52 protein-coding genes are annotated in these 56343 nt (G+C 67.8%); 25 read left to right on the top strand and 27 right to left on the bottom strand.

The annotated features are described in order from the left end of the window. The first annotated feature begins 422 nt into the window (after positions 1–422). The gene (locus VHL31_RS18205; RefSeq protein WP_329662663.1) at positions 423–950 is read left to right on the top strand and encodes a cupin domain-containing protein; all 528 of its coding nucleotides are present in this window, start codon (positions 423–425) and stop codon (positions 948–950) included. A 74-nt stretch (positions 951–1024) separates the two neighbouring features. Here the strand turns inward: VHL31_RS18205 and VHL31_RS18200 are convergent, their stop codons facing one another. The 4 genes from VHL31_RS18200 to VHL31_RS18185 form a co-directional block, all read right to left on the bottom strand. Beyond that, positions 1025–2986 (bottom strand): hydantoinase B/oxoprolinase family protein, encoded by a 1962-nt coding sequence (locus VHL31_RS18200; RefSeq protein ID WP_329662662.1) that lies wholly within the window; start codon positions 2984–2986, stop codon positions 1025–1027. Between the two features lie 2 nt (positions 2987–2988). Beyond that, positions 2989–5031, bottom strand: coding sequence for a hydantoinase/oxoprolinase family protein (locus tag VHL31_RS18195; RefSeq protein ID WP_329662661.1), 2043 nt, complete (start codon positions 5029–5031; stop codon positions 2989–2991). A gap of 627 nt (positions 5032–5658) precedes the next feature. Beyond that, positions 5659–6330 (bottom strand): HAD-IA family hydrolase, encoded by a 672-nt coding sequence (locus VHL31_RS18190; protein ID WP_329662660.1) that lies wholly within the window; start codon positions 6328–6330, stop codon positions 5659–5661. A gap of 96 nt (positions 6331–6426) precedes the next feature. Then, the gene (locus tag VHL31_RS18185; RefSeq protein WP_329662659.1) at positions 6427–6657 is read right to left on the bottom strand and encodes a hypothetical protein; all 231 of its coding nucleotides are present in this window, start codon (positions 6655–6657) and stop codon (positions 6427–6429) included. 137 nt (positions 6658–6794) lie between these two features. On the opposite strand from VHL31_RS18185, the gene VHL31_RS18180 reads away from it, so the two are divergent. Genes VHL31_RS18180 through VHL31_RS18160 form a run of 5 tightly spaced genes read left to right on the top strand, consistent with a single transcriptional unit; the run spans position 6795 to position 11058 of the window. Then, positions 6795–7580, top strand: coding sequence for a 5-oxoprolinase subunit PxpA (locus VHL31_RS18180; protein ID WP_329662658.1), 786 nt, complete (start codon positions 6795–6797; stop codon positions 7578–7580). Between the two features lie 23 nt (positions 7581–7603). Beyond that, positions 7604–7837, top strand: coding sequence for an acetyl-CoA carboxylase (locus VHL31_RS18175; protein ID WP_329662657.1), 234 nt, complete (start codon positions 7604–7606; stop codon positions 7835–7837). Next, positions 7834–9219: an acetyl-CoA carboxylase biotin carboxylase subunit gene (locus VHL31_RS18170; protein ID WP_329662656.1), complete on the top strand. Its 1386-nt coding sequence runs from the start codon at positions 7834–7836 to the stop codon at positions 9217–9219. The genes VHL31_RS18175 and VHL31_RS18170 overlap by 4 nt, the downstream gene beginning before the upstream one ends. Further along, the gene (locus tag VHL31_RS18165) at positions 9219–10094 is read left to right on the top strand and encodes an allophanate hydrolase subunit 1 (RefSeq protein ID WP_349262485.1); all 876 of its coding nucleotides are present in this window, start codon (positions 9219–9221) and stop codon (positions 10092–10094) included. Before VHL31_RS18170 ends, VHL31_RS18165 begins: the two co-directional genes overlap by 1 nt. Further along, complete coding sequence (locus VHL31_RS18160) at positions 10084–11058, top strand: biotin-dependent carboxyltransferase family protein (protein WP_329662654.1); 975 nt, start codon at positions 10084–10086, stop codon at positions 11056–11058. Before VHL31_RS18165 ends, VHL31_RS18160 begins: the two co-directional genes overlap by 11 nt. Positions 11059–11138: 80 nt before the next feature. On the opposite strand, the gene VHL31_RS18155 is transcribed toward VHL31_RS18160, so the two are convergent. Both VHL31_RS18155 and VHL31_RS18150 read right to left on the bottom strand, forming a co-directional pair. Beyond that, positions 11139–11489 carry a cupin domain-containing protein gene (locus tag VHL31_RS18155; protein ID WP_329662653.1) on the bottom strand — a complete coding sequence of 117 codons (351 nt, stop codon included), beginning with the start codon at positions 11487–11489 and terminating at the stop codon, positions 11139–11141. A 36-nt stretch (positions 11490–11525) separates the two neighbouring features. After that, positions 11526–12647, bottom strand: a complete 1122-nt coding sequence (locus VHL31_RS18150; protein ID WP_329662652.1) for a hypothetical protein — start codon at positions 12645–12647, stop codon at positions 11526–11528. 133 nt (positions 12648–12780) lie between these two features. On the opposite strand from VHL31_RS18150, the gene VHL31_RS18145 reads away from it, so the two are divergent. After that, complete coding sequence (locus VHL31_RS18145; RefSeq protein WP_329662651.1) at positions 12781–13740, top strand: hypothetical protein; 960 nt, start codon at positions 12781–12783, stop codon at positions 13738–13740. A 4-nt stretch (positions 13741–13744) separates the two neighbouring features. Further along, positions 13745–14710 (top strand): methionyl-tRNA formyltransferase, encoded by a 966-nt coding sequence (locus VHL31_RS18140; protein ID WP_329662650.1) that lies wholly within the window; start codon positions 13745–13747, stop codon positions 14708–14710. Here the strand turns inward: VHL31_RS18140 and VHL31_RS18135 are convergent. Then, positions 14702–15736 (bottom strand): hypothetical protein, encoded by a 1035-nt coding sequence (locus VHL31_RS18135; protein WP_329662649.1) that lies wholly within the window; start codon positions 15734–15736, stop codon positions 14702–14704. The genes VHL31_RS18140 and VHL31_RS18135 overlap by 9 nt on opposite strands. A 106-nt stretch (positions 15737–15842) precedes the next feature. Between VHL31_RS18135 and VHL31_RS18130 the strand changes: the two genes are divergently transcribed. After that, a complete protein-coding gene (locus VHL31_RS18130; RefSeq protein WP_329662648.1) occupies positions 15843–16760 on the top strand; it encodes a PfkB family carbohydrate kinase in 918 nt (305 codons plus the stop codon). A gap of 68 nt (positions 16761–16828) precedes the next feature. Here VHL31_RS18130 and VHL31_RS18125 read toward each other — a convergent pair whose 3' ends face one another. The 5 genes from VHL31_RS18125 to VHL31_RS18105 form a co-directional block, all read right to left on the bottom strand. Further along, entirely contained in the window at positions 16829–17857 is a 1029-nt protein-coding gene (locus VHL31_RS18125; protein ID WP_329662647.1) for a hypothetical protein, read from the bottom strand. Positions 17858–18102: 245 nt separating this feature from the next. Beyond that, complete coding sequence (locus VHL31_RS18120) at positions 18103–19041, bottom strand: DMT family transporter (protein WP_329662646.1); 939 nt, start codon at positions 19039–19041, stop codon at positions 18103–18105. Positions 19042–19049: 8 nt separating this feature from the next. Continuing rightward, a complete protein-coding gene (locus VHL31_RS18115) occupies positions 19050–19565 on the bottom strand; it encodes a hypothetical protein (protein ID WP_329662645.1) in 516 nt (171 codons plus the stop codon). Beyond that, positions 19562–20176 carry a hypothetical protein gene (locus VHL31_RS18110; RefSeq protein WP_329662644.1) on the bottom strand — a complete coding sequence of 205 codons (615 nt, stop codon included), beginning with the start codon at positions 20174–20176 and terminating at the stop codon, positions 19562–19564. The genes VHL31_RS18115 and VHL31_RS18110 overlap by 4 nt, the downstream gene beginning before the upstream one ends. Beyond that, positions 20163–20852 carry a MotA/TolQ/ExbB proton channel family protein gene (locus VHL31_RS18105; RefSeq protein WP_329662643.1) on the bottom strand — a complete coding sequence of 230 codons (690 nt, stop codon included), beginning with the start codon at positions 20850–20852 and terminating at the stop codon, positions 20163–20165. Before VHL31_RS18105 ends, VHL31_RS18110 begins: the two co-directional genes overlap by 14 nt. A gap of 347 nt (positions 20853–21199) precedes the next feature. Here VHL31_RS18105 and VHL31_RS18100 point away from each other — a divergent pair, with 347 nt between their 5' ends. Genes VHL31_RS18100 through VHL31_RS18090 form a run of 3 tightly spaced genes read left to right on the top strand, consistent with a single transcriptional unit; the run spans position 21200 to position 25770 of the window. Further along, a complete protein-coding gene (locus VHL31_RS18100) occupies positions 21200–24067 on the top strand; it encodes a molybdopterin-dependent oxidoreductase (protein WP_349262483.1) in 2868 nt (955 codons plus the stop codon). After that, positions 24064–24795 carry a 4Fe-4S dicluster domain-containing protein gene (locus VHL31_RS18095; RefSeq protein ID WP_329662641.1) on the top strand — a complete coding sequence of 244 codons (732 nt, stop codon included), beginning with the start codon at positions 24064–24066 and terminating at the stop codon, positions 24793–24795. Before VHL31_RS18100 ends, VHL31_RS18095 begins: the two co-directional genes overlap by 4 nt. 30 nt (positions 24796–24825) lie before the next feature. Beyond that, on the top strand, positions 24826–25770 hold the full coding sequence (locus VHL31_RS18090; RefSeq protein ID WP_329662640.1) for a dimethyl sulfoxide reductase anchor subunit family protein: 945 nt from the start codon (positions 24826–24828) through the stop codon (positions 25768–25770). A gap of 359 nt (positions 25771–26129) precedes the next feature. Here the strand turns inward: VHL31_RS18090 and VHL31_RS18085 are convergent, their stop codons facing one another. Further along, positions 26130–26750, bottom strand: a complete 621-nt coding sequence (locus tag VHL31_RS18085) for an ATP-binding protein (RefSeq protein WP_329662639.1) — start codon at positions 26748–26750, stop codon at positions 26130–26132. Between the two features lie 389 nt (positions 26751–27139). On the opposite strand from VHL31_RS18085, the gene VHL31_RS18080 reads away from it, so the two are divergent. From VHL31_RS18080 to VHL31_RS18060, 5 genes are all read left to right on the top strand, one after another. Beyond that, positions 27140–28072, top strand: coding sequence for an NAD(P)-dependent oxidoreductase (locus tag VHL31_RS18080; RefSeq protein WP_349262484.1), 933 nt, complete (start codon positions 27140–27142; stop codon positions 28070–28072). Between the two features lie 221 nt (positions 28073–28293). Further along, positions 28294–28707 (top strand): (R)-mandelonitrile lyase, encoded by a 414-nt coding sequence (locus VHL31_RS18075; RefSeq protein ID WP_329662637.1) that lies wholly within the window; start codon positions 28294–28296, stop codon positions 28705–28707. Positions 28708–28779: 72 nt separating this feature from the next. Beyond that, complete coding sequence (locus VHL31_RS18070; protein WP_329662636.1) at positions 28780–29727, top strand: DUF5655 domain-containing protein; 948 nt, start codon at positions 28780–28782, stop codon at positions 29725–29727. A gap of 73 nt (positions 29728–29800) precedes the next feature. Then, positions 29801–30088 carry a formate/nitrite transporter family protein gene (locus VHL31_RS18065; protein ID WP_329662683.1) on the top strand — a complete coding sequence of 96 codons (288 nt, stop codon included), beginning with the start codon at positions 29801–29803 and terminating at the stop codon, positions 30086–30088. A 192-nt stretch (positions 30089–30280) separates the two neighbouring features. Then, positions 30281–31348: a hypothetical protein gene (locus VHL31_RS18060; RefSeq protein ID WP_329662635.1), complete on the top strand. Its 1068-nt coding sequence runs from the start codon at positions 30281–30283 to the stop codon at positions 31346–31348. A gap of 72 nt (positions 31349–31420) precedes the next feature. On the opposite strand, the gene VHL31_RS18055 is transcribed toward VHL31_RS18060, so the two are convergent. The 4 genes from VHL31_RS18055 to VHL31_RS18040 all read right to left on the bottom strand — a co-directional run bounded on the left by VHL31_RS18055 (position 31421) and on the right by VHL31_RS18040 (position 36324). Further along, the gene (locus VHL31_RS18055; protein ID WP_329662634.1) at positions 31421–31582 is read right to left on the bottom strand and encodes a hypothetical protein; all 162 of its coding nucleotides are present in this window, start codon (positions 31580–31582) and stop codon (positions 31421–31423) included. 188 nt (positions 31583–31770) lie between these two features. Further along, positions 31771–34068, bottom strand: a complete 2298-nt coding sequence (gene pdxA / locus VHL31_RS18050) for a 4-hydroxythreonine-4-phosphate dehydrogenase PdxA (RefSeq protein WP_329662633.1) — start codon at positions 34066–34068, stop codon at positions 31771–31773. A gap of 32 nt (positions 34069–34100) precedes the next feature. After that, positions 34101–35285 carry an enolase C-terminal domain-like protein gene (locus VHL31_RS18045; RefSeq protein WP_329662632.1) on the bottom strand — a complete coding sequence of 395 codons (1185 nt, stop codon included), beginning with the start codon at positions 35283–35285 and terminating at the stop codon, positions 34101–34103. Positions 35286–35295: 10 nt separating this feature from the next. After that, positions 35296–36324: an aldo/keto reductase gene (locus VHL31_RS18040; protein WP_329662631.1), complete on the bottom strand. Its 1029-nt coding sequence runs from the start codon at positions 36322–36324 to the stop codon at positions 35296–35298. Between the two features lie 163 nt (positions 36325–36487). Here VHL31_RS18040 and VHL31_RS18035 point away from each other — a divergent pair, with 163 nt between their 5' ends. Beyond that, the gene (locus VHL31_RS18035; RefSeq protein WP_329662630.1) at positions 36488–36613 is read left to right on the top strand and encodes a hypothetical protein; all 126 of its coding nucleotides are present in this window, start codon (positions 36488–36490) and stop codon (positions 36611–36613) included. A 194-nt stretch (positions 36614–36807) separates the two neighbouring features. Here VHL31_RS18035 and VHL31_RS18030 read toward each other — a convergent pair whose 3' ends face one another. From VHL31_RS18030 to VHL31_RS18020, 3 genes are read right to left on the bottom strand one after another with little or no spacing between them, the layout of a single operon-like run. Further along, entirely contained in the window at positions 36808–37779 is a 972-nt protein-coding gene (locus tag VHL31_RS18030) for an ABC transporter permease (RefSeq protein ID WP_329662629.1), read from the bottom strand. Then, positions 37776–39287, bottom strand: coding sequence for a sugar ABC transporter ATP-binding protein (locus VHL31_RS18025; protein WP_329662628.1), 1512 nt, complete (start codon positions 39285–39287; stop codon positions 37776–37778). The genes VHL31_RS18030 and VHL31_RS18025 overlap by 4 nt, the downstream gene beginning before the upstream one ends. Positions 39288–39304: 17 nt before the next feature. After that, complete coding sequence (locus VHL31_RS18020; protein WP_329662627.1) at positions 39305–40264, bottom strand: substrate-binding domain-containing protein; 960 nt, start codon at positions 40262–40264, stop codon at positions 39305–39307. 198 nt (positions 40265–40462) lie between these two features. Between VHL31_RS18020 and VHL31_RS18015 the strand changes: the two genes are divergently transcribed. Further along, positions 40463–40702, top strand: a complete 240-nt coding sequence (locus tag VHL31_RS18015) for a BON domain-containing protein (RefSeq protein ID WP_329662626.1) — start codon at positions 40463–40465, stop codon at positions 40700–40702. Positions 40703–40795: 93 nt separating this feature from the next. Then, the gene (locus VHL31_RS18010; RefSeq protein ID WP_329662625.1) at positions 40796–42145 is read left to right on the top strand and encodes a chloride channel protein; all 1350 of its coding nucleotides are present in this window, start codon (positions 40796–40798) and stop codon (positions 42143–42145) included. Here VHL31_RS18010 and VHL31_RS18005 read toward each other — a convergent pair. After that, positions 42109–42525 (bottom strand): cupin domain-containing protein, encoded by a 417-nt coding sequence (locus VHL31_RS18005; RefSeq protein WP_329662624.1) that lies wholly within the window; start codon positions 42523–42525, stop codon positions 42109–42111. The two genes, VHL31_RS18010 and VHL31_RS18005, sit on opposite strands and share 37 nt — an antisense overlap. Before the next feature lie 98 nt (positions 42526–42623). Here VHL31_RS18005 and VHL31_RS18000 point away from each other — a divergent pair, with 98 nt between their 5' ends. Together VHL31_RS18000 and VHL31_RS17995 are read left to right on the top strand one after the other, a co-directional pair. Then, positions 42624–44468: a diguanylate cyclase domain-containing protein gene (locus VHL31_RS18000; protein ID WP_329662623.1), complete on the top strand. Its 1845-nt coding sequence runs from the start codon at positions 42624–42626 to the stop codon at positions 44466–44468. Positions 44469–44526: 58 nt separating this feature from the next. Next, entirely contained in the window at positions 44527–44946 is a 420-nt protein-coding gene (locus VHL31_RS17995; RefSeq protein ID WP_329662622.1) for a flagellar assembly protein FliX, read from the top strand. A gap of 23 nt (positions 44947–44969) precedes the next feature. On the opposite strand, the gene VHL31_RS17990 is transcribed toward VHL31_RS17995, so the two are convergent. The 4 genes from VHL31_RS17990 to VHL31_RS17975 all read right to left on the bottom strand — a co-directional run bounded on the left by VHL31_RS17990 (position 44970) and on the right by VHL31_RS17975 (position 52401). Then, complete coding sequence (locus VHL31_RS17990; protein WP_329662621.1) at positions 44970–45869, bottom strand: transglutaminase family protein; 900 nt, start codon at positions 45867–45869, stop codon at positions 44970–44972. Beyond that, positions 45866–48484 (bottom strand): circularly permuted type 2 ATP-grasp protein, encoded by a 2619-nt coding sequence (locus VHL31_RS17985; protein WP_329662620.1) that lies wholly within the window; start codon positions 48482–48484, stop codon positions 45866–45868. The genes VHL31_RS17990 and VHL31_RS17985 overlap by 4 nt, the downstream gene beginning before the upstream one ends. Before the next feature lie 99 nt (positions 48485–48583). After that, complete coding sequence (locus VHL31_RS17980) at positions 48584–49105, bottom strand: N-acetyltransferase family protein (protein ID WP_329662619.1); 522 nt, start codon at positions 49103–49105, stop codon at positions 48584–48586. Next, entirely contained in the window at positions 49099–52401 is a 3303-nt protein-coding gene (locus VHL31_RS17975; RefSeq protein WP_329662618.1) for a transglutaminase family protein, read from the bottom strand. Before VHL31_RS17975 ends, VHL31_RS17980 begins: the two co-directional genes overlap by 7 nt. 348 nt (positions 52402–52749) lie before the next feature. Here VHL31_RS17975 and VHL31_RS17970 point away from each other — a divergent pair, with 348 nt between their 5' ends. After that, complete coding sequence (locus VHL31_RS17970) at positions 52750–53010, top strand: GlsB/YeaQ/YmgE family stress response membrane protein (RefSeq protein WP_329662617.1); 261 nt, start codon at positions 52750–52752, stop codon at positions 53008–53010. A gap of 66 nt (positions 53011–53076) precedes the next feature. Here VHL31_RS17970 and VHL31_RS17965 read toward each other — a convergent pair whose 3' ends face one another. Continuing rightward, the gene (locus VHL31_RS17965; RefSeq protein ID WP_329662616.1) at positions 53077–53307 is read right to left on the bottom strand and encodes a hypothetical protein; all 231 of its coding nucleotides are present in this window, start codon (positions 53305–53307) and stop codon (positions 53077–53079) included. Between the two features lie 159 nt (positions 53308–53466). Here VHL31_RS17965 and VHL31_RS17960 point away from each other — a divergent pair, with 159 nt between their 5' ends. After that, positions 53467–54480, top strand: a complete 1014-nt coding sequence (locus VHL31_RS17960) for a zinc-binding alcohol dehydrogenase family protein (protein ID WP_329662615.1) — start codon at positions 53467–53469, stop codon at positions 54478–54480. 7 nt (positions 54481–54487) lie between these two features. After that, on the top strand, positions 54488–55597 hold the full coding sequence (locus VHL31_RS17955; protein ID WP_329662614.1) for a hypothetical protein: 1110 nt from the start codon (positions 54488–54490) through the stop codon (positions 55595–55597). A 3-nt stretch (positions 55598–55600) separates the two neighbouring features. On the opposite strand, the gene VHL31_RS17950 is transcribed toward VHL31_RS17955, so the two are convergent. Then, positions 55601–56203 carry a LysR substrate-binding domain-containing protein gene (locus VHL31_RS17950; protein ID WP_329662682.1) on the bottom strand — a complete coding sequence of 201 codons (603 nt, stop codon included), beginning with the start codon at positions 56201–56203 and terminating at the stop codon, positions 55601–55603. Positions 56204–56343: the final 140 nt, after the last annotated feature.

Here is a 56343-nt window from a genome sequence, read left to right as displayed (position 1 = left end):
TGCGGACTGTTCTTCACGGATCCAGCATCATAGGTCGTGCCGTCGCCGGCAGCGTTGGACAAGCCTTCCGCTCGGAGGTCGAAGTCGTAGCCGCGCATCCGCGCGGTCGGCCAGTAATCGCCGCATGGATGCTAGAAAAACTGGCGGGCTTGTTTTAACACATGCCTAGTTTCGGCATGTGATCGACATCACATGATTGGCCTGTCCTATAGGCGGCCACCCCGCGTCCGTGGGTGAGTGATTGTACGGGTATCATATTTGCCGTGCTCGCCCGCTCATGCTGACCTTTGGCGGCTACCAGATATGGCAGGCTCACCCTCGCCGTCGCCGAACGAGGAGCCGTCCGATCGCCCTGGTGATGATCTGCCTGGGCAGCATTGGCGGGATGGTCCAGGCTGAAGCTCCATCGGGAGGGGACGGCCATGCCTGAGATGTTGAGCGCCGACGAGGTCGTGGAACTGCTGAAGCTGGAGCCGAACGCCACTTGCGGCTTCGTCCGGGTCGGCTTCGTGAGCGGCCAGGCGATCGGCGCAGGTTGCCTGCCGGCACCGTTCGTGGACGGGCGGCCGCTGGGGTCCGCGCTCTACTTCATGGTCACGCAACATGCGCCGGTTCGACTGCACCGGATCCGCAACGACCAGCTCTACCACTACTATCTGGGCGATCCGCTGGAGGTCTTCCTGCTCCATGCGGACGGCCGGAGCGAGCGCATCGTCGTCGGGCCGGACCTGCGCTCAGGCCAGGTGGTGCAACTGCTCATCCCGGGCGGCACGTTCCATACCGCGAGGCTGGTCGGGAGCGGTGACTGGTTCCTGGGTGCCAGCACGGAATGGCCGGGCGTGGTGCCGGCCGATGTGGAGGTCGGCGATCTCGATCAACTCGCGGCACGGCACCCTGACGTCGCCGGCGACCTGCGCGCCATCGCGGCATCGGTACAGGGCATGGCGTAACAGGCCGCGCCGCGCTGGCCTTGGAGCAGAGCCGGCCCCTGGAGCGACCGCGGTCGCTCCAGGGGCAATTGGCTTCAGTCTGCCCAGTGTGACGCCGAGCGCTTCTGCATCATCTCGCGGAACTGCTCGGTCGAGTTGGGCATCAACTCGCCGGTGGCCCAGTCCAGGATGACGCCGTAGCGGCGGACCAGGTCGAGCTGGTCCACCTTGCCGTCACGGTAGAGCTGGACCACGGTTTCCGGGGCCTCCTGCAGCCAGGCGCGGCGCTGCGAGCGGATCTCGGCGCGCAGCTTCTCGGTGGCCGGAAGGTCGGCTTCGTAGAGGGCCTTGTCCTCGTCGATCGTGCGGATGACGACGCCATAATCCTTGGCGGCACGCTCGATCGAGACGAGATCGTCGGCGACGTCCTCCACCACCAGGGCGGGATCGCGGGTGAGCGGGTCGCCGAAGCCGCCGCCACCGGAGGTCGGGCGGGTGAACAGGTCACCTTTCTGGATCGGCACGTCGGAGAAGATGGTGCCGAGCCATTCCTCCGGGGCTTCCTTGCCGCCGCGATGCAGCGCCAGGCCATGCGGGTAGCCGGGAAGCCCGCCATTGATGCCCCAGACGATCGCGCGCTCGCGGTCGCAGATATAGGAGATGACGACTTGGTCGGCCTCGCCGATCGTGCTGGTCTTGCGCAGGCCGACACCGCCGCGCCACTGGCCCGGGCCGGCGGAGTCGGTCAGCATCTCCATCTCGTGGCACAGGATCGGGCTGGTGCGCTCCTGGCCCTCGACGGGCTGCGCCATCAGGCCGGTGCCGAAGCAGGCCGTGGTGACGTTGGAGCCGTCCTTGCCGTTGCGCCCTCCCCAGCCGCCCGGCAGCCAGTCATAGAACATGAAGATGTTCTTGGCGTCATGGCGACGGTCGCGGCCGCCGGTCAGCAAGTATTCGAGGTTGAAGGCGCAGGCGATGGCGCGCTCGGGCATGATCTCGGACCACATTTCGTAGATCGAGTTCATGATCTTCTCGAACGGCATCAAAAAGCCGGTGACCGCGATCGGCCACTTGGCGTTCACGATGGTGTCCTCGGGCGCGATGATCTTGATGGGGCGATAGAAGCCCGAGTTCAGCGGCAGGTCGGGGAAGAAGGTCTTCATGCCGGCCACGACCGCCGAGAAGGTCGTGCCGAAGGCCGAGTTGTAGAGCGTGCCGATGCAGGGATGCGAGCCCGTGAAGTCGTAGATGACCTCGTCGCCCTTGATCGTAAGCTTGACCTTGATCGGGATCATGCCCTCGCCGCCGGCAGGATCCCGGTCGATATAGTCGACCGTTTCCCAGGTGCCGTCGGGCAGCGCCGCGATGCGCTGGCGGGTGGCCCGCTCCACGTAGTTCTGCACCTCGCGGAAGCCCTCCAGCACGGTGTCCTTGCCGTACTTGTCGACCAGCCGCAGGATCTCGCGCTCGGCGACCCTGGTGGCCTCGGTCTGGGCGTGCATGTCGCCGATGATCGAGGCGGGGTCGCGGGTGTTCGCGGCGATCAGGTTGGCGACGTCGTGGCAGAAGCGGCCGCCATCGTAGATGCGGACCGGCGTGATGCGGATGCCTTCCTTGAACATGTCCTTTGCGGACACGTCGAAGGAGCCGGGCACGCTGCCGCCGACGTCCGACCAGTGGCCGTTGGCCTGCGAGAACGCGATCACCTCGTCGCCCACGAAGATCGGCCGGATGATGCGGACGTCCGGGAAATGAGTGCCGCCCGCATAGGGGTCGTTCACCATGTAGACGTCGCCGGGCTTCATCTCGTCCTTGAAGACCCGGATCGCGTCCTTGGCCGTGTAGTGCAGCGTGCCGACATGGACGGCGATGTCGAAGTTGCCCTGGGCGATCGAATCGCCGTTGACGTCGTTCAGCGCGTTGGAGAAGTCGCGGTTGTAGATGACGAAGGAATAGCAGGTGCGCAGCACCTGCTCGCCCATCTGGTCGACCGCGGTGATGTAGGCGTTCTTGAGGACCTCGAAGGTCACGGGATGGAGAGAGCCGAACTCGCTCATGATCAGGCCTCCGAGATCTTCAGGATGAGGTTCAGCCACTTGTCGACCGTGGCGGTGACCCCGGGCGGGATCACCGTGGTCGAATCGAGCTGGTCAACGATGGCGGGGCCTTCGATGGCCACACCGGCCGGCAGGTCGGAACGCCAATAGACCGGCGTGTCGACCGGTTGCTCGGTCTCGTCGAAGTCGACGGGACGGCGGGACTTCGGCTGCGGCAGGGACTGGCCCGCGTCGTGCTCGGCGAGATCGGCCTTGGGCGTGGTGCCGACCGCGACCAGGTTCAGGCGGAACAGGCCCACCGGCGCATCGTCGCGGCGGAAGTTGTACTCGCGCTGGTGCAGCTCGTGGAAGGCAGCGACCGCGTCCTCCATGGAGGTCAGCGGTGCCGGGACCGGCACGCTGAGCGAACGCCACTGGCCCTGGTACATCATGTCGATCGAACGGGTCAGGCTCATGCCGTCGGGCGGCACGCCGTCCTTGCCAAGGCGCTCGCGCGCTTCCTGTTCCATGGCGGCAAAGCGCGCCTCGACCTCGGCGGTGTCGGCCTTGGCGGCCGGGGCCAGATAGCTCTGCGCCAGGTCGTGGCGGATGTCGACCAGGAGGCAGCCGAGAGCGGAGGTGACGCCGGGGTTCGGCGGCACGATCACGGTCGGGATCGACAGTTCCTTGGCCAGCGCCGCGCCATGGAGCGCACCGGCACCGCCGAAGGCCACCAGCGCGAAGTCGCGCGGGTCGTAGCCGCGGGTGATCGAGATCAGGCGGACGGCGTCGGCCATGTTGGCGTTGGCGACGCTCAGGATCGCCTTGGCTGCCTCGTTCGGCTGCATCTTCAAAGGCTCGGCCACGCCCGTCTTCACCGCGGTGGCGGCCAGGTCGTACTGGAGGTGGATCTCGCCGCCGGCCAGATCGGTGCCGAGACGGCCAAGGGCCACGTTGGCGTCGGTATTGGTCGGCACGGTGTTGCCGTTGCCGTAGCAGCAGGGGCCGGGGTTGGCGCCGGCCGACTGCGGACCGTTATGGAGGCCGCCGGCGCTGTCGATCCAGGCGAGCGAGCCGCCGCCGGCCCCGATGGTCAGCACCTCGATCGAAGGGAAGCGGATGGGGTAGCCGAACTGGATGTGCCAGTCCTTGGTGACACGGCTGACACCGTCCCAGACGAGCGACACGTCAGCGCTGGTGCCGCCCATGTCGACGCCGATCGAGTTCGGGTAGCCGCAGAGCATGGCGATGTGGCGGCTGGCGATGGCCCCTGCGGCGATGCCGGAGCCGGCCAGGCGCCCGGCGAAATCCTTGGCGGTCTTGGCGGTCATGACACCGCCGCCCGAGTGGAGCAGGAGGAGGTCGCTCTTCAGGCCGCCCTCGGCCAGGCGGTCGCTCAGGCGGCCGATATAGTCGCCGGCCACGGGGCGCAGGATTGCGTTGACGACGGTGGTCGAGAAGCGCTCGTGCTCGAAGATCTCCGGGAGGACTTCCGAGGACGTCGAGATGGCAACCCCCGGCAGCTCCTCCTCCAGGATCTCCTTCATGCGCGCCTCATGGGCGCCGTTGATGAAGGAATTGATGAAGCAGACGGCGACAGCGGCCACGCCCCGGGCGCGCAGGACCCGGGCGACCTCGCGGGCAGCCGGCTCGTCCAGGGGAAGGACTACGTTGCCGTCGGCGTCGATGCGCTCCGGCACGGTCAGCCGGTCGCGGCGGCGGATATAGGGCGGGGCCACGTCCTTGTACGCGTCCCACAAATCTTCCTTGTTGGCCCGCCGGATCTCCAGCACGTCGCGGAAGCCGGCCGTGCACACCATGGCGGTAGGTGGCAGGCGACGGGTGATCAGCGCGTTGGTGGCGACCGTGGTGCCATGCGAGAACAGCGTCACCTCGGACAGGTCGATCCGGGCATCCGCCACGCCCTTCATCACCCCGTCGATCGGGTCCGGCGTCGATGCGGTCTTGAAGACGCGCAGTTCCTTGGTCGTCTCGTTCAGGATGCAGATGTCGGTGAACGTCCCCCCGATATCGACGGCGATCCTCAAGCCCTGGCCGGTCGTCATCGTGTCCAAATCCCTCCCACTTGGCGGCACACCGAAGGCGGCAATCATCGTGCCACCGTCGATGGCGGCGGGGCCAAGCTAGAACGATGCGTGGCGTGATCACAGCTTGAACAGGATGCCTAAAGGCTGTGCAGCGTGATGGACAGGGTCCGGGTGGCCGTGCGGGACAGGATGGTGGCCGTTACACCGACCTCATGGAGAGGTGGAGCTTCATCCCCGGGAACCGCCTGAGGATGCTGCGGGCGAGACAAAGGCCCTACTCGGCATGGATCGGTGATCACCTAAGCGCAGCCGGTTGTACCGACGCTGCGGGCATGCTGTCCCTGGATGAAAGGGCGCCGTCGCCGGGATGCTGTGATGCCAGCCTCCTTGGGCGCCCTGGCTCGAGTCCACGGTGATCTGCGATTACCTCGACCATCTGGCCGGCGGAAAGCTGTTCCCGCCCGCAGGTGACGCCAGGTGGAGCAGCCTGTTTCGCCAGGCAGTTGCAGACGGGATCAGTGCTGCCGCGGGACGCCTGTTCACCGACCGGACCGACGGTGGACTCATGGCAGGCGGGACCTCCTCGGCTGGATCGATCCTTCCATCGCTGCCACGCGCTTGCACCTGCCAGCCTGACTGCGCCCTTTACCCGGCGGTGAGCAATTCCAGCAGCCCGGAGGCATTCACCTGCACGCTCAGCCCTTCGAAGCTCGGGACCGTCGAGTGGCGCGTGTCGATCGGGTGGGTGTGGGTCGCGGTGATGACGACCACGTTCGCCCCAGCAGCCTCGCCGGCGGCGATGCCGGCCGGGGCGTCCTCGAAGACCAAGCATTCTCTGGGGGCAAACCCAAGACGCTCGGCAGCGAGCAGGAACCCGTCGGGGGCAGGCTTGCCACGGGTAATATCCTCGGCGGTCACGATTCGTGACGGAATGGGCAGGCCGGCCACTTCGAGCCGGCGCTTTGCGAGCGGCAGGGGGGAGGAGGTGACGATCGTCCAGCGCTCGGGCGGGAGGGACGCCAGGAATGCCGCCGCATGGGCGATCGGACGGATGCCGGCGACGTCCTCGATCTCGGCCTGGGTGACCCAGTCGGCCTCGGCCTGAACGTCGATGCCCGGGAGGTTCAGCTGGCTGATCGTGTCGACCCCGCGCTTGCCGTGCATGGTCGGCAAGAAGGCCTCGACGTCCAGCCCGTGCCGGCGCGCCCACCGGCTCCAGACCCGCTCGGCAGCGGCAATCGAACTCAGGATGGTGCCGTCCATGTCGAACAGGAAGGCGGCGAAGGCACGATCGGGAAACAGCGGGCGCAGGGTCAAGGAACGGCTCCGGGCATCAGGGGCAACCGGAACCTGCACGAAGGAGGCTGGGGCCGCCAGGGGCTGGCGCAGCGGCCTTCTTCCGGCGGGCGTCGATCAGACGACCGAGGACAGCGCGTGCGGGAGGTGGGACAGGACGGTCGCCAGCAGGTTCAGGCGACGCTCGACGGCCATCCTGCTCCTGGCTGCGCCGGGCGCGATCCGGAGCGCCTCGGGTGCGGCCCCAAGCGCAAAGGCGCCGGCGGGCACCAGGGCCAGGCCGGACTGCACTTCGGCCGTCCCCATCGATCCGCCGATGAAGCGACGTTTTACCTTCGTCTTGACCATGCTTGACCGATGCGCATCGTGATCACAGGTTCGGCAGCCCGCGCGGAACCAGATGCAGATGCTTGCGTCCGGCGCGCCGGCGGGATCATTTCGGCGGGAGAAGGCCTGTCCGGCACGGGCCGTGCATGGGGGGCGCCATGACCTATCGCAGACTGATCGACATCAATTGCGACATGGGCGAGGCGTTCGGGCCCTGGCGGCTCGGCGGGGTCGACGATGCCGACCTGTTCCCGCTCATCACCAGCGCCAACGTCGCGGCCGGCTTCCATGCCGGCGACCCCAACCACATCGACCGCTCGGTGCAACTTGCCAGGCAGCATGGCGTGGGCCTGGGCTCCCATCCCGGCTATGGGGACCTGCAGGGCTTCGGCCGGCGCACGATCAAGGCGCCGCCGGCCGAGCTGATGAATGACGTCGTCTACCAGATGGGTGCGGTGCGCGAGTTCGGGCGGCGCTATGGCGTGCCGGTCCGGCACGTGAAGCTGCATGGCGCGCTGGCCGTGGATGCCGCGGTCGACGAGGCGCTGTCGGAGGCGTTCATCGAGCTGCTGCGCACATATGAGCCGGACCTGCCGGCACTCGGCATGCATGCGGCGGTCACCTGCCGGATCGCGAACGAGAAGGGCCAGCCTTATGTCCGCGAGTTCTACGCCGACCGCGGCTACGACAAATCGGGGCGGATCGTGTTCGCCCGCCAAGTGACCCGGCCGGATCCCGAAGCGCTGGCGGCGCGCGTGGTGAAGGCCTGCCAGGAAGGCACGGTCGAGACGGTGGACGGCGAGACCATCGAGATCCCGTTCGAATCGATCTGCTTCCATTCCGACACGCCCGGCTCGCTCGACATCATCAAGGCGATCCGTGCCGGCCTGGAGCAAGTGGGGATCAAGGTCGTCCCGTTCTCCGAGGTCATGGCCTCCGTCTGAACAGATCCAGGAAAGAGCACGTCATGGCGCAGATCCTCTCCCCGTTGCCCGGCACGTTCTATCGCAAGCCCGCCCCCGACCAGCCGCCCTTCAAGGACGTCGGCGACACCGTCGCGGTGGGTGACGTGGTGGGCATCGTGGAGGTGATGAAGAGCTTCAACCAGGTGACGTCCGACGTGGCCGGCACGATCACGGCATTCCTGGCCGAGGACGAGGATGCGGTCATGCCCGGCCAGCCGCTCGTCGACCTGGCATGAGCTTCGACTCCATCCTGATCGCCAACCGCGGCGAGATCGCGCTTCGCATCAACCGCGCGGCCAAGGGGCTCGGGCTCAAGGTCATCCAGGCCTACAGCAAGGCGGACGCGGACTCGCTGCCGGTCCGGCTCGCGGACGAGGCGGTCGAGATCGGGCCGCCCCAGGCGTCCAAGTCCTACCTGTCGATCCCGAACATCCTGGAGGCCGCCAAGGCCAAAGGCGCTGGCGCGGTGCATCCGGGCTACGGCTTCCTTGCGGAGAACGCGGCGTTCGCCTCGGCCGTGGAAGAGGCCGGGATGGTGTTTGTCGGGCCGAGACCTGAGACGATCGCCACCATGGGCGACAAGGTGAGGGCCCGCGAAGCAGCGATGAAGGCGGGCGTCCCTTGTGTCCCCGGCAGTGATGGCCGGGTCGAGGGGCTGGAAGCGGCGCAGGCGGCGGCCACGGCGATCGGCTATCCCCTGCTGATCAAGGCCTCGGCCGGTGGCGGCGGGCGCGGCATCCGGATCGTGCGCGACGAGGCGGAGCTTGCCCAGCAGCTGGCGACCGCGCAGGGGGAGGCCAAGGCGGCGTTCGGCGACGGCGGCGTCTACCTCGAAGCGTTCATCGAGCGTGCCCGCCATGTCGAGGTGCAGGTCCTGGGCGACGGCAGCCGCGCGATCCACGCCTTCGAGCGGGAATGCTCGCTGCAGCGGCGGCGGCAGAAGGTCTGGGAGGAGGCACCCTCGCCCTCCCTGGACGACGCGACGCGTCAGGAACTGTGCATGTCGGCCGTGCGGCTGGCCGAGCATGTCGGCTACCGTGGGGCGGGCACGCTGGAGTACCTGTACGACGAGCAGCGGCAGGCCTTCTACTTCATCGAGATGAATACAAGGATCCAGGTCGAGCACCCCGTGACCGAGATGGTGACCGGCCTGGACCTGGTGGCGATGATGATCGAGATCGCGCGGGGCAAGCCCTTGTCGATCCAGCAGAGCGACGTCCATCTGCAGGGCCACGCGATCGAGTGCCGGATCAATGCCGAGGACCCCGCGCGCAACTTCATGCCGGGGCCCGGCGTCATCAGCGGCCTCGCCGTGCCGGCGGGCGAAGGAGTGCGCTTCGACAGCCACCTGTTCGAGGGCTACATGGTCCCGCCCTTCTACGATTCGCTCCTTGGCAAGCTGATCGTGCATGGCCCTGACAGGGAGCAGGCGATGGCGCGGCTGGAAGATGCCCTGGCGGCCCTGGATGTGCAGGGCGTGCCGACGACCCGCGCGCTTCACCAGGCGCTGGTGCGGGACTCGGACGTGCGGGCCGGGCGGTTCGACACGAACTTTCTCGAGCGCTGGCTCGAAACGGGGGCGGCGACGCTCGGGCATTCGATGAACGGAGGTCGATGATGGAGGCGCGTTATTCGTTCGGCGGGGACGAGCACATCTTCGTCGAGGTCGACGAGGCGATGTCGCTCGACGCCTTCTTCAAGAGCCTGTCGATCACGACGGCGGTGCGGGAAAGCCAGATCAAGGGTGTGACCGAGATCTGCCCGGCCAATGCCTCGTTCCAGATCAAGTACGATCCGGATGTGATCAAGCCGGCCGACCTCCTTGCCGAGCTGAAGAGGCTCGAATCCGAGGCCGAGCACTCGGATTCGACGATCGACACCCGGATCATCGAGGTGCCGGTCTTCTACGAGGATCCCTGGACGCACGAGACGCTGATGCGTTTCCGCGAGCGGCACCAGGACCCGACTTCCACCGACATCGCCTATACCGCCAGGATCAACGGCTACGCCTCCAATGCCGAGTTCATCCAGGCGCACTCTGGCGCGCCCTGGTTCGTGTCGATGGTGGGTTTCGTCGCGGGGCTGCCGTTCCTCTACCAGATGGTCGAGCGCGCGAAGCAGATCGAATCGCCAAAGTACCTGCGCCCGCGCACGGATACGCCCAAGCTGACCGTGGGCCATGGCGGCTGCTTCGGCGCGATCTACTCGGTGCGCGGTGCCGGCGGCTACCAGATGTTCGGGATCACGCCGATGCCGATCTACGATCCCAGGCAGGAAACGCCGTATCTTCGGGACTTCATGGCGCTGTTCCGGCCGGGCGACATCGTGAAGTACAAGCCGATCGACCGTGCGGCCTACGACACCGCGATCGAGCAGGTCGCGAACCACCAGTTCACCCCGACGATGCGGGATACCCGCTTCGCGCTGGACGAGTTCAAGGCCGACCCTGGGGCCTATACCAAGAAGCTGGAGGGCTTGCTCCATGGCGCTTGAGGTCAAGAAGCCCGGCCTGGCGACGACCGTGCAGGATTTGGGCCGGCCGGGCTACTACCACCTGGGCATCCCGCTCTCGGGTGCCATGGACCAGGCGGCGCTGATCGCGGCGAACCTGCTGGTCGGCAACGAGGCTGGAGCGGCCGGGCTCGAGCTCGTGTTCATGGGGCCGGAGCTCCTGTTCCGGGACGACGCGGTGGTGGCGATCACCGGTGCTGAGATGCCGCCCAAGGTGGACGGCGAGCCGCAATCGACCTGGAAGGCGTTCACGGTAAAGGCCGGGCAGACGCTCTCGTTCGACTATCTGCGCAAGGGTGCGCGGGCCTATCTGGCGATCGCCGGCGGGATCGACGTGCCGGTCGTGCTGGGCAGCCGGTCGACCTATGCGTTGGGGGCGCTGGGCGGCTTCGAGGGGCGCAAGCTTGCCGAGGGTGACGTCGTGCAGACGGGATCCGCCGGGTCCAGCACCGCGGCGGGACGCAGCCTGTCGCCAGAACTGCGCCGCACGGATGCAGAGCCGGCCAGGCTGCGCATGCTGCCGGGCCTGTACTGGCACCGGATCACCGAGGCGGCCGGACAGAAGTTCTTCGCCGACACCTGGAAGGTGGCGCCCGAGGCGGACCGGATCGGCTACCGGTTCAAGGGCGGCACGCCGCTCGAGTTCGTGCCGCGCGAGCCCCCGTTCGGGGCAGGCTCCGATCCGTCCAACATCGTGGATGCCTGCTATCCCTACGGCTCGATCCAGGTGCCGGGCGGCACCGAGCCGATCGTGCTGCACCGGGACGCCGTGTCGGGCGGCGGCTATTTCATGCTGGGCACCGTGATCTCCGCCGACATGGACCTGATAGCACAACTGCAGCCGCACAAGCCGGTGCAGTTCATCGAGGTCGGGATGGAGGAGGCGCTGGCGGCGCGGGCCGAGCGGACAGCACTGCTGGACCGGATCAGGGCGGCACTGGCCTAGGCCAGCTTCAAGGCCCTCCCGTCCTGTTGGTGCAGGCGCAGGCAGGCGCAATGCCTGCCTGCTGCCACCATTTGGCCAGTTCAGATCGCGGTCTTCTTGGCGGCGGTCGCTTGGTCGCCTGTGTTGGGTGTGCCTTTCGGCTCGATCAGAAGAAGGTGCACCTCCTCGTCCGCGACCGGCCGGTGCTCGACGCCCTTGGGCACCACATAGAGATCGCCCGGACCCAGATCGACCTGGCCATCGCGGAGCTGGATCGTCAGCCTGCCCTTCAGGACCAGGAAGAAGTCGTCCGTATCGGGGTGGGCGTGCCAGACGAATTCGCCCCTGGCCTTCACCACCATGACGTCGTGGCCGTTGAACTGGCTCACGATCCTGGGCGACCAGTGCTCGTCGAAGGTGGCCAGCTTCTTCCCCAGTCGAACCGCCTGCATCTTGGACCTCCTGATCGGGCAATGCCTCAGGCTCGTTCAGCCGGCCTCGGCTGCCTGCAGCCGGCTGCCGAGATAGGTCAGAACAGCCGATTCGTAGGGCTCCAGGTTGGCCGGGTCCGGCGACAGCTCGCCGTCGATCTCGACCTTGAGCGCGTCCGGCAGGGTGCCGGCCAGGTAGTCGTCGACGATCTGGGGGTGGACATAGCTCTTGCGGCAGATGGTGGGCGTGTGGCCCAGGCAGCGGGCGACCTCGGTGATGGCCTGCTTCAGGTTCTTCTTGGTGGGAGCATGGCCCTCCTCGGCGGCGTGGAAGGCGTGGAGCGACCAGGCGCAGAGCACGGTGGCGGACCAGGTGCGGAAGTCCTTGGCGGTGAAATGGTCGCCGGAGATCTCGCGCAGGTACTCGTTCACGTCGGCCGAATCGATCGTCTCGCGATGGCCGTCATCGTCGATGTACTGAAAGAGCTGCTGGCCGGGCAGGTCCTGGCATTGGCCGACCAGGCGGGCGAGGCGCCGGTCCTTCAGCGTGATCTGGTGCTCCTTGCCGCTCTTGCCCTTGAATCGGAAGCGCATGGTGGCCCCGTCGACCTTCAGGTGGCGGTCCTTGAGCGTGGTCAGGCCGTAGCTCTTGTTGGTCTTGGCGTATTCCTCGTTGCCGACGCGGATATGGGTGACCTCCAGGAGGCGCACGACCAGGGCCAGGACGCGACGCTTGGAGAGACCCGGCTTGCGCAGGTCCGCCTCGACCGCCTGGCGGATGGCCGGCAGAGCCCGGCCGAAGGCCAGCATCCGCTCGAACTTGTGGGTGTCCTGGGTCGCCCGCCAGTCCGGATGGTAGCGGTACTGCTTGCGGCCCTTCTGGTCGCGGCCCACCGCCAGGAGGTGGGAGTCGGGGAAGGGCGAGATCCAGACATCGGTCCAGGCGGGCGGGATCGCCAGGGAGCGGATCCACTTGAGGACCGCGGGATCCTTCACCGGGCGACCGGACGGGTCGCGATAGGCGAAGCCCTTGCCGGCCCGCCGCCGCGTGATGCCCGGGATGTCGTCGGTGACGTAGCGGAGGTTGGCCGCCGCTACGGCCATTTCGGGTCCGTCCCGTCCGGCATTGGACGGATCGTGCTGGATCCCGGCGGGGGCGGTCGAATCGGCAGAGAGCATCAGGGTCTTGCTCGTAGGTCCGGGCGGAGGTCTTGCCCAAACCGCCGGCCGGCACTGGCGTTCCGGCCGGTCACTGTGCGCGCTGCCCCTGTAGCCATCGTCCATGCTAACCGTGACATGCGGCGGATGGTCCATGGGTGGGCGACGGGTGATCACGCGGGAGCAGCCGGGTTTGCACTGGTGGAGCCGACAGGATCTGGTTGCGCTCGCGCGCCTCCCTGTCGGATTCGCTCTCGCCTGGTTCGCGGGCGAGCCGGCCTGGGACCGCATGGGCCACGCGATCGCCCAGTGGCGGTCGAGGCACCGGTCAGCCTGGGTGGCGACCGAGGCGGCCTGGATCCGGAAGGTGGCAGGCGATCGCCTGGACGAGGCGGCGGCCCGCCAGGCAGTGATCGACCTCATCCGGGCGTTCCGCGTCCGCCAGCTCCAGTTCATGCGCGCGTTGCGGCCAGGAAACTGGCAGCCACCCATTCGCCTGGACGGCCGCGTCCAAGTCGACCAGGCGCTCTCGCAAGGGCGGGGCGCGATCCTCTGGGCGCCGCCCTTCGTCTATTCGGCGCTGATGACCAAGCTGACCTGCCACCGCATGGGCCTGCCGGTCGCCCATCTGAGCCGGTGGTCGCATGGCACCGCCCGCTCGCGCCTGGGGATGCAGGTGCTGAATGCCTACCAGCTCCGTGCCGAGAACATGTTCCTGGATGAGCGGGTGGTGATCGGACAGGGCGACGCCGGGGTGGCGGCAGCCCGCCGGCTGGCGACGCGCCTGAAGGCGAACGGGATCGTGACGATCACGGTCGCCGCCGAAGGGGCGGGCAGGATCGAGCTGCCGTTCATGGCCGGGCGGCTGCGGCTCGCCAACGGCGCCATCAAGCTTGCCCGGCAGACCGGCGCCGCCCTGATTCCGGCCGTGACGACCCGCGACCCGGATGGCTGTTTCGTCACCCGGCTGATGCCGGCCATCGAGCCGGGAACGGGGCCATCGGGCATGCAGGAAGCCGGCCTGTCCATGGCCACGCTCCTGGAACGGGAAGTCCAGGCCGAGCCCGGGCAATTCTTCTGGCGCGACGGGATTGTCGCCGCCGCCGCGGGCTGAGGCGATGGCGTCGCCTGTCCGGCTGCGCGTCCTGTTCATCGGCACAAACAGCATCTTTTCGCTGGGTCACCTCCAGGTCCTGGCGCCACGTCACGACGTGGTGGCGATCCTGCGAAGCGTCCGCCGCTCGCACGGGCTGGCAGGCCTGATGAACCGGTTCGGGCCATCGACGCTGGGAAGCTTCGCCAAGCGGCACGGGATTCCCTTCGCCCAGGCCGACCGGAGCCAGCTGGAGATCGTGCGGACCTTGTGCGATCGGCATGGTGCCGAGATCGTCTGCGTCGCCAGCATGACCTGCCTCCTGCCGGCGGACCTCCTTGGCCATCCGCGCCTGGGCTTTCTCAACGTGCATCCGGCGAAGCTGCCGGAATGGCGTGGACCTTTCCCGATATTCTGGCAGCTCCTGACGGGGCGCGGCAGCATCGGCGTGACGGTGCACCGCCTGCAGGCCGGCGAGGACGACGGCCCCATCCTGCTGCAGGGGGAAGTGCCGGTACAAAGCGGCGCACGGCACGCCGATCTGGCGCTCCAGGTGGCTCGGGAGGGCGGCAGGCTGCTGCTGGACTGCCTGGACCAGGTGATCGACAGAACGGCCGTGGCGGCTCCGCAGCCGGCCACGTCACCGACCACACGAGCCCGCAAGGTGGGACCGGCCGATGCGGGCCTTGTGTTTCAGCCGGACTGGCCGATCGAGCGCTGTGCTGCGCGGACTGCCATGCTCGGTGGCCTGGTCGCCTTCCCGCGGCCACGGCTACGTGACCTGGGATGGCTAGCGCAGGCATCGGGAGAATGGCGCTGCGGGCCGGATCCGTCCGTCCGGCCTGGAGCGGTCGGGAAGGACGCACAGACTTGGTTCCTCGCTCACCCGGCCGGCAAGTTGGAGTTGGACCGGTCTTGGCAGCCACGTGTCTGGGCGGAGGCGCTGCGGGCCTGCAGGCGAGCAGGAATCGGCTGGTCGGAGCTAATCTGACAGACCACGCTGGTCGCGCATGAGCATTTGGGCAAGGTCGCGCGACGAGGCGCCAGGCGGGATCTGCAAGGACGCCGAGAGCCCGTGCAACGGCCGCAGGCCCGGTACCTCGACACTGACCAAGCCATGTGGACTGCGCAGGATCGGGACGAGGGTCGTGAGGATCCTGGCCACCGAAGGCGACCAGACCCGCCAGGCCAGCAGGAGGTCGTGGTCGGCGCGCGGCCGCAACGTGACGCGGGCGCCCCAGTAGCTCTTGCTCAAGAGGACCGGATTGCGGCGCAGCGGCAGGCTTCCGCCCAGGTTCACGAAAGCCAGGCCGCGCTGCCTGGCCAGCTCAATCGCAAATGCCGTGGTCGCAGCGATGGCTCCGCTTTCCCGCGCCAGTTCGCCATCACCGGGCACACCGACCGCGATGCATTGCAGTTCGTCCGGCCCAAATCCCACCAGCTGGGCCGCCACCGTCTCGCCATCCAGGCAGACCTCCTGGATGCCGCCGTGCGCTGCGTCGCGGGCGAGCGAGCGCCTGGAACGCAAGGCGGCACCTGAGCCGTGGCGAGCCTGCAGGTAGGGCAGGTAGCAGTGCGTGTAGAACCGCTCGACGGCGGCGGATCCGGTGGAAAGGCGCCAGGTGAGACGGTGGTCGGCGATGCGTTGGAGGTTGCTGCGGGCAGAACGGGACCGGAGCCATCGCTCCTCCGCCACATCGATCACGCTGTCCACCAGCTCCGGCATGAGCAACCCCATCGGGCAGAGCCTTGTCGCCAGCGGACACGGCAGTCGCGCCAGCACGATCCCGTCCTGCTCGAGATGGCGCTGCAGAGCCGGACCCAGCCGCCAGGCCGGCACTGGCCGTGCGGCTGTGGCCTGGGCGGGGTCCCGCCCGAGTTGCCGGGCGACGTAGTCGAGCGACTGGCCCGTGCCCACCAGCGTCAGTGGTGGCAGGCTGCGCGTGGGATAAAGCCGCCAAGGCGCCGCCCGCCAGCGCATCAGCCCCTCGCGCAGCAGCGCATCCGGGATCGTCATGCGCCATTCGAGCCGGGTGGTGCCGACGCCGTCAGGCAGGCATGCTGGACGCACCCAAGGAACGAACAAGCCAGGGAGGCGAGCATGGGTCGGGCGGGGTGCAGCGATGGGTAGTGCACGTGGACCAGTCGTGTGCCTGGGTGCCGCGGTGGTCGATCTCGTCTTCCAGCTGGACACGATCCCGCGCGAGCCCACCAAGATCCTGGCGAAGAGCCGGACGCTGCGCAATGGCGGGCCGGCCGGAACGGCGGCCGTCGCGTGCGGCAACCTCGGCATTCCCGCTGCCTTCTGGGGCAATGTCGGCAACGACGCCCATGGCGTGCAGACGCGGGACGCCCTGATCCGGCATGGGGTCGATGTCGCCGGGCTGACCGTGCTGGATGGCGTGCCGACCGTGCTGGCCATCGTGATGGTCGACCGCAACGGCGAGCGCCTGATCGTGGCGCACGGGGCGGAGATCTTCGAGCGGCCGGCTGGCCGACTGCCCCTCGACCGGCTGGCGGGGGCGGGAGCGGTGCTGGCGGACACGGCCTGGATCGATGGTTCCCTGGCGCTTCTGGAAGCGGCCGAGGCAATGGGCGTGCCGAGCGTGCTGGACGCGGAGGACAACCGGCATACGTCGCTCCTGCTGCGGCTGGCGCGGCTCGCCCGCTACCCGGTGTTCTGCGAGGGTGCCTTCGTGCAGGTCACAGGCGGCGCGGCGCCGGACGCCCAGAGCCTGCAGGCCTTGAGCGAACAGCTTGGGCGGGACATCGGTGTCACGATGGGCGAGCGGGGCTCGCTCTGGTGGTTGAACGGTCATCTGCTGCATGTGCCAGCCCTGGCCGTGACCTGCGAGGACACGACCGGGGCCGGCGACGTGTTCCACGGCGCCTTTGCCGGGGGCATCGCCGAAGGCATGCCGATGGAGCGGGCGATCCGCTTCGCCAGCGCTGCGGCAGCGCTCAAATGCCAGGCCGGCCGGGGCTGGGACGGCATGCCTTCGCGCCTGGAGGTGGAGGAAGCGATGCGCGGGCTCCGCTGAAAGCGGCGGGGCAACGAAAAAAGGCCACCTCGCGGTGGCCTTTCCCCATCTCCGGCGATGCCGCCAGCTCACATCTTCAGGACGGCCTCGGTGATCTCCGAGTCGGCCTGCAGGTCGCGCGCTGGCCGGATGCCGGCCTTCTCCAGCTCGCCATGGTAGGCCTTCACGCCCTCCGCCGGGGTAATGTTGCCGTCCACGACTTCCTTCATCAGCTTGACGATCGCGAGCGGGTGCTCGGCCAGGTTGATCTTGCGGCCGAACAGCACCAGACGAGCGCCGTACTTCTGCGAGGCAGCCAAGAGCTCCAGCGTGTCGCGCGTGGTACCGGCACCGCCGCCCAGGATGCCCACGATCAGGCGCGGGTCGTACTCGGCCAGCTCCGAGCAGGCCTTCGGGCCGTTGAACGGCATCTTCAGGAACAGGGGCTGGGAGATCCTCGGCACGCCGGCGATCGCATGCAGGATGCTGTCGTTGACGAAGTCGCCGATCTCTTCGATCGAGTTGTTCTCGAAGTTGACGTTCGGGTTGAACACCTCGAGGAAGTGCTTGAAGCCCCACTCCTCGGCTTCCGCACGGAAGTCGCGATAGTGGTTGAGCGCCTCGCGGTCCTGCTCGGCGTCACCGACGAAGGTGACCGAGTAGAGGCCGAGGTCGGTCAGCGTCGGCGGGGTGCCGGGCTCGGCGTCGAGCCGGCCGTACATGGCGTGCGGGATCTCGGCGGTGCGGAACGGCAGCGACGCGGTCTTGCGGTACTGGCTGTTGCGCGGGCCCTTGATCTCGGTCGTGTCGTTGGCACGGATCGCGGTGCCGACCCGGCTGCCCTCGAACAGGCCCTCATCCTTCAGGATCTCGAGCGTGGAGACCGAGAGCAGCATGAGGTCGACGATGTCCTGGCGGACGATGTCGCGGATCTGCTGGAGATGCGCCTCGCGGGTCTTGAACTTGCCGGTGGGCTTGCCGTCGGCGCCACGCACCGGGCCCGGCATCGGGATGCCGCCGCCCATGTCGCCGTCCTTGGCGTCGCAGATCGCGAAGTCCTTCACCGTCGAATCCTTGCGGATCCGTTCGAGCTTCTCCTCCAGCCGGTTGCTGGCCATGATCACATCTCCGCTGCTTGACATGAATCGCCCGAGAAACCGCCGCCTCGGCCGCTACGACCCGACCCTTGCGGCCGGTTCGGCTTGCCGTCGGCGTACGCCTGCCCGCCCGGCGCTCTCCTGCCACATGATCCGTGACAGTGCGAGTACTGCATGCTCGTTTGCTGCATTTTCCAGCAAAAAACCGCACCACCGTGCCGCCGGGCGGCGCTGCGGGGACGGGACCGGGTGGCGGTCGCAGGCGATCAGGCTGGCTTGTGCGTGGACAGTCGGATCGCAGTGAAGATCAGAACGGCCGCCAGCAGGTGATGCCAGCCGATGGCCTCGCCCAGCACCGCCCAGGCCAGCACCGCCGCGATCACCGGCGCCAGATTGGCCAGGACGGTCGCGATCTCGGCCCCGGCCGCCGCCACGCCCCGGTCCCAGCACAAATAGGCGAGGATCGAGGGAAAGATCGCGACATAGAGCAGGCTCAGCCAGACCTTTCCGTCGAACTCCATGACCGGCGCGAACACCAGCCATTCGAGAAGGGCACAGGGCAGGAGGAACAGCGCTCCCGCTCCGAACTGGGTGAGCACCAGGGGCGCCACCGGCACGGGCGGCCGGCCACTTTGCAAAACAAGTGTGTAGGCGACCCAGACGAGCGTCGCCACGATCATCACCAGGTCGCCCTGGGTGAACCGGAGGCCGAACAACTGGCTCAGGTCGCCCCGGCTGCTCACCAGCAGGACTCCCAGCACCGAGAGGGCAGCCGCAAGCAGGGCGCGTCGGCTGGGCAGGGTGCGCTCGATCATTGCGCGGGCGAGCAGGACGAAGCTGGGGGCGCAGGCTCCGATCAGGAGGACGTTAACCGGGCTCGAGGTGATCAGCGCCAGGTAGAGCAGCGAGGTGTAAAGGCCGACGCCCAGCAGGGACAGGAAGAGGATCGCGCGCCAGTAGCTGCGCAGGGCGGGCAGGTGCTGGCGGAACGGCTTCCAGGCGAACGGCAGGAAGATCAGGAAGGCCAGCGCCCATCTGCCCAGGGAAAGGGCGACCGGCGGGAAGTGACCGGCCAGAGCGCGGCCCACCACCGTGTTGATGGCCCAGAACAAGGGCGGGAAGAGCAACAGCCACCCGTCGCGTGGAAATGGGCTCGTCATGCCGTGGGCGGGTACCGCGGCGGCGCGCTGCCCGCAATCCGGCATCTTAGCGTTCAGGCATCCTCGCCAGGCGGCTGGACGCGCATGGCGGGCGAGGCCTGCATGTCCTTGGAGGGAAGCTGCGGCTGCGGCATCGCGTAGAACTTGGGCTCGCGCCCGTCGAGCGTCGGCTCGAACGGCAGCTTCATGCGCACGCCGGTGCCGTTCTTCTGCGCCTCCTCCCATGCCATCTGCAGCTGCTCGGCCAGCTTCTGGTCCCAGGGCAGCACGTAGGCTCGGGGCTCCGGGTCGCCGGAGAACTGCAGCCAGAGGAACATGCCCTCGCCTTCACGCATCTGCTGGCCGATCACCGTCGCCTCCTCGGCGTTGCGGTGCCACCACTCGAGGCTGATCGGCTTCGGCCGGCTCAACAGATCCGCATAGGCGGCGTAGCCCAGCGGGAGGAAGCAGAGGAGGCCGGCAAGGGCTGCCAGCTTCACGATCGTGCGGTGGCGCGACCACAGGACGGCGGAGGCCAGCGCCGCCGCGAGGAGGACCGACGCCACGAAGAGGAGAGTAAGGGTGCTCATGTCTTGGATCCCGAGCGAAGCGGGCGGAACAGGGTGGTGACGCTGTCCTGGTCCAGGGCACCATCCTGATCGAGCTTGAAGCGGAACACGGTACGCTCCTGGCCTTCGCGGTCCATCTCGGTGTCGCTGACCAGGATCTGCTTGGAAACCTTGTTCGGGCCGCGCTTGACGCTGGCAACAACCTTGACCGGGATTGCCTGGACGGTCGACCGGTTGCGGTAGAGGTGAAGGTTGACGGTGTACTCGCCGTCCATCAGGCCGCGGCTGTAGCTGACCTCGTAATTCTCCCCGGACAGGTCCATCTGCTTGCCGAGGTCGTCGCGCAGGAGGTTGAACAGGCCGCCGCCCTTGTTGGAATAGCCGACCGGCACGTCGCCCGGACCCTGCACCCACAGGTCCACGTCGGCATCGAGCACGCCGTCCCAGTGCGCCTCGATCATGACGCTGCCGGGCATGGAGGCAGCTTCCTGGCTGGCCGACGCCTGGGCTTCCGGCCGGACATGGGCCAGGACGATCATGACGACGGTCACGAACCCGGCCAATGCCAGCATGATGGTGTCGCGGAAGACCGTATCGGCGGCCTCTTCCTCGCGATCGTCAAAGCCGTCCATGGCTCTCACCCCTTTCCACGAGGCGAGCGAGGAGGTGGACGCCGCCGGATTCGAGGAGGCGATAGTTGAGCATCAGCCAGATGTTCAGGGCGGAGCCGACCAGCGTCGTGTAGAGGGCCGTGGCCATGCCTTCGAGCAGCTTGGAGACCATGCCGGGGATGGCAGCGACGTCGCCGACCGTGTCCGGCTGCACGCCGGAGAGCGCCTGGATAAATCCGACCACGGTCCCGATCAGGCCGAGCAGCACCAGGGCACCCGCCACGTGGCGAACCGCGGCGATCCGGTGCGCGATCTTGAGCTTCAGCGCAGCAGCCAGGTTCGCCCGCATGCCGGCGTCGCTGCCCGCCGTACGTTGCAGCCAGTCGCCAACCCGGGTCGTGGTGGACGGACGAGCTTGGTCCAGGGCATTGAGCTCGCGGGCCAGCATGAAGGCCCGTTGGGCCGACCAGACAACCCCCAGGACGAACACCGCCACGATCAGCTTGACGAGATGCGTCGTGTCGGTCGCGAAGATCGGATCGAGAACACCCGCCGCCCAGCCGGCCCCGACCAGGGCGAGGCCCACGGCATTGATCAGCAGGAAGCGGAACCCGATCATCCAGCGCCAGGTCGCACGACTGTCGGCGGATCCAGTGACAGGTCGGGATTCAGGAACGGCAAGGGCAGCGATTGTCATGTTGGCTCGTCTCCAGGCGCAGCCGGCGGGGCCGGCAGGAGATCGCAGCGTAGCAATCTTCCTGCACCGGCCTGCGGTTCAGGGTCGACGTCGAGCCATGGTGACGACAGTCACATTGAAATCACGGGTCGACCTATGCTGCAATGCACAAAACCGCAGACGTGATGTGCAAGGGACGGATACAACCAACCGGATCATCGCCGCACCGCAGGAGAGGCGGCTGATGTTCTCTTGGACCAAATCCTCGAAAGGACTGGACCAAGATAAGGGATTATGCACCCTCGCACAAAACGTCGGTGTCGCTTAACACCTGCTTAACCAGCAGCCGGTATACCGGTTCCAGGGCTTTGGAAGGACCGAGCAAGATTCGTGCTAAGGGGAACGTCGCTGCCGACGAGGTGAAAACGACCACCTGCTACATGTGCGCTTGCCGCTGCGGTATCCGTGTGCATCTGGAGGGTGGCGAGCTTCGCTTCATCGACGGCAATCCCGACCATCCGGTGAACCGCGGCGTCGTCTGCGCCAAGGGCGCGGCCGGCATCATGCAGCAGCACTCGCCTGCCAAGCTGCGTAAACCGCTTCTGCGTACCGGTCCCAGGGGCAGCGGCCAGTTCCGCGAGATCGAGTGGGACGAGGCCCTGTCGATCGCGACGGGCTGGCTGTCGAACATCCGCTACGACGACCCAAAGAAGCTCGCCTTCTTCACCGGGCGCGACCAGTCGCAGGCGCTCACCGGCTTCTGGGCCAAGGAATTCGGCACGCCCAACTTCGCAGCCCATGGCGGCTTCTGCTCGGTGAACATGGCGACCGCCGGCATGTACACCTATGGTGGCGCGTTCTGGGAGTTCGGCGAGGTCGATTTCCCGCGCACCCGGTACTTCCTGATGTTCGGCGTCGCCGAGGATCATGACAGCAACCCGATCAAGATCGGCCTCGCCCAGCTGAAGGAGCGGGGTGCCAAGTTCGTCTCGGTCAACCCGGTTCGCACCGGCTATTCCGCCATCGCCGACGAATGGCTGCCGATCACGCCCGGCACGGACGGCCTGTTCGTGATGGCGCTGATCCACGAGCTGCTCCGCGCCGGCAAGGTCGACATCCCCTACCTGCAGCGCTTCACCAATGCCGGCTGGCTCGTGGTCGATGCGCCCGGCGAAGGCACGGACGGCCTGTTCGCCCGCGACGAGGACGGTCGCGCCCTCTGCATGGACCTGCGCACGCGATCGCTCCAGCCGGCCGAGGCCGCCGAGGTCGATCCCATGCTGGCTGGCCGCGTGGAGCTGCCGGACGGCCGGTTCGCGAGGCCCGCCTTCCAGCTCCTGGCGGAGCGCTACGCTGACCCGGCGTACAGTCCGGACCAGGTTGCACTGCGGTGCGGCATCGACGCCACGACCATCCGCCGGATCGCCCTGGAACTGGCGCAGGCCGCGTTCGATCAGCCCGTGGTGGTGGAGACGCCCTGGACCGATGTCTGGGGGCGGCGCCACGAGCGCTTTGTCGGCCGACCGGTCGCCATGCATGCGATGCGCGGAATCAGCGCCCACGCGAATGGATTCCAGACCTGCCGGGCGATCCACCTGCTGCAGGCGCTGCTGGGCGCCATCGACACGCCCGGCAGCCATCGCTTCGAGACCCCCTACCCGAAATCGATCCCGCCGGGCCCCAAGCCCGCTGGCAAGCCCGAGCACATCGTGCCGGGCCGGCCCTTGCCGGGCATGCCGCTCGGCTACCCGCTGGGGCCGGAGGACCTGCTGGTCGATGCGGAGGGCGAGCCTGTCCGGATCGACAAGGCGTTCTCATGGGAAGCACCGCTTTCCGCCCATGGGCTGATGCACCTCGTGATCGGCAATGCCCGGCGCGGCGATCCCTACCGGATCGACACGCTGTTCATGTACATGGCGAACATGGCCTGGAACTCGGCCATGAACACGGCCGAGACGATCGGCTGGCTCACCGAGCTCGATCCGGCCACCGGCGACTACGTGATCCCCAGGATCATCTATGCCGATGCCTTCCATTCCGAGACGGTCGCCTATGCCGACCTCGTTCTGCCCGACACAACCTATCTCGAGCGCCACGACTGCATCTCGCTGCTGGACCGGCCGATCGGCTCGGCCGATGCCATCCAGGACTCGATCCGCCAGCCGGTCATCCCGCTGGATCGTGACGTTCGCCCGTTCCAGGACGTGCTGATCGAACTCGGTTGGCGCCTGGGCCTTTCGGCCTTCACCGACGAAGCCGGCCAGGCGCGCTACAGCTCCTATGCGGACTACATCGTGCGCCACGAGCGGACGCCGGGGATCGGGCCTCTCGCGGGCTGGCGGGGAGCCGACGGGACGGCCACCGGCAAGGGCGCGCCCAACCCGCACCAGCTGGAGCGCTATATCGAGAACGGCTGCTTCTTCCAGGAGGAGATCCCGGAATCGACGCGCTTCATGAAGCACGCCAACCGGGACTACCAGACGTTCGCGGTCGGCAAGGGCATGATGCCGTCGGTTGGACCGCTCACGATCCAGCTCTACAGCGAGATCCTGCAGAAGTTCCGCCTGGCCGCCCAGGGACATGGTCCCATCCAGCCGCCCGAGCGCCATCGTCAGCGAGTCGCCACCTATTTCGATCCCGTGCCGTTCTGGTACGCGCCCTTCGATGCGGCGCATGACCGGGACGCGTTCCCGCTGCACGCGGTGACCCAGCGGCCCATGTCGATGTACCACGCCTGGCACTCGCAGAACGTCTGGCTGCGGCAGATCCTGGGAGAGAACCGGCTGTACATTGCCACGGCGCTGGCGGACCGCAACGGCCTGCGCGACGACGACTGGGTCCGGCTGGAGAGCCGGCACGGTGCCATCGAGGTGCAGGTCAAGGTGATGGAAGGCGTGAACGAGCATACCGTGTGGACCTGGAACGCGATCGGCAAGCGGGCCGGCACCTGGGGCCTTGCCCACGATGCCGGCGAGGCCACGCGGGGCTTTCTCCTGAACCACCTGATCGACGACCTGTTGCCGGACCGGGGAGAGGGCATGCGCTATGCCAATGCCGACCCGGTCACCGGCCAGGCAGCCTGGTACGACCTGACCGTGCGGATCGAGAAGATCGCACGACACGATGAACGGAGCCAGCCGGCCTTCGCCCCGCTCCAGCCACCGCCCGGCCAGGCACCTTCGCCGCCGCACGTCGCCTATGGCGGCCGCTTCGGCGCCTGGAAAGCTGAACGATGACGATGCTGCCCGCGGCCACCCCGCCCAAGCGGCTGGGCCTGGTCATCGACCTCGATACCTGCGTGGGCTGTCAGGCCTGCGTCGTCGCCTGCAAGGAGTGGAACACCGGCGGCTATGGCGCGCCACTCGCTGACCAGCGTGCCTATGGTGCCGACCCGATCGGCTCCTGGCTGAACCGCGTGCACGGGTTCGAGGCTGGCGAGGGTGCGAACGGGCGTACGGTCCATTTTCCCAAGTCCTGCCTGCACTGCGACAACGCCGCCTGCGTCACGGTCTGCCCGACCGGCGCCTCCTACAAGCGGGCCGACGACGGGATCGTGCTGGTGGACGAGGACAAGTGCATCGGCTGCGGCCTGTGCGCCTGGGCCTGTCCCTATGGCGCCCGCGAGCTCGATCCGCTGGCCGGCGTGATGAAGAAATGCACGCTCTGCGTGGACCGCATCTATGCGGAAGACCTGCCGGAGGGAGAGCGCGAGCCTGCCTGCGTCCGGACCTGCCCGACCCATGCCCGCCATTTCGGCGACCTGGCCGACCCCAACAGCCCGGTCAGCAGGCTCGTGGCCGATCGTGGCGGCTTCGACCTGATGGCCGAGATGGGCTACCGGCCGACCAACAAGTACCTGCCGCCCCGCCCGGGCAGGTCCGGTTGCGGGGCGGCCCCAGTGGCGCTGGAGGACGCGTCGCCGAAGGGCGGCTTCCTCGGCTGGCTCGACAAGGTGCTCTCCTGATGCCGCTTGTAGGCGGGGCGGTGGGCTGAGATGCACCCCACCTTCTCGATCCTCCTGTTCACCACGCTGGCAGGGACCGGATACGGCCTCCTGTTCGTCCTGTGCGTCGGCCTTCTTCTCGGCCTCCTGCCGACCGACCCGCGGCTCGGGCTCATCGCCATGGGTGCTACGCTCGTGATGATCACGGCGGGGCTTCTCTGTTCGCTGGGCCATCTGCGCCGGCCGGAACGGGCGTGGCGGGCCTTCAGCCAGTGGCGCTCCTCCTGGCTGTCGCGGGAAGGTGTCGCCGCCGTCCTGACCTTCATCCCCGCCGGTCTGCTGACGGTATTCTGGGTAGCCGCCGGCGCGGCACCCTGGCCGCTGGGCCTCCTGGCTGCGATCGGGGCCGTGGTGACCGTGCTGTGCACCGGCATGATCTACCAGTCCCTGGCGCCCATCCCCCGATGGCATCATCCGCTCACCACGCCGGTCTATCTCTGCCTGTCGCTGGCCACGGGCCTCGTCCTGGCAGCACTGCTGACCGGAAGCTGGCTGACGCCCAGCCTGCCCTGGCCGCATGTCGCGGCACTCCTGGCCCTCCCGGTCGCCTGGCTGGTGAAATGGCAGTGGTGGCAGCGCACCGATGCCGGGATGCCGACGGCGACGATCGGCAGCGCCACCGGGCTCGGCAAGCTCGGCCGTGTCAGCCTGCTGGAGTCGCCGCACACTGGCTCGAACTATCTCCTGAACGAGATGGGCTATCGGGTCGGCCGCAAGCATGCGGCGAAGCTGCGCCGGATCGCCGTGGTCCTGGGGGCGGCCGTTCCCTGGCTGCTGCTGGCAGTGGCCCTTTTCACGCCGAGCCCTGCCTTCGCGGTGTTCCTCACCCTGCTGGCCGCCCTGGCCGCGGTTGCAGGGACGCTGGTCGAGCGCTGGCTGTTCTTCGCCGAGGCGAAGCACATGATGACGCTCTATTACGGCGAGCAGACTGTTTGAAGGTCCACGGCAGCATCTGACGACGGCGTCTGGACCGGTTTCGGTGGATCCGCGGTGCTGCGGATGGCTGTCCTGTCGGGTCGATGCGGCACCGTTTGATCCTCCCCCGGTCCCAGGGGCCGGCGTTCCGATCCGGACGAGGCCAGGGCTGAGGAAGGTGCCGGCCGGCTGGTGCGCACGGCGCATGGCGATGGCCGGGTCCCGGCGGTTGTCCAGCATCTCCCCTTGAAGGCTGCCTGAAGCCTTCACGGCATTCCACAGGAACAGGGGCCACGCTGCTGCGGCCGCCCACCCGCCCGGACGTGACCTTGCCCAGCGCATCGAACAGCTCGGTCCATCCGATCGGCTTGGTGAGGACTTCATGCATGCCAGCTGCCAGACAGCGCGCCGCTCGCTCTCCATGACGTTGACCCCAGCTTGAAGGACACCTCGAACCAGAAGGTGCTGCCCTGGCCAAGATTGCTCTCGACGCCGATCGTGCCGTTCATTGCAGCGGCCAGCCGGCGGCAGATGGTTAAGCCGAGGCCGCCGTAGCGGCGGGTGGTAGATGGACCGGCCTGTCGATCCTCCGGAATGCCGATGCCGCTGCCCTCTGCTTCCAATCGGAACCGGACCTCGTCCGCCGGCAGGCCCTGCCAGCCGACATCGACCCGCACCCCGCCCTTGCTGGCGAACTTCGGTCTGTTGCCGACCAGGTTTACCAGGACCTTCCGCAGCCGGGCCGGGTCGTCGCGCAGTACCGGCGGCGAGTCCTGCAGTGGCTCGCCCATCGAGTAGGCGATCTCTTCCAGCGCAAGCCCGTCCGCCTCGATGCGGGAGAGGTCGAGAACGTCGTTGATGAGGCTCAGCAGGTGCCGCCCGGATGTCCTGATCGCATGGACAGGACCTTGCTGCCTTTCATCGAGGGGCTCCTCGGCGAGCAGGCTGGGCACGGCGGTCACGGGCGTGCGGATCTCGTGGTTCATCCTGGCTGGAAACATGAACTTCGCCTTGCCGGCGGCATGCAGCCGATGGTGCACGGGGTGCCGAGGATTCGGGCGTGATGGTCCGGCAGCGGCACGCCTGCATGGGACCGGATCCCGCCCGGCTTGGTGACGAGTGGATTGTCGGAGACCGCGGACCCCGGGTGGCGTCCTCGACCAGGAGGGGCTCCTGCGCGCGGGGTCTCGTTGCCAGCGCGCCGCCAGCTTGGTCATGCAGTCGAAGCGTGCAACTGCAGGTGTATCCAGGATCTGGCAGGTCATGAGCGACTACGCGACCGATCCTGGTCTGCCAGGACCGTCTGCGAGTTTGCGGCCTCGGGACCGCGTGCCGGCAATCGCCTGTGGACAGGCGGGTGGTGCGGCTTAGGGTCCGCGCGGCACGATCGCTGCGCATGACGGGGCGGCGGCGGGGCAAGAGGAGGTGCCAGCAGATGACCAAGGAACGGATCGGCTTCATCGGTGTCGGGCTGATGGGCCACGGCATGGCGAAGAACATCGTCGAGAAGGGCTGGCCGCTGACCGTCATGGGCCACCGCAACCGGGAGCCGGTCGAGGACCTGAAGAGTCGGGGTGCCCAGGAGGCGCACACCCCGAAGGAACTGGCGGAGCAGTCCGACATCGTCATCCTGTGCGTGACGGGCTCGCCGCAGGTGCAGGCGGTCATGCAGGGGCCGGACGGGCTGGCTGCGGCCGGCAAGGAGCTGCTGGTCATCGACTGCTCGACCTCGGAGCCCTCGGTCACCACCAGGCTCGCCGAGGAGCTGGCCCCGCAGGGCATCACCCTGATCGACGCGCCGCTCGGCCGGACACCGGCGGATGCGGCAGCCGGCACGCTCGACGTCATGGTGGGCGGCGCGCCCGAGATGGTGAAGCGGGCAAGGCCAGTCCTGGAAGCCTTTTCCAGCCGGATCATCGAGACGGGGCCCACCGGCACCGGTCACACCATGAAGCTGCTGAACAACTTTCTCTCCATGGGCTATGCGGCCCTTTATTCCGAGGCGCTGGCGCTGGGCGCGAAGGCCGGCCTGACGTCGCAAGTCTTCGACAACGTCGTCCGCGGCGGACGGATGGACTGCGGCTTCTACCAGACCTTCTTCCGCTACGTGATCGAGCGCGACCGCAACGCCCACAAGTTCACGATCCGCAACGGCTTCAAGGACATGTCCTACCTCTCGGCCTTCGCGAACGCGGTGGGCCTCGCCAACCCGGTAGGTGCGGCGGTGCGCAACAGCTTCGCGCTGGCGGTGGGGACCGGGCATGGCGACGACTACGTGCCCATGCTGTCGGACATCATCGCCAAGACCAACGGGATCGAGTGAAGACAAGCCGGCACAGGCGCCGGCTCGGGTTCGTTCGTGCACCGGAGATCGCGAAGGATCGGGGGAGGCTTGGGTTCGTTCATGCAAAATCCAATTAGGTCCATGGTCGCCATGTCGGCCTTCCCTTGCGCGGCAGAAGCGGGACATTCTAGCGTATCAAGGTCCATATTCCTATGACTGCGCCTCGCCGAACCGGCGGGGCCGACGAGCAGGAGACGCCGATGGAGCTGACACGGGCGGGCGCGCAGGAGAGCATGCGCGGGAACAGCGCCTATTTCACAGGGTCGGTCTGGCTGGACCGCATCGTCCAGGCACCGGCCCCGGCACGGGTTCGAGCACTCCGGGTGAGCTTCGAGCCGGGCGCCAGGACCGCTTGGCACACCCATCCCTTGGGCCAGACGCTGCACGTGCTCACGGGCTGTGGCCTGTTCCAGACGGAGGGCCAGGGCGCCATCGTGATCCGTCCGGGCGACACGATCTGGATCCCGCCGGGCGAGAAGCACTGGCACGGGGCCGGGCCGACAACGACCATGGTGCACATCGCCATCCAGGAAGGCGGCGACGCCGGCGAGACGAACTGGCTGGAGCAGGTGAGCGAGGCGGACTATCAGGCGGCTGGTGCTTCCGCCGGCTGAATGGTCCGTCGGATGTGGAAGCCGTCTGCGAGACCGGCCTGTTGACGACAAGGGCTGCTGCGAGAGACCGGCGTGAGCGACATCAAGCTGTTCGACGTGACCAATGGGCAGGTGAAGGAAATTCCCGGCGCTGCGGTGCAGGTCGAGAAGTCCCTTCAACTGCTCTTCGAAGCCAACCTCGAGGTTCTGCTGGGTCTGCAGTTCCTCGCGAGCGAATACTCCACCGGACCTGCCCATGGCGGGCGGATCGATACACTTGGACTTGATGAGGACGGCAGCCCGGTCATCATCGAGTACAAGCGCGCGATCAACGAGAACGTCGTCAGCCAGGGGCTCTATTATCTCGACTGGCTGCTGGACCACCGCAAGGAGTTCCAATGGCTCGTCATGGAGAAGCTCGGCGCGGAAGCAGCGAAAAACGTGGACTGGTCCGGTCCGCGCCTCTTGTGCATCGCGGGCGACTTCACGCGCTACGACGAGCATGCGGTCAAGCAGATCGCCCGCAACATCGAGCTTCTGCGGTATCGCCGGTTCGGCGACCTGTTGATGCTGGAACTGGTGCATGCGCCCAAGCAGGCCAGGATCACCATGCAGCCGGCGGGCAGCGACAAGAACCAGGTGACGCCTTCTGTGGTGAGCAGCGGCGTAAACGATCCCTATCAATCGAGCCGAATCTTGTACCGTCTAGCAAATGCCGATGCTGCCCTCAGCGACCTCTACGAGGCGGTCCACTCCCACCTCATCAACCTGGGAAGCGACGTTCAGGTCAAAGAGCTTCAGTATTACATTGCCTTCAAGCGCATCAAGAACTTTGCATGCGTTGAAGTTTATCCTCAAGCGAAAGTCGTGATCGTTTATCTGAAGATAGATCCTAAATCCATCACACTGGAAGAAGGCTTTGCCCGTGATGTCACCAATATTGGTCATTGTGGGACCGGCAACCTTCAGGTGACTTTGCGTACCATGCAGGATTTTGCCAAGGCGCAGCCACTTTTTGCCCGCAGTTACGACGTTTCGTAGCCGCAAGGTCGCCTTCTCCCTGGCCGCCTCCTCTTGGTGGAACCGCGTGGTCGCTGAGCTGGTCTGATCGGGGCTGGCGGCGGGACTGTCGATGGGGTTCTCGATGGTGGCCAAGGACCTGCTGCGCGCGGGGCTGCCGGATAAGGCATGGAGCCCGCTGCTCACCAGCTTCGGCTACAGCCTGGGCTTCCTGATCATCATCCTGGGCCGCCAGCAGCTCTTCTCGGAGAGCACGCTCACGGCGATGCTGCCGGTGCTCTACTACCGCGACCTGGCCAGCGTCGGCCGCCTGGCCCTGGTCAATTATGCGCAGGTCGCGTCGGAGCTGGGGCCGACGCCACGGACCGCACCGGAGCGGTAGTGGGATTCGCACAGCCATTCAACGAACAATGGAGTGCTGTTCTTCGGCATTTCCATTATTGTAGATGTGATAGAGGCCAGCTTGAGCATTCCTGAAAATATGGCGCATGGCTTTCATTCTTGATCCAAGTCAATGCCTGCTCTCTCATTGTCCCCTTACCTTGGCTGGCTACCAACGCGAAGGAGCAGCGCCATGCCAACCATCGTCGGAACACCGCGCAGCGAGCAGCTGACCGGGACAGCCTCGAAGGACACGATCTTCGGCCGGGCCGGCAACGATACGTTGATCGGCGGGGGCAACAACGATGCCATGTATGGCGAGGCCGGCAACGACACGCTTTGGGGCCAGGAGGGCGACGACCGGCTGTACGGGCAGCTCGGCAACGACACGCTGCGCGGCGGCAACGGCAACGACGACCTGAACGGCAACGAGGGCAACGACCTGCTGTACGGCGCCAACGGGAACGACGTTCTTCGGGGCGACGAAGGTCAGGACAAGCTCTTCGGCGGCTACGGCGACGATGTGCTGAAGGGCGACGATGGCAATGACGTCATGGAAGGAGACTATGGCACCGACCACCTGATCGGTGGCCGCGGCGACGATATGCTCTACGGGCTGATCAAGGACGTCAGCCTTGTCTTCATGGGTGACTATCCGCGTGGGGTCGATGGCGGCGATTGGCTGGAAGGCGGCGACGGGAACGACCTTCTGGCGGGCCATCTCGGTGACGACCTGCTCGACGGTGGCAGCGGCAACGACAACCTGAACGGCTGGCAGGGGAACGACCAGCTGCGAGGCGGTACGGGCGACGACAATGTCAACGGCTGGAGCGGCGACGACCTGTTGCGGCTGAATGCCGGCAAGGACACCGTCGGCTACACGGGCATCGCGATGGAGGGCGATCCCGACATCTACGGGGAAGGGTTCGTCAGCCCGGGCGATGATATTGTGGCGGACTTCGTGCGTGGCGAGGACAAGCTCGACATCAAGTTCGACTACTTCAATGATAGTCCGGACTACGAGGGGCCCATTCCTGTCCGGGATCAAGTCGAGTTTGCCCAGCTGGACAGCGACAAGAACGGCCGGGTCGACGGCGACGATGCCCATGTCGACCTTGAGACAGTCACGCTGGACGGTGCAGCCCGCAGCTCCCTTGTCATTGATGCGGTGGATGCGAGCAGCATATCCCGCTACTCCGAGGACGGCACCCTGACGCTGTTCGGGGTCACGCGTCTTACCGCGGGCGACTTCGTCGGCTGACGACCGAGGGGCAGGCCGGGGAATTGCCGAGCCATTTGCCGCCCGGCACCGGCCTGCCCGGATGGCGTCAGCTCACGGCGCGCACCTGGCGACCATGCGCGCCTCAGTGTCGATGCCGCCATCCGGCTCCAGGGCGTCGGCTGGCATGACGACCATGAACCCGTTCCTGCATGCGCTCAGCGCCTTGTCGAAGCAGGCCTTCAGCCTGTCGGCGGCCGCAGGACACTCGACCATGTCGGTGTCCTGTTCCATGGACCCAGAGGGCGGCTCGGCACCGGTGCATCCGGGCATAACAGCGAGGGCGGCCAGCACGGGCCATGTCCGAAGGAGCAGGCCGACCGACGGGGGCGACAGCCTGGAACCTGCCGACCGGCGGGTGGGTGATAAGGGCACAAGCTAAGGTCCGGTACCTGCTCTGCCGCTCACTGCGGTGCCGGGGCCGCCGTCAGGGCGATGGCCTGCCTGAGCGCTTCCAGCAGGCTCCGCTCGTCGGCGATGCCCTTGCCCGCGACGTCGAAGGCGGTGCCGTGGTCGACGGAGGTGCGGATGACGGGCAGGCCTACCGTGATGTTCACGCCGGATTCAATGCCCAGCACCTTGACCGGGGTGTGGCCCTGGTCGTGGTACATGGCGACGACCATGTCGAAGTCGCCGCGGCCGGCGCGGAAGAACAGGGTGTCGGCAGGGAGCGGTCCTTCGACGTCCATGCCCTTGGCGCGGCAGGCTTCCACGGCCGGGACGATCTTGGTTTCCTCCTCGCGGTAGCCGAACAGGCCGTTCTCGCCGGCATGGGGATTGATGCCGCACACGCCGATCTTCTTGCGCGGCACCCCTGCCCGCTCCAGCACCTGATAGCCGCGGGTGATGGTGCGCTCGACCAGGCCGGGCTCGATCTTCGCGACGGCGTCGATCAGGCCGATATGGACGGTGACGTGGATGACGCGCAGGCCGGGTGCGGTCAGCATCATCGACACCTCCTCGGTACCGGTCAGTTCGGCCAGGAGCTCGGTATGGCCGGGATAGCGGTGGCCACCGGCATGGAGCGCCTCCTTGTTGATGGGTGCCGTGCAGATGGCGTCGACTTTGCCCTGCATCGCTAGGCGGGTGGCGGTCTCGATGAAGCGGAACGAGGCGTCGCCGGCGACCGGCGAGATCCTGCCCCAGGGAAGATCGGCCGGGATCAGCTTCAGGTCCACGCAGTCGACGGTGCCGTGCCGGTAGGTGCCGTCGGCGACCTGGTCCTCCGTCAGCGGGCGCACCGAAAGCTGCGTGCCCACGATCCTGCCGGCCGCCTCCAATCGCCCGGCGTCACCCACCACGAGCGGGCGGCAGCGGCCGTAGAGGTCGGCATGCGCCAGGCTCTTCATGATCACTTCCGCACCGATGCCGGCGGCGTCGCCCATGGTGATCGCGATGAGGGGGCGGTTCATGGCGGAGTTCCGTTTCGTGCTAAGGGAGGAAACCGGCGAGCCGGCAAGCAGATCCGACAAAGCGTGCCGGACGTCGATCATGGTGCGTGGCTGGCCGAAGGCGCCAGCCTTGGTGACGACGGCGAAGGGGCGCGGTGCCTGGGCGGTCGCCAACGGGATGCCCGGCTCCAGTTCGCGGTGCAGATAAAGGCCCCGGACCTGCAGGGCCGAGAGCACGGCACGGGCAGTCTCGCCGCCGGTGACGAACAGGCCGCCGAGATGCTGGCTGATTGGGGCGACGAGCGCGGCCAGGGCATGGCGCAGGGCCAGGGCATGGTGCGGGTCGTCCGGCACGTCGGCTCGGGGCAGCAGCACGACGTCACGGCAGGCGGCGATCGCCTGATGCAGGCGGACGGGCCACTCGCTTCGGGCAAGGACGGCATGGTCGCCGAGCAGGGCCGAGACCGGCACCGGGAGCAGGGACAGGTCGGCCTCGGCCGCCAGCGTTGCGGCCTGCTCGCGGGAGACTGTCGACATGCTGCCGACCACGAACAGGAGGGGGCCAGGCTCGAGGATCGGGGTTGCCGGTGCCGGACCGGGACGAAGGCCGGCTGCATCAATCAGATGGCCGGCCAGGCCGGCCGAGCCGCTCCAGACGATGTCGTCGCCGAGCGCCAGTGCTGCCCGGGCCAGCGCCGCGAGGTCGGCATCGGTCTCGGCGTCACAGACGAGGACGTCCGGAACGTCATTCAGGCCGGCCAGTCGTGCCGCAAGGGTGCCGCTGCGAAGGTCGGCCAGCGGGAGGTGGGCGTGCCGCAGGCCGGCCGGCTCCAGCAGGCGGGCGATCGCCGCGTCCGGGCCCGAGCCTTCGCGCCGCCAGATCTCGGTCTCCTCCAGGGGCACGCCCTTCACGAACTGCCGCCCACCCAGCGTCACCCGGTCGGCGGCCGGGAAAGCCGGGGCCAGCACGGCCAGCGTCCGCCGGTCCGTGATCTTGCGGCGGGCCTGCAGCGTGGCTGCGAGTTCGACGCCCAGATGGCCGCGCAGGGTCGAATCGACCTTCTTGAAGAACAGCCTGGCCGGCGTGGCGGCGGTCAGCTCGACCAAGCGCCGGGTCCGGTCGGCCGCATCCCTGGCATCGAGCGAGCGGGTATCCGCGTCGAGCGAGAGCACGTCCGCCTCGGCCGAGGCCATAGGGTCGATCGCGACGAAGGCGGACAGGCCGTGGTGCCTGCAGACGGCACCGCAATCGGCCGCCCCGGTCAGGTCGTCGGCGAGGATCAGCATGGCACGAGGCGTGCCGGCGGCCATGGGCGGAGGCTCGGAACCGGAACTGGTGAACTTCACGTACCGAACACGTGCTCGGCCACCTTGTTCCGCTCGATGAAGTCCCAATCGTAGGAGACGCCCAGGCCAGGGCCGTCCGGCACGGGCACGCCGCCCGACGCCGGCAGGTCGGCCTCGTCGTCGGAATAGCCGCAGGTATAGACCGGCGGGACGGCATTCTTCATCGCGGGGCCAACCAGCGCCATTTCGTAGAAATGGGTGTTGCGGGTGGCGGCCATGACCGCACGATGGGCCGGTCCGCAGGCATGGTACTGCAGGTCCAGGCCCAGCGCCTCGCAAGCATGGGCGATCTTCATCGCACCGGTGATGCCCATGTCGTATTCCGGATCGGCGTGGATCAGGTCGCCGCCGCCGGCAAGGATGAAGGCGATCTTCAGCTCGATACCGCGGACATGCTCGCAGGTGAGCAGCGGGGTCTTCAGCTTCTCGCGCAGGCGCTTGTGGCCCTCGGCCGAGATGCCGCTGTCGCGATAGGGATCCTCGAACCAGAAGAAGCCGGCCTCGTCACAGGCCTTGCCCACGGTCAGCGCGTCCATCCAGGTGCGCAGCTGGCAGGCCGGGTCCAGCATCAGCGGGAAGTCGTCACCCACGGCCGCGCGGACCGCATGAACGGCGCGGACTTCGCGGCGGACGTCACCGTCATGCCAGCCATGGATCTTGAAGCCGGCGAAGCCCTTCTCCTTGCAGGCCTGGGCATAGTCGGCAAACGCTTCCGGCGTATCGAGGCCGCCCGGCTCGTCCTGGCCATGATAGGAGCTGGCATAGGTCGGCAGGTGCGTGCGCCAGCCGCCGAGCAGGCGGGCGACCGACAGGTTGGAGCGCTTGCCGGCCAGGTCCCAAAGCGCGATGTCCAGGGGGCCATGGCCCATATGATCGTAGGCGCGCACCTCGCGCTTCATGTCGTCCCAGATCTTCTCGCGCGTGTCGGGGTCGCGGCCGATCAGGTGGGGGGCCAGCATCTGCGCCTGCCCATAGGAAGACGGCGTGCCGACCCAATGGGTGACATAGGCGCCCTCGGAGCCGTCATCGCAGCGCAGCCGGACGGCCCAGCGCACGGCCGGCATGCTGCCGCCCTTCAATGCCATTAGGTTGCCGACGCCGGCAGCGCCGTGGCGCGGCAGGCTCAGGCCCTCGACCTCGTAGCGGAACGAGGTCAGTTCGACGCGGGTGATCTTTGCCATGTCCGCTTCCTCAGGCTGTCGGCACCGGCGCGTCGGCGCGGATGAGCTTTTCCTGTTTCAGTTCGGCCCACAGATCGGCCGGGATGGACCGGCGCATGTGCTCCATGTTCTGGGCGACATGCTCCGGCGTGAAGCCGCCGGGGATGACCGAGGTGACGATCTTGTGGCCCAGCGGGAACTGCAGTGCTGCGGCCGGCATCGGCACCCCGTGCCGCTCGCAGACCGCCTGGATGCGGCGGACCTTGTCCATCACCTCCGGGGTGGCATCCGCATAGTTGTACTTGGCGCCGGGAACGGGGCCGGTGGCGGTGATGCCGGACGAGAACACGCCGCCGATCACGATGCCGACATTGCGGCGCTCGCAATAGGGGAACTCCGTGTCGAGCACGTCGTGCTCCATCAGGGAGTAGCGCAGCGCGCACAGGAAGAAGTCCATGTCGAACAGGTCGAGGAAGCGGGGCATGAAGCCCAGCTCGTTGATGCCGGCACCTATCGCCTTGATGACGCCGGCGGAGCGCAGCTCTTCCAGCGCCCGGAAGCCCCCGGTCGAGAGCTGGGCCAAGAAGGCCGCGACCTTGGGCTCGGTCGTATGGTGCCAGTAGTCGAGGTCGTGGATGATCAGGAGGTCGATGCTGTTCATGCCGAGACGCTGCAGGCTGTCCTCGAAGGCGCGCATCACCGCGTCGTAGGAATAGTCGAAGACGTGGTCGAAATGCAGACCGCCCTTCCAAAAGCCGGTGTCGAAGCGCTCCGGGTTGCGCGGTGCCTTCAGCACGCGGCCGATCTTGGTCGAGAGGATGAACTCGCCGCGCGGCTGTCGGTACAAAAAGCGGCCGAAACGGTGCTCGGACTGGCCACGGCCATACCAGGGTGCTGTGTCGTAATAGCGGATGCCCTGGTCCCAGGCCGACTGGAGCGTGGCTTCCGCATCCGCATCGGAAACCTTGGTGAACAGCTCGCCCAACGGAGCGCCGCCGAAGCCCATCTGGTTGAGCTGCACGCCGGACTTGCCGAGGGTGCGTTTGGCCAGCGGGTCCATGGATCCTCCCTGTTGTTCGTTGCCGCCGTTGGATGGCGAGGCGCGTGGCCCTTCGGATAGACCATGGAGCGTTGGGCGTCGACGTGGCCGTAGGGAGTGCGGTGCTGCCGCGTGGGCGCAGCGCTGCTGCAAAGGGCGGCATCGCCTGCCAATGGAGGGCCGGATGTTCCTGCAGGCGATCGGCGATGGCTTCTCGCGGGGGATGAGCGCATGGCGGCTGATCACGCCGCTTGCCGCCAAGCAGGTGCCGCCACCTACTGCTCTCATGTCTATGCCAAGCAGCTGGTGACGCGGTGGGAGCGGGGCCGGAGGCAGCGTTCGTGGACGAGGACGAGGCTTTTCTGGTGGCGATGGCGGTGGGGAAGCCACGCTGAATGTTCGGACGAAGCTAAGCTTGTCCAGCGAACCACCGGACAGTGAAAGCTGTCGGCTTTCAGCACTTCAGCATCTGGGTTCTGGCTGGATCGTGAAAGCCGTTTCTCGCTACCGCTGCCCCACCCGCTTCTGCAATGCGTCCAGCAACACCGCGCCGATGATGATCGCGCCGGTGGCGAAGTCCTGCCAGAAGATGTCGATCCGGCTCAGGTTCAGGAAGTTGCGGATCAGGGCGATGATGATGACGCCGATGATCGTGCGCAGGATGTTGCCCTGGCCGCCATAGAGGCTGGTGCCGCCGATGACGACCGCGGCGATGACCTCGAACTCCAGGCCGCGGCCAGTATCGGCCTGGATGGCGCCGATGCGGGCGAGCAGGACGTTGCCGGCGAACGCGGCGGCGAAGCCCACGATCATCATGCACTGGATCTTCACCCGGTCGGCGCGGATGCCGGACAGGGTGGCGACCATCTTGTTGGCGCCCACGGCGTAGACGCGCTTGCCGAACGCGGTGCGGGTCAACAGGAACCAGCCGATCGCGTAGCAGAGAAGGGCGATCAGGAACGGGACGGGGATGTTGAGCAGGCGCCCCTGGCCGATCGCCTTGATCGCGTCGGAGGTGTTGGAGACGACCTGGCCGCCGGTCACGACGAAGGCCAGGCTGCGCGCCATCATCATGGTGCCGAGCGTCACGATGAAGGACGGGATGCGGCCCTTGGTGGTGACCATGCCGTTCACCCAGCCGATCGCGGGGCCGATCGCCAGGGAGATGGCAAGGGCGGGCAGGAGGCCGGTCGTGGGCATCAGCGCGGCCGTGACGGCGGCGCACAAGGCCACGACCGAGCCCACGGAGATGTCGAACTCGCCGGAGATCATGACGATGGTCATGCCGGCGGCGACGATCAGGGGCACCGCCATCTGGCCCATCAGGTTGGCGATGTTGATCCAGGTGAGGAAGCGCGGCGAGAGGATCGACATGACCGCGACCAGGATGGCCAGCACCGCCAGCGCCTGGATCAGGCCATAGGACTGGCGCAGCGCGTCCCGGGTGCGGGATGGCGAAGTGACGACGGTGCTCAAGCGGCAAGCTCCCCGCTGACCGAGGTTTGCAGGATGGTCTGGCGGTTGATGGCGCCGCCCGCGAGCTCGGCCACGACCCGGCCGCGGAACATGATCAGGACGCGGTCGCAGAGCGTGGTGAGCTCGTCGATTTCCGCGGTGATCAGGATGACGCCGACGCCGCGCCTGGCGATCTGGCGGACCTGCTCGCGGATCTCCGCCTTCGAGCCGACATCGATGCCGATGGTGGGCTCGTCCATGATGAAGACGCGCGGGTGGGTGCCCAGCCACTTGGCGAGCAGGACCTTCTGCTGGTTGCCGCCGGACAGGGACTTGGCGGGGCTGGCGGGGCCGGGTGCCCGGATGCGCAGCCGCTGGATCGCCCTCGCGCCGGCGTCCCGCATGGCAGCGAGATCCAGGACGCCGAAGCGGTTGCCGAACCGGCCCAGGACCGGCAGCGCCACGTTCTCGTAGATCGGGCTCTCGGGCAGGATGCCCTCGCGCAGCCGGTCGTTGGTGAGTAGCGCGATGCCGGCGGCAAGCGAATCCCTGGGCGTGCGGGCGTGGAGCGGCTCGCCGTGCAGGCGGATCTCGCCGCCGTCGCGCCGCACGTCGGGGCTGGCGAAGATCGCCTTGGCCAGTTCGGTGAGCCCCGATCCGGTCAGGCCGGTGATGCCCAGCACCTCGCCCTCGTGCAGGGTGAAGCTGACACCGGCTGGGCCGTTGCGCACGGAGAGGTCCCGCACTTCCAGGAGCGGCTTGCCCGGTGCCGCCTCCCGGCGCCCCTGCGCTTCGGGCGCCAGCTCGCGTCCGATCATGGCCGCCACGACGTCGCCGATCGAGGTCGCCTGCCGGTTGGCCGACAGGGCCATGGCGCCGTCGCGCAGTACCGTGATGTCGTTGGCGACCTCGAACACCTCGCCCAGATAGTGCGAGATGAACACGATGCCGACGCCCTGCTCCGCCAGCTCGCGGATCAGGCGCAGGACCAGGCGCAGCTCCGCATCGGTCAAGGAGGAGGTGGGCTCGTCCAGGAGCAGGATCCGGGCCTCGCGGCTGATCGCCTTGAGGATCTGCACCATCTTCTTCTGGTCGTTGGGCAGATCGGCCACCAGCGTGCCGGGCCGGCAGCCGATGCCGTAGCGCTCCAGCAGTGCTGCCGTGCGCGCATGCAGCTCGCCCTGCCGGATGACCCCGAACAGCCTCGAGGCCGGCTCGTTCGCGAGGAAGATGTTCTCCGCGACCGTCTGGCTTGGAATCAGGTTGATGTCCTGGTGGACGGTGACGATGCCGCGCTTGAGCGCCTCGCGCGTCCCCGACAATGCCAGCGGCTGGCCGTCCAGGAGGAGACGGCCTGCATCAGGCGGATAGAGGCCGGCGATGATCTTGGCGAGCGTCGACTTGCCCGCCCCGTTCTCGCCGACCAGGGCATGCACCCGGCCGGCGCGAACGGAGAAGTCCACGCCGCGCAAGGCCCTGACCCCGCCGAAGTTCTTGACGATGCCTTCGCAGGCCAGAAGGGGGGTCACTTTCTTGGTTGGGCTGCTCACTGCCCCCCGGTGATCTGCGGATCGTTCGCGAACTCGGCGGCATTGTCCTTGGTGAGCAGCCGGGTCGGGATGTCCATGCGCTCGACCGGCTTGCCGCCCTGCAGCTTGGTCACCATGGCATTCACGCCCTCGTAGCCCATCTTGAACGGGTCCTGGACGACCAGGGCCAGGATCTTGCCGTCCTTGACCGCCTGGTAGGACACGGGGTCGAGGTCGAAGGAGACCAGCTTCACGTCGGTACGGCCGGCCGCTTCCAGGGCCGCGGCCGCACCTTGCGCCACGACCTGGTTGAAGAAGAACACGCCCTTGATGTCGGGAACCGCGACCAGCGTGTCCTCCATGAGCTTGCGGCCCTCCTCGAGGGACAGCTTCAGGAACTTCTCGGGCTGCACGTCCAGTCCCAGTGCCTTCGCCTTGTCCTCGAAGCCGCGCTGGCGGTTCTGGGCGTTGTCGTTGCCGGGCGCGTGGTCGAACGTGATCACCTTGGCCCCGGCCGGGACGTTCTTGGCCATGTACTCGGCCGCCGATTCGCCGCCGGCGTAATTGTCGGTGATGATGAACGTATCCCAGCTGCCGGACTGCAGGCCGATATCGGTGATGACGACGGGGATGTTCTGCGGGTTGTAGATGTTCTTCACCGGCTCGGCGACGACGATGCTGTCGCCAGGGAACAGGATCAGTCCCTCGATCCCCTGCGCGTAGAGATCCTCCAGGTCGGCCACCTGCCTGGTCGTGTCGGTGTCGCCACCATTGGTGAAGATGAGATCGACCTCGACCCCCTTCTCCTTCCACTCCGCGGCGGCCTTGCGGGCGCCGTTGGCCATGGTGACGAGGAACGGGTTGGTCCCCCAGAACTGGGAATAGCCGACGGTGTACTTCTCCTGGGCGAACGCGGGAATGCCCGCCAGCCCCAGGATACCAGCCACCAGCACGGCGGGCAGCAGCCTGCGTCGCATGTTCCAACCTCCCTCGGGGGCCCAGCTCATGAGCGTGGCGGGCTCCCCTTATTTTGTCCGACAATTAGCAGTCTAGGAGGGCGTTTGGCGGGCCGACAAGCCTATTCCGGAAGCCGAACAAGCACAGGCGAACCGGCTTGACGGGAACGCGTCACACGCCGCCGCGTTATACCAGCGTCACAGATGGGGAAGCGAATAATGGCGGACGAAGACAGAATCCGAGACGACATCGCGAGCCGGCTCTCCCAGAACCTGGAGGGCGATGCGCCCCAGGTGCAGGTGGACGTCGTCGGCGACCAGGTGACGCTGGCCGGGACGGTGGTGAGCGCCAAGATCCGCGACCAGGCGGAATCGATCGCGACCGGCACGCCCGGCGTGGCCTATGTCGTCAACAATCTGCGCGTCGCCCAGGAAGGCACCACCGGCGCGACCGGCTGATCCGAAGCCGCCAGCCGCTCACCAAAGTCCTCGCCGTTCGAGCCGGATCATGCCATCCCGGCCCGGGTCGGACGTGCGGGAGACAGTCGGCGCATGGCGGCAAGCGTCCGGTGGTGGCTGAGGCGGCAGCGGCGCCTGCTTCTTTCGGAAGCCCGATGGCGGCAGCAGGCTGTCTTCTGGGGCGGCGGCGCCCTGATCGGCCTGGTGGCAGTGGGATTCGCGGCCGTGGCCGACCTGGCCTATGGCTGGCTCCGGCTGATCATCGCCTGGTCGCCCTATGTGATGCTGCTGGTCTCCCCAGCCGGCTTCGCTTTGCTCGCCTACCTGACCGGCCGCTACTTCCAGGGCGCGCAGGGCAGCGGGATCCCGCAGACGATCGCTGCGCGCGAGATCGACAGTCCCTGGGCCCGGCGGGCGCTCCTGTCGCTGAGGGTGGCGGCCGGCAAGGTTGTCATGACCACGCTGGCGCTGTTGTTCGGCGCCTCGGTCGGGCGCGAGGGGCCGACCGTCCAGGTCGGTGCTTCGATCATGCACGAGCTGGGCCGGCTGGGCGGGCGCCACTATGACGGTCTTATTCTCGCCGGCGGTGCCGCTGCCTTGGCCGCGGCCTTCAACACGCCGATTGCCGGCATCGTGTTTGCGGTGGAGGAGTTGAGCCGGTCGTTCGAGCAGCGCAACAGCCGCCTGGTCTTCTCCAGCGTCATCCTGGCCGGGCTCGTGTCGCTGGGGCTTGTCGGCGACTACACCTATTTCGGCACGTTCGCCGGCCATCCCTTCGGCGGGTCGATCTGGCTGGCGGTGCTGCTGTGCGGGGTCGTGGGCGGGCTTCTGGGAGGAGTGTTCGGCCGGATCGTCATCCTGCTGGCCTTCGCCGAGCGGCAGCCCCTGCTGGCGCCGATCGTCCGCCACAAGGTGCCGTTCGCGGCGGGTTGTGGCTTGCTGGTCGCGCTGATCGGCCTCGTGACCGGCGGTGACACCTACGGCACCGGCTATGAGCAGGCTCGCGGTCTCCTGGAGGGGACGTCGCACGCGGACCCGTGGTTCGGGCTGGCCAAGCTCGGTACGACCCTGCTGTCCACGGTGAGCGGCATCCCGGGCGGGATCTTCTCGCCTTCGCTGGCGGCAGGCGCCGGGATCGGGCACGGGCTGAGCTGGCTGCTCCCGCATGTCGCGGTGGGCGCCGTTGTGCTCCTGGGCATGGCCGGCTATTTCACCGGCGTCGTCCAGGCACCCATCACGGCGGTGGTGATCATCGTGGAGATGACCGGGGCGACCTCGATGACCCTTCCCCTGATGGCGACCGCGATCCTGGCCCTGGCCGCGTCCAGGCTGGTCAGCCCGGACGCGCTCTACCACACGCTGAGCGACCGCTACCTTCCACGGCCGAAGGATCGGGATGCCGGTGCTCAGCGATCCGCGGCGGACGGGTCGAAGATCACGTAGTGCTTGCGCACCGGCTCGATCGTTTCCCAGGTGCCCCGGAACCCCTTGGGGATCACGAAGGTCTCGCCCGCCTTGAACTCGGCCGTGTAGCCCGACGAGGCGGTCAGGCGGACATGCCCGGCCAGGAGGACGCAGACCTCGTCATAGTCGCCCTGAATATGTAGAATCCCCGGCGCGTGAGCCCAGGTGCCCGTGGACAGCACCCCATCCGCGCTGCGGAAGCCCTCCAGCGTCGCGTCGCCCTCGGTCGGCATGGCGAGATCGGTTTCCAGGGCGTGCGGGCGGATGTCGGACAAGGCGCTCACCATCGGTCTGTTCAGGCGGAGACCATAGCGGTGAAACGGGCTGCTCGTCAGCCCATGCGCGATTCCATTGTCCATGCGTGCCACGGGGGTGCGACGTCGCGGTTAAGCACGCAGCAGTTGCAAGTCAAGCTTTTCCATTTCACCATATCGTTCAGGGAACGAGGGAGCAACGCATGGAGGCGGAAGCGGAGGCAGAGCCGGCAAGTAGGTCGGCCCACCAGCGCTATGCCGGTCTCGGCGAGGCGTTGGGCAAGAACATCCAGCAGGTAATCCGCCTGGTCACCTTCGCCTTCGACGTGCCCCAAGCAACGGTGGTGCTGGTGGACAGCGACTATGCCTGGACCGCCTGGTTCCACGGCGATGCAGGCCAGTTCAGCGTCGATCGTTCGGCCTCCTTCTGTGGCAGGGTCATCCACGAGGGGCGACCTGTGGTGATCGCCGATGCCCGCCACGACCCACGCCATGCCTGCCACCCCCTGATCGACCGCGACGATCCTCTGTTCTTCTATGCCGGCGTGCCGCTCGTTCTCCACAATGGCGAGTTGATCGGGTCGCTCGGCATCCACGACCGCCGCAGCCAGGTCGTGTCAGACGAACAGCTGGCCGCACTCGAGGACTTCGCGGCGCTGGTCGTGCGCAACCTGGAACTGCAGCGCCAGGCTTGCGCCCAGGCGGAACTGGAAGCCCAGGTCGAGGCCGAGCGAGGCCGCCTCGGCCGCATCATCGACAGCCTGCCGTTCGATCTCTGGCTGTCCGACATCGACGGTCGCTACATCCTGCAGAACAAGGTCGGCCGCGAGCTGTGGGGCTCGAACCTGGGGAAGCGGCCCTCGGAAATCGGCATTCCCCCCGAGATCGCGGTCCAGTGGACGGACACGAACCGGCGCGTGCTGGCCGGAGAAACGATCCGCGGCGAGTTCTGCTACGAGGCCGGCGGGCGCCGGCTGCAGCTGGAGGAGATCATCTCGCCGCTGCGCGACGAGGACAGCCGCGTCGAGGGCGTGGTCGGTGTCAGCATCGACATCAGCGAGCGCAAGCGGGCGGAGACCGCCCGGCGCGAGAGCGATGCCCGGCTGAAGGCAGCGGTGGAAGCCCTGCCCTTCGACTTCTGGACCTGCGGTCCCGACGGCACCTACCTGATGATCAACAGTACCGCACGAGAGCACTGGGGCGACGTGCAGGGCAAGAATCCCGCGAACCTCGATCTTGATCCGGAGATCAAGGCGCACTGGCTGGAGAAGAACCGGCTGGCCCTGTCCGGCAAGCGGCTGCGCCACGAGGCGACCTACGGTACGCCAGACCAGCCGCGTCATGTCGACGTCATCATGGCGCCGGTGGAGATGGACAACCGGATCATCGGCCTGGTGGGCGTGAACGTCGACATCACCGAGCGCAAGCTGGCCGAGCAGCGGCTTGCCCACCTGGCCCACCACGACCCGGTCACAGGGCTGGCCAACCGGCGCCTGTTCCACGAGCGCCTCACCGAGACCGTGAGCCGCAGCCATCGGCAAGGCTACACCTCGGCGCTGCTGCTCTTGGACCTGGACGGCTTCAAGGAGGTCAACGACACGATCGGCCATGACGGCGGCGACGCGCTCCTGGTCGAGGTCGCCAGCCGCCTGAAGACGGGGCGGCGCGTGACCGACCTGGTGGCGCGGCTGGGTGGCGACGAGTTCGCGGTGATCCTGGAAGCGGTGAGGCAGCCCGCCGACGCCGCCGAGATCGCCACCCAGATCCTGACGATGTTGCAGCACCCCTTCCGGTTCGAGGGGAACGAGGTGCGGCCGCAGGCCAGCATCGGCATCGCGATCTATCCGACCGATGGCGGAGGATCGGCATCCGGCCTCCTCAAGCATGCGGACATAGCCCTTTATCGGGCCAAGCGTGATGGCCGCGGCCACTGGCGCTTTGTCGACGAAGAGATGCGCTCTCGGACGGAGAAGCGGCGCGAGCGCACGGCCGACCTTTTCGCCGATCCGCGATCTGGCCCGCTGCCGGGACTTTCCCCGTCCAGTTAACGGTTTCTTAGCCTCTTGGGTGCAGGATGAGCCGTGAAGGAGGCGCGGCAGCCGCACCATGCTCGTCCAGACACTCCCCTCGCTCTCGATCCACCGCCTGCGGGAGGTTGGTCACACGTCCGGACCGCGCTTCCAGGCGCTCGACCGCACCAGACCGGGCGGGGCCGGTCATGGACCCGGCTCGACGGCGGCCCTGACGTCGCTCGGCACGCTGCTGGCCGTGCAGCAGGTGGAGCCGGCGGGCCCGGAGCGGCGACGCCGGGCGATCCGGCGCGGCGAGCAGTTGTTGGCCGCCCTGGAGGACATGCAGATGAGCCTGCTGTCGGGCGACCTGCCGGTTCAGCCCCTGGCCAGGATCCGCGCCTTGATGGCCGATGACGCCCGCGCAGGCGATGACGAGTTGGACGGCATCCTGCGGGAGATCGAGGTCAGGGCCGCCGTGGAGCTAGCCAAGCAGGAACAGGACGCTCGCCGGTGAGGCTCCCGGCCTTCAAAACCATATCAGCCGGCTTGGCGCACCGAGACCTGGGGCGGGCCATGGTCCTTCGGCACGACGTCGACCTCGACCTCGACCACATGGGCGCCGCCGCCAAAGATGACCCCGTTGATCGGGCTGACGTCCGCGAAATCCCGGCCGAAGGCCAGCGTCACGTGCTCCTCGCCGGGGACGACGTCGTTGGTCGGATCGAGATCGACCCAGCCGACCGGTGGTGCCCAGACTTGTACCCAGGCATGCGAGGCGTCCGCCCCTACCAGCCGGGCCCGGCCGGCCGGCGCACGCGTCATGAGATAGCCGCTGACATAGCGCGCCGGGATGCGGTGCGCGCGCAGAGCGGCGAGCATCAGATGCGCGAAGTCCTGACAGACACCCCGGCGCAAGGCAAAGCATTCGGCGACCGAGGTCCCGACATTGGTGGCTTGCGAGTCGTAGGCGAAGGAACGGTGGATGGCGCGGTTGAGGTCCAGTGCCGCGGCCAGGACCGGGCGGTCTGCGGCCAGCATCGACGCCGACCAGGCATGGAGTTCGTCCGGGCAGCGCACGGCCGGCGATTCGAACAGGAACTCGCGCACACCCAGCTCGGCCGTGGCGGGACCGTCCGCCAGCGTGCCGACCGGATGGCTCGCCGCCGACTCGAACGAGGGCTGCGGGCGGATGGCGACCGTGCTGCGTGCGGTGACGACGAACGAGCCGTGCTCCTGCTCCAGGGTCACCACGCTCATCGCGTTGCCGAAGAAATCCGGGACTTGGCGGATCAGGGTCGGCTTCGGCTGGATGTCCAGCTGGAACCCGAGCACGTCCTGGCGGTCGGTCGTGCGGGGTGCCAGGTGAACGACATGATGCGCGATCGAGACCGGCTGGCCGTAGCGATACATGGTCCGATGGCTAACCTCGAGGATCACCCTGCCTGCCTTCGGCTGCGCGCCGCCGTCGTGAGGACCCGCTCGGTATGCGCGAAATAGGCCCGCCCGATCAGGTCGGACAGGTCGGGCAGGCCGTGGTCCAGCTCCTCCAGCAGCCGGTCCAGCGCCGGGAGCGGGTGCTCGGAATCCGCGAGCGATTCGATCTCGGCGATGCGCATCATGCTGACCAGCTTGAGGGCCAGCCGGCGGTCCGGCCCGCGCTGGGAGGAATCCTCGGCACTGGGCAGGCGCTCGACATGGGCGGCGACCCGCTCGAGCTGCCAGGAGATCGAACGCGGGTTGGTGTCATCCAGCAGGAGAAGGTCCAGGACCGGCAGGAGCAGCGGCCGGGTCAGGTAGCGCGACCGGTAGGTCATCGAGCTGTCGCCAAGCTCCAGCAGGAGGGGCAGCGTGCCGCTTGCGGCAATCTCGCCGCTGCCCACGACGAGGCCGCGAAGAAGGTCCACGAGGTTGATGGCGCGCTCGATCCGCCGCCCCATCTCGATGAACCGCCACGCATAGTTGCGGGTCATGTTCTCGGCTTCGGTGCCGGCGAACGCGGTGAGCTGGCGCAGTCCCACCTCGAGCAGGTCGGCCGTCTGCCATTCGGCCACCCGAGCCGGGCGCGACCGCCAGGCACGGTCGACATGGAGCGCGGACAGGAGCCGCCAGGCGTCATGGCTGATCTGGTCGCGCACGAGGGTCGCCGTGCGATGGACCTGGGAGAAGGTCTCCCGCAGGCCGTAGCTGTGCGAGCTGTCGAAGATCAGCATCGCCAGCCGCTCGTCGATCTCGGTCTCGTCCGGCTGCACCACCGGCTTGAACCGTTCGACCCGTCCACGGCTCTCCAGCACGTTGAGCAGCCGGCCCAGCAGGGCCGGGTCGCTGCCGGGACGCGTGTCGTCGATGCGGCGGACGAGCACCGCACGCAGGGACCGGATCACCGATTCGGAGCGCTCCGCGTAGCGGCCGAGCCAGAACAGGTTGTCGGCGGTCCGGCTCAGCAGGTCGCGCCCGGTCCGGCGCAGATGCGCGGCGCTGAGGGTCGGCTGCAGGATGCTGCCCTGGACGACCTCGGCCTTGTCGGTCAGCACCCACAGGTCGCCGGCACCGAAACCGTTGGGCAGGCCCACCGTATCGGGCTGGCCGGCGAAACGGAGCAGCGCTCCCGGCATCACGCGCCAATCGCCGCCCGGGCTGCAGCTGGCGAACACCCGCATCGCCACCGGCATGGGCACCAGCGCCGGCTGACCGTCGCCGGTCTCGGCGAAGGCCGGCGTCGTCGCGAGCGTGACGGGGGACACGGCGACGTAGCGATGGCCGTACCGCTCCAGCCGCGCGCCCAGCTCCGCCAGCTGCGCGCCACCCAGCCTTGTCAGGTCGATGCTGGTCGCGGCCTCGCCCGGATCGTTGCGCGCGGTTGCCAGTTCCACCCGCCAGCGGTCCGGCTCGCAGAACAGCCGGGCGCGGGCAGCCGGGTCGCCCAGCCAGAGCGCCGGCGCGTCCTCGATCAGCAGGTCGCTTCCATCCAGCTGGCGGGCGAGCGCTGCCATGAACGGCGCCAGGACGCGGTTCTGGACGACGGCCGTGCCGAGCCGGTTCACCACCTGCACGGCACCGCTGCGCACCGCGCGCACCAGGCCCGCGATCCCCAGGCCGTGCGTGCCAGGGATCTCCAGCGGATCGCAGGCGAAGCTGTCGATCTGCCGCAGCACGAGGTCGACCCGCTGCAGCCCGTCCAGGGTCTTCAGGAAGACCCGTTCATCGCGGACGGTGAGATCGGCCGTCTGCGCCAGGGTGTAGCCGAGATAGCGGGCGAGATAGGCATGGCCGAAATAGGCGGCATGTTCCGGCTCGTGGGCGAGCATGGCGATCCGACCGTCTTCCTTGCCCGTCGCGGCCGCCAGGTCGTCGCGCAGCTGATGGAAGTAGCCCACCAGCCGCTGCGTGCCGCAGCGGCGGAACAGGTCGGCGAACCCGTGGGTCATGGCCACCCGGTTGGCCAGCGCGTAGCCGATGCCGGACGGTGCCTCGGTCTGATCGGCCAGGACCACCCAGCGGCCGGTAGCGTCCCGCGCGAGATCCACCGCATAGTTCGTCAACGGCTGCCCCTCGAGCCGCGGGCCACCGGCCATCGCATGGACGAACTGCTCGTTGCCGAGGATCGCATCGGGCGGCAGGTGGCCGTCCAGGAGCAGGCGGCGGGGACCGTAGAGGTCGGCCAAGACGGCCGAGACGGCACGGGCCCGCTGGCAGACCGCGGCCTCGATCGAGCGCCACTCGCTCTCGGCCAGCAGCATGGGCATGGTGTGCAGCCGCCACGCGAAGGCCCGGTCGTCAGGGTCCGCGTACACGTTGAAGGCGGCACCATCGTCCCGCACCAGTTGCGTGGCACTGGCCCGGGATGCCTCGCGCTCCGCGGTGTTCATCGAGCTCATCAGTTGGACGAACCGCCGCCAGGCCGGGCGCGGCCGACCGTCGCTGCCCAGCATCTCGTCGAACGTGCCCGGCCTGGGGGCGTAGCCCGCGAACAGGGCTGTGCGCACGGGCGCCGATCTTGGCGGCGCCAGGGTGCCGGCGATCACCGCATCGTTATGCTGGTCTCCGGCTTCCACGTCGAAATCACCGCCCTTTGCCCGCGAGTGTCGCCCGCCCGCCGATGGATATCAGCGTGCCACGAGCCGGGGCAACGCCGCCGACGCCCCCAGGGGCCATCAGCCGGGCGGTGTGGCCGCACCCGCGCCGAGTTCCTTCTGCATGATCACCACATCCAGCCACCGGCCGAACTTCCATCCGGTCGAGCGCATCGCCCCGGTATGCTCGAAGCCCAGGGCCGCATGCAGCCCGATCGACCCGGCATTTTCCGAATCGCCGATGACGGCGATCGCCTGCCGGATGCCCTTAGCCTCACAGCGTTGCAGCAGCGTCGCCAGCAGGGCCCGGCCGATGCCCTGCCCGGCCTTTTCAGGGTCCACGTAGATCGAGGTCTCGGCCGCGAAGCGATAGGCCGGGCGCGGGCGGAACCAGTTCGCATAGGCATAACCCCAGACGGCTCCCTCCTGGTCGAGCGCCACGAGCCAGGGAAGCCCGCGGCCGACCACCTCGGCATGGCGCCGCTGCAGTTCCGCCAGGTCCGGCGGTTCCAGCTCGAAGCTGCCGGTACCGTGATCGACCCAATAGGCGTAGATCGCCTGGCATGCCTGCAGGTCGGCGGATGATGCATCGCGGATCACCATGCACCCCTCCCTCCTACGCGCCGCAGGTCCAGGGTCATCGGGAAGTCGGGGTTGGGTGTCGGGGTCAGCGGGGTGAACGAGCCCTGGCTGTGGCCGATGCGTTCGAACCGGGCGAGGCGGCGGGCTTCCGCCTCGTAGGAGTTGATCGGGAAGCTCTCGTAGTTGCGGCCGGCCGGGTGCATGACATGGTAGGTGCAGCCGCCGATCGAGCGACCGGACCAGCTGTCGTAGAGGTCGAAGACCAAGGGCGAATGGACGCCGATCGTGGGGTGGAGGCAGGCAGCAGGCTGCCAGGCGCGAAAGCGCACCCCGCCCACGAACTCGCCATGCGTGCCGGTCGAGGTCATCGGGATGGCGACACGGTTGCAGGTGACGACGTGGCGGCCAGGCGTGGCACCCTGGATCTTCACCTGCAGGCGCTCCAGCGAGCTGTCGACATAGCGGACCGTGCCGCCGATCGCTCCCTCCTCGCCCATCACGTGCCAGGGCTCCAGGGCCTGGCGCAACTCGAACTGGACGTCCTCGAACTGGGCGTCGCCGCAGGTCGGGAAGCGGAATTCCAGGTGCGGCGCGAACCATTCCTCCTTCAGGTCGAAGCCGTCCGCACGCAATTCTGCCAGGAGGTCGGCGAAGTCCTTCTGCAGGAAGGCCGGCAGCATGAACCGGTCGTGGAGCGAGGTGCCCCAGCGGACCAGCCTGCCCTGCCAGGGCTTCTCCCAGAACCGGCAGATGAGCGACCGCAGCAGAAGCTGCTGGGCCAGGCTCATGCGCGGGTGCGGCGGCATCTCGAAGGCGCGGAATTCGACCAGGCCCAGGCGACCCGTGGGACCGTCCGGCGAATAAAGCTTGTCGATGCAGATCTCGGCACGGTGGGTGTTGCCGGACACGTCGATCAGGAGGTTGCGGAAGATCCGGTCGACCAGCCAGGGCGGCACGTCCGGCGCATCGTCGCCGGGCCTGGGCACCTGCGAAAGGGCGATCTCCATCTCGTAGAGCTGGTCGTTGCGCGCCTCGTCGATGCGCGGCGCCTGGCTGGTCGGCCCGATGAACAGGCCGCTGAACAGGAACGACAGGGATGGGTGATTCTGCCAGCAGCCGATCAGGCTGGCGAGCAGGTCCGGGCGGCGCAGGAACGGGCTGTCGGGCGGGGTGGCGCCACCCACCACGATGTGGTTGCCGCCGCCCGTCCCGGTGTGGCGGCCGTCGATCATGAACTTGTCGGTGCCGAGCCGGCTGTGGTGCGCGTCGTCATACACGCCCTCGGTGATCGCCACCGCCTCGTCCCACGATTCGGCGGGATGGACGTTCACCTCGATCACGCCGGGGTCGGGCGTGACCTTGATCACGCCGATGCGCGGATCATAGGCAGGAGTGTAGCCCTCCATGACGATGGGCTGACCCAGATCGCGCGCGCTCTCCTCCAGGGCGGCAACCAGCTCGACATATTCCACGGCGGACGGCGTGGGCGGCATGAAGACGTGCAGCGTGCCCTCGCGCGGCTCCACCGCCAGCGCCGTGCGCACCGGCCGGCTCGTGGCCGGGCGCTCCTGCCTCTCCGGGGTCGGCCGGCGCTCCAGGCGCCGCTGCAGGCGCGGGTCCACGCCCGGCAGGGCGGCATGGGCGGCGAACGGATCGGCCGGAATATAGTAGGGATAGTCGACGGTCGGAATCCAGGGCAGCGACTGGAGCGGCAGGCGCAATCCCAGCGGCGAATCGCCGGGGATCAGGAACATCTTCTCGCGTCGCAGCGACCAGCGCTCGCTGTCCCAGCGTCCGAAATTGCGGCTGTTCCAGGGCTGGATCGGCAGGACGTAGCCGACCGGCGTACCGAGGCCCCGATCGAACACGCGGGCCACCCGTGCGCGCTCCTCCGGGTCTGCCAGCCTGTTGTCCGCGGCCGTGACGTTCTCGGGGAGCGACGCCTCCTTGAGCAGGTAGACGGCCGGGTCCTCGTAGGCCGGCAGGACATAGTCGCCTTCCAGCCTGAGATGCTCGCACAGGCGGTGGATGAAGCGCTCGGCATCGGCGGGGTTGGCGGAGCCCCTGGTACCGGCATCGGCGATCAGGTCCGGGTCGTGCCAGAGCTGCTCGCCGTCCTTGCGCCAGTAGAGGCCCAGCGCCCAGCGAGGCAGCTGCTCGCCCGGATACCACTTGCCCTGGCCGAAATGGAGCAGGCCACCCGGCGCGAAGCGGTCGCGCAGGCGGCGGATCAGGTTCTCGGCGAGCACGCGCTTGGTGGGGCCGACCGCGGCCGTGTTCCACTCCGCCCCCTCCATGTCGTCGATCGATACGAAGGTGGGCTCGCCGCCGGTGGTCAGCCGCACGTCGCCGGCCTTCAGTCGCTCGTCGACCCTGCGACCCTGCGCCAGGATCGCCTGCCACTGCTCGTCGGCATAGGGCTTGGTCACCCGCGGGGTCTCGCGGATGCGGGTGACCTTCATCTCGAAGCCGAATTCAACCTCGGCCGGCTCAACGCCGCCGCTGATGGGCGCCGCGTTCTGCGGCTCGGCGGTGGCGGCCAGCGGGACATGCCCCTCGCCGGCGAGCAGGCCGGAGGTCGGGTCCAGGCCGATCCAGCCGGCACCGGGGATGAACACCTCGCACCAGGCATGGAGGTCGGTGAAGTCGACCTCGGTGCCGGACGGGCCGTCCAGCGACTTCACGTCCGGGGCGAGCTGGATCAGGTAGCCTGACACGAAGCGGGCGGCGATGCCGAGGTTGCGCATGACCTGCACGAGCAGCCAGGAGCTGTCGCGGCACGATCCGGTGCGCAGGGCAAGCGATTCCTCCGGCGTCTGGATGCCGGGCTCCAGGCGGATCACGTAGCCGATCGCCTGCTGGAGGCGCCGGTTCAGGTCGACGACGAAGTCGATCGTGTTGATGGGCGCCCGCGGGATCCCCGCCAGAAAGGCCCGCAATTGGGGGCCGGGCTCCTCGGTCTCCAGGTAGGGCAGGAGCTCCTTCTTCAGCTCCTGGCTATAGGTGAACGGCCATTCCTGCGCGGAATCCTCCACGAAGAACTCGAAGGGATTGAACACCGCCATCTCGGCGACGAGGTCCACCTCGACGATGAAGTGGTCAGTCTTTTCTGGGAAGACGAAGCGTGCCTGCCAGTTGCCGAACGGGTCCTGCTGCCAGTTGATGAAGTGCTCTTCGGGCTGGACCTTCAGCGAATATCCCAGAACGCGGCCGCGCGTATGTGGGGCCGGGCGGAGCCGGACGATCTGCGGCCCGAGCGCGACGCGGCGATCGTAGCGGTAGCTGGTGCGGTGGTGCAGGGCGACGTGGATCGCCATCGCGGAGCCTCTTTACGAAGGTACCCGTCAAGATCGGGCAGCAAGCGTCGTGCCGGGCCAGCATGACGGCTCACGACGGCCGCGGGAAGGCATCGCTTGCATGGGGACGATGCAGCGCGAGGCAGCCATGCATGAGAATTGAGCGCCTTTCAGGAAACCACAGGTCTGCACGCCGCTTTCCTGCATGGTGGAACAACCAGGACGACCGATGCCGGCCGCATCACGCAGGTCGGTCACGTCTACGCTCGGCGGGTCAGGATCCTCGTGCGACTGCTGACGACGTGGCGTTGAGGCGCGTTTTGGTACAGACCGTGTTGTGTAGAACAAGTTCAAGTTGAGGAACGCGCCATGGGCATCATCTGGACGATCATCATCGGGTTTCTTGCAGGCCTCGTGGCCAAGTGGATCATGCCTGGCCGCAACGAGCCGAGCGGATTCATCCTGACGACCATTCTCGGCATCGTCGGGGCGTTCCTCGCTTCCTACCTGGGCCAGGCCGTCGGCTGGTATCGTGCTGGCGAAGGTGCAGGCTTCATCGGCGCGGTCGTCGGCGCGATCATCGTGCTGGCGATCTATGGCGCGATCGCAGGACGCCGCTCGCGGGCCTGACGCCTGCGCCGGACAATCCATGAAACGGCCAGGCCATCCGGTCTGGCCGTTTCATGTCCGGCTGCATCAGCCCTTGATGAGCGCCTTGACCGGGCAGTAGCCCGTCGAGCCTCGATAAGCCAGATAGGCGCCGGCACCCAGGGTGAGCAGGTTGAGCAGCATGTTCGGGCGCGGCTTCATGCCCATTGCCGCGAGTGCGAGGCCGCCCAGGACATAGGCGCTGCGCTGGCCGGGTGAGAGGAAGCCCCCTTGGGAGAGCGAGCGTTCCTGATGCGTGGTTGTCGGTGAATAGGCCATGCGTTGCTCCTGTCGTTCGTGTCATGGAACACACCGCGCCGGAATGAAGTTCCGCCGGAAGGGCCTGGCCGCCAAGGGCCATGGCCGGTCACAAAAGCTGGCCGCTGCACGCATCTGATCCTAGGGTCCGCGCGCAGGATGGCGGGAGGCGATGGCGATATGCGTGCGGTGGTTTGCGAGACGCCTGGCGTGCTCACGATCGTGGAGAAGCCCGTGCCGCGGCCGGGCCGCGACGAGGTGCTGGTACGGATCCGGCGCATGGGCGTCTGCGGGACCGACCTGCACATCTTCAACGGCAAGCACCCGTTCCTCGAATATCCCCGGATCATGGGGCACGAGCTTTCCGGCGAGGTGGCCGAGGCAGGTGCCGGGGTCGAGCTGAGCGTCGGCACGCCCGTCTACATCATGCCCTACCTCACCTGCGGACACTGCGTGGCCTGCCGCAAGGGCAAGACCAATTGCTGCACCTCGATGCAAGTGCTGGGCGTGCATTGCGACGGTGGCATGACCGACTACCTGGTCCTGCCGCGCCGGGTCGTGTTTCCCGCCGAGGGCATCCCGCTCGACCAGGCGGCCCTGATCGAGTTCCTGGCGATCGGTGCCCATGCGGCGCGGCGGGGCGACTTCGAAGGGGGCGAGCGGACGCTGGTGGTGGGGTCGGGACCGATCGGTCTTGCCTGCGCGATCTTCGCCCGGTCGCGAGGGGCCGAGGTCACCCTGGTTGACGGGCGCGACGACCGGCTCGATTTCGCGGCGCGCGAGCTGGGCTTCGAGCAGGCCGAACGGGCCGGGCCGGATCTGGTCGAGCGGGCGAAGAAGCGGACGGACGGCGACCTCTACGACCGGGTGATCGACGCCACCGGCAACCCCAAGGCGATGGAGGCGAGCTTCGGCCTGGTCGCCCATGGCGGGGCGCTGATCTTCGCCGGGGTGGTGCGTACCGACCTCACCTTCTCCGACCCCGAGCTGCACAAGCGCGAGCTGACGGTCTATGCCAGCCGCAACGCGACCGATGTCGACTTCGTGGAGGTGCTCTCGGCGGTCCGCTCCGGCGCCGTGCAGGTCGACAAGCTGATCACGCACCGCGCACCGCTGGAGGAGGCGGTGGGGCGCTTCCCCGCCTGGACCACCCCGGAGGCGGGCGTGGTCAAGGCGATGATCGAGCTGGCGTGAGGACCTGATGCATCCTGCCATCCTGCAGATCGGCACCGGCCGCCTTCTCCAGGCTCATGCCGACCTGATGATCGACGAGGCCCTGGCCGCCGGCGAGGCGGCCGGACCGGTGATCGCGGTGACCACGAGCGGGACCCCGGAAGCGGCCAGGCGGGCACAGGCGCTGGCCTATGGCGCCGGCTTCCCGATCCACATCCGCGGGCTGGTCCACGGCGAGCCGGTCGACCGGCAGATCCAGGTGACCAGCGTCATCAAGGCGCTGGATGCCGTGACCCACTGGGACGATGTCCGCGCCGAGGCGGTGGACCCGCGCATCCGCGCCTGGATCAGCAACACCGCCGACCGCGGCTACGAGCTGCACGACGAGGACCATGCCGGCACGCCCGTGCCGCGGTCGTTCCCCGGCAAGCTCCTCAAGCTCCTGCAGGCACGCTTCGAGGAAGGCGGCGCTCCCTTGTCGGTGTTCCCGCTCGAGCTGGTCACCGACAACGGCAAGGTGCTGCGCCGGATCGTCAGCCAGCTTGCAGGCAGATGGGGCGCCTCGGACGGCTTCCTCGCCTGGCTGGACAACGAGGTCGTGTTCGCCGACAGCCTGGTGGACAGGATCGTCAGCGAGCCGATCGAGCCGGTGGGTGCCGTGGCGGAGCCCTATGCGCTCTGGGCGATCCGGGACATGCCGGGCCTGTTCGTGCCGCTCAAACACCGCGACCTGGTGGTGACGCCCGATCTGGAGCGCTACGCCCGCCTCAAGCTGTTCATCCTGAACCTCGGCCACACCTGGCTCGCCGAGCGCTGGCTGATCGAGGGGCGGCCGGCTGATGAGACCGTGCTGCAGACCCTGCAGGACGTCGACATGCTGGCCAGCCTCGACCGGGTCTATGACGACGAGGTGCTGCCGGTTTTCGTCGCGATCGGTCTCGGCGAGGAGGCGGAGGAATACCGGCGGACCACGATGGAACGCTTCTCCAATCCCTATCTGCGCCACCGGCTGGCGGACATCGCGCAGAACCACCAGGCGAAGAAGGAGCGTCGCTTCGGCGGACTGATCGCGCTCTCGCGCGAGCATGCGCCGCATCATCCGACACCGCTGCTGGATGCGGCACTGGCGGGCGGCTGACGGTCAGATTCCCGCGCGGCAGTCGGTGAGCAGCTGGCCGATCTCGACGAAGTCGCGCTTGCGTGGCGAGGTGCGCCGCCAGGCGAGGCCGACCACGCGAAAGGGCTCCGGGTCGGTGAACCGGACCAGCTCGATCCGCCCGTCCGTCACCTCGGTCCTGGCCGCGATCTCCGGCAAGAGCGTGATGCCATAGCCGTTCGCGACCATCTGGATGATGGTGGCGAGGCTGGAGGCGCCAAAGCCGGACAGCCGGCCGTGATGTGCCGGCCGCGTGCAGTAGGCGAGCGCCTGGTCGCGCAGGCAGTGGCCTTCTTCCAGGAGCAGCAGACGCTCCCGGTCGAGGGCCGCCGGGTCGATGCGTCCACCGCCGCCGGGTTTGCCCGTGGCGCTGCGTGCGACGAGGAAGCGGTCGTCGAACAGCCGGATCGTCTCCACGTCCCGCTCGTGCACCGGCAGGGCCAGCAGCAACAGGTCGAGCATCCCCTTGCGCAGTTCGGCCACCAGGCCCTGCGTCTGGGTTTCCCGCAGCTGCAGGTCGAGCTCGGGATAGGCCGCCTGGATCGCCGGCAGGGCCTTGGGCAGGAGATAGGGGGCGATGGAGGGAATAATACCGGCTCATAGAAGTTTTGACTTGAGCAGGTAGGGGTAGGCGGTGAGGCTGGCGAGCCGGCCGGTCTCAGCGAGGAGCCTATTCCAGGCCTGGCAGGTGGCATCGAGCACGGCGCCGTAGTCGCCCAGCACTCGAT

This window comes from Geminicoccus sp. (assembly GCF_036263595.1).
Lineage (GTDB): Bacteria > Pseudomonadota > Alphaproteobacteria > Geminicoccales > Geminicoccaceae > Geminicoccus.
Note: the sequence above shows the minus strand (reverse complement) of the source record. Positions and strands in the feature narration are given on the sequence as shown.

Bases quoted from the DNA above. Each gene is read 5' to 3' on its own strand.
- VHL31_RS18040 (WP_329662631.1), bottom strand. From the start codon at position 36,324: ATGGACCCGCTGGCCAAACGCACCCTCGGCAAGTCCGGCGTGCAGCTC.
- VHL31_RS18105 (WP_329662643.1), bottom strand. From the start codon at position 20,852: ATGACAATCGCTGCCCTTGCCGTTCCTGAATCCCGACCTGTCACTGGA.
- VHL31_RS18145 (WP_329662651.1), top strand. From the start codon at position 12,781: ATGGGTGGGCGACGGGTGATCACGCGGGAGCAGCCGGGTTTGCACTGG.
- VHL31_RS18090 (WP_329662640.1), top strand. From the start codon at position 24,826: ATGCACCCCACCTTCTCGATCCTCCTGTTCACCACGCTGGCAGGGACC.
- VHL31_RS18005 (WP_329662624.1), bottom strand. From the start codon at position 42,525: ATGGACAATGGAATCGCGCATGGGCTGACGAGCAGCCCGTTTCACCGC.
- VHL31_RS18175 (WP_329662657.1), top strand. From the start codon at position 7,604: ATGGCGCAGATCCTCTCCCCGTTGCCCGGCACGTTCTATCGCAAGCCC.
- VHL31_RS18180 (WP_329662658.1), top strand. From the start codon at position 6,795: ATGACCTATCGCAGACTGATCGACATCAATTGCGACATGGGCGAGGCG.
- VHL31_RS17965 (WP_329662616.1), bottom strand. From the start codon at position 53,307: ATGGCCTATTCACCGACAACCACGCATCAGGAACGCTCGCTCTCCCAA.
- VHL31_RS18075 (WP_329662637.1), top strand. From the start codon at position 28,294: ATGGAGCTGACACGGGCGGGCGCGCAGGAGAGCATGCGCGGGAACAGC.
- VHL31_RS18185 (WP_329662659.1), bottom strand. From the start codon at position 6,657: ATGGTCAAGACGAAGGTAAAACGTCGCTTCATCGGCGGATCGATGGGG.
- VHL31_RS18205 (WP_329662663.1), top strand. From the start codon at position 423: ATGCCTGAGATGTTGAGCGCCGACGAGGTCGTGGAACTGCTGAAGCTG.
- VHL31_RS17955 (WP_329662614.1), top strand. From the start codon at position 54,488: ATGCATCCTGCCATCCTGCAGATCGGCACCGGCCGCCTTCTCCAGGCT.
- VHL31_RS18135 (WP_329662649.1), bottom strand. From the start codon at position 15,736: ATGACGATCCCGGATGCGCTGCTGCGCGAGGGGCTGATGCGCTGGCGG.
- VHL31_RS17995 (WP_329662622.1), top strand. From the start codon at position 44,527: ATGCTCGTCCAGACACTCCCCTCGCTCTCGATCCACCGCCTGCGGGAG.
- VHL31_RS18110 (WP_329662644.1), bottom strand. From the start codon at position 20,176: ATGGACGGCTTTGACGATCGCGAGGAAGAGGCCGCCGATACGGTCTTC.
- VHL31_RS18160 (WP_329662654.1), top strand. From the start codon at position 10,084: ATGGCGCTTGAGGTCAAGAAGCCCGGCCTGGCGACGACCGTGCAGGAT.
- VHL31_RS18120 (WP_329662646.1), bottom strand. From the start codon at position 19,041: ATGCCGGATTGCGGGCAGCGCGCCGCCGCGGTACCCGCCCACGGCATG.
- VHL31_RS18195 (WP_329662661.1), bottom strand. From the start codon at position 5,031: ATGACGACCGGCCAGGGCTTGAGGATCGCCGTCGATATCGGGGGGACG.
- VHL31_RS18055 (WP_329662634.1), bottom strand. From the start codon at position 31,582: ATGGTCGAGTGTCCTGCGGCCGCCGACAGGCTGAAGGCCTGCTTCGAC.
- VHL31_RS18140 (WP_329662650.1), top strand. From the start codon at position 13,745: ATGGCGTCGCCTGTCCGGCTGCGCGTCCTGTTCATCGGCACAAACAGC.
- pdxA (WP_329662633.1), bottom strand. From the start codon at position 34,068: ATGGCCGCCGGCACGCCTCGTGCCATGCTGATCCTCGCCGACGACCTG.
- VHL31_RS18200 (WP_329662662.1), bottom strand. From the start codon at position 2,986: ATGAGCGAGTTCGGCTCTCTCCATCCCGTGACCTTCGAGGTCCTCAAG.
- VHL31_RS18000 (WP_329662623.1), top strand. From the start codon at position 42,624: ATGGAGGCGGAAGCGGAGGCAGAGCCGGCAAGTAGGTCGGCCCACCAG.
- VHL31_RS18010 (WP_329662625.1), top strand. From the start codon at position 40,796: ATGGCGGCAAGCGTCCGGTGGTGGCTGAGGCGGCAGCGGCGCCTGCTT.
- VHL31_RS17975 (WP_329662618.1), bottom strand. From the start codon at position 52,401: ATGGCGATCCACGTCGCCCTGCACCACCGCACCAGCTACCGCTACGAT.
- VHL31_RS18045 (WP_329662632.1), bottom strand. From the start codon at position 35,285: ATGGCAAAGATCACCCGCGTCGAACTGACCTCGTTCCGCTACGAGGTC.
- VHL31_RS18060 (WP_329662635.1), top strand. From the start codon at position 30,281: ATGCCAACCATCGTCGGAACACCGCGCAGCGAGCAGCTGACCGGGACA.
- VHL31_RS18125 (WP_329662647.1), bottom strand. From the start codon at position 17,857: ATGGCCAGCAACCGGCTGGAGGAGAAGCTCGAACGGATCCGCAAGGAT.
- VHL31_RS17980 (WP_329662619.1), bottom strand. From the start codon at position 49,105: ATGGTGATCCGCGATGCATCATCCGCCGACCTGCAGGCATGCCAGGCG.
- VHL31_RS17960 (WP_329662615.1), top strand. From the start codon at position 53,467: ATGCGTGCGGTGGTTTGCGAGACGCCTGGCGTGCTCACGATCGTGGAG.
- VHL31_RS17970 (WP_329662617.1), top strand. From the start codon at position 52,750: ATGGGCATCATCTGGACGATCATCATCGGGTTTCTTGCAGGCCTCGTG.
- VHL31_RS18085 (WP_329662639.1), bottom strand. From the start codon at position 26,750: ATGTTTCCAGCCAGGATGAACCACGAGATCCGCACGCCCGTGACCGCC.
- VHL31_RS18150 (WP_329662652.1), bottom strand. From the start codon at position 12,647: ATGCTCTCTGCCGATTCGACCGCCCCCGCCGGGATCCAGCACGATCCG.
- VHL31_RS18035 (WP_329662630.1), top strand. From the start codon at position 36,488: ATGTTCCTGCAGGCGATCGGCGATGGCTTCTCGCGGGGGATGAGCGCA.
- VHL31_RS18130 (WP_329662648.1), top strand. From the start codon at position 15,843: ATGGGTAGTGCACGTGGACCAGTCGTGTGCCTGGGTGCCGCGGTGGTC.
- VHL31_RS18165 (WP_349262485.1), top strand. From the start codon at position 9,219: ATGGAGGCGCGTTATTCGTTCGGCGGGGACGAGCACATCTTCGTCGAG.
- VHL31_RS18115 (WP_329662645.1), bottom strand. From the start codon at position 19,565: ATGAGCACCCTTACTCTCCTCTTCGTGGCGTCGGTCCTCCTCGCGGCG.
- VHL31_RS18020 (WP_329662627.1), bottom strand. From the start codon at position 40,264: ATGCGACGCAGGCTGCTGCCCGCCGTGCTGGTGGCTGGTATCCTGGGG.
- VHL31_RS18095 (WP_329662641.1), top strand. From the start codon at position 24,064: ATGACGATGCTGCCCGCGGCCACCCCGCCCAAGCGGCTGGGCCTGGTC.
- VHL31_RS18170 (WP_329662656.1), top strand. From the start codon at position 7,834: ATGAGCTTCGACTCCATCCTGATCGCCAACCGCGGCGAGATCGCGCTT.
- VHL31_RS18015 (WP_329662626.1), top strand. From the start codon at position 40,463: ATGGCGGACGAAGACAGAATCCGAGACGACATCGCGAGCCGGCTCTCC.
- VHL31_RS18155 (WP_329662653.1), bottom strand. From the start codon at position 11,489: ATGCAGGCGGTTCGACTGGGGAAGAAGCTGGCCACCTTCGACGAGCAC.